40 protein-coding genes and 1 rRNA gene (1 of these 41 cut by a window edge) are annotated in these 43,361 nt (G+C 70.3%); 11 read left to right on the top strand and 30 right to left on the bottom strand.

The window, feature by feature from the left end:
- The 5 genes from IE307_RS05800 to IE307_RS05820 all read right to left on the bottom strand — a co-directional run.
- Positions 1-73, bottom strand: the beginning of a protein-coding gene (locus tag IE307_RS05800) for an HAL/PAL/TAL family ammonia-lyase (RefSeq protein ID WP_191296352.1). The gene continues 1,439 nt to the left of window position 1, outside the view; the window shows 73 of its 1,512 coding nt (coding positions 1-73); the start codon lies at positions 71-73; its stop codon lies off the left edge, out of view.
- A 296-nt stretch (positions 74-369) separates the two neighbouring features.
- Complete coding sequence (locus tag IE307_RS05805) at positions 370-1,797, bottom strand: AMP-binding protein (RefSeq protein ID WP_191296353.1); 1,428 nt, start codon at positions 1,795-1,797, stop codon at positions 370-372.
- 96 nt (positions 1,798-1,893) lie between these two features.
- Positions 1,894-2,727, bottom strand: coding sequence for a M23 family metallopeptidase (locus tag IE307_RS05810; protein ID WP_229904417.1), 834 nt, complete (start codon positions 2,725-2,727; stop codon positions 1,894-1,896).
- Between the two features lie 499 nt (positions 2,728-3,226).
- Positions 3,227-5,344 carry a transglycosylase domain-containing protein gene (locus IE307_RS05815; RefSeq protein WP_229904418.1) on the bottom strand — a complete coding sequence of 706 codons (2,118 nt, stop codon included), beginning with the start codon at positions 5,342-5,344 and terminating at the stop codon, positions 3,227-3,229.
- A gap of 96 nt (positions 5,345-5,440) precedes the next feature.
- Positions 5,441-6,481, bottom strand: a complete 1,041-nt coding sequence (locus IE307_RS05820) for a carbohydrate kinase family protein (protein WP_191296355.1) — start codon at positions 6,479-6,481, stop codon at positions 5,441-5,443.
- 51 nt (positions 6,482-6,532) lie between these two features.
- Here IE307_RS05820 and IE307_RS05825 point away from each other — a divergent pair, with 51 nt between their 5' ends.
- Complete coding sequence (locus tag IE307_RS05825) at positions 6,533-7,729, top strand: MFS transporter (RefSeq protein ID WP_191296356.1); 1,197 nt, start codon at positions 6,533-6,535, stop codon at positions 7,727-7,729.
- A gap of 5 nt (positions 7,730-7,734) precedes the next feature.
- On the opposite strand, the gene shbA is transcribed toward IE307_RS05825, so the two are convergent.
- From shbA to IE307_RS05855, 6 genes are all read right to left on the bottom strand, one after another.
- Positions 7,735-8,430: an RNA polymerase sigma factor ShbA gene (gene shbA, locus IE307_RS05830; protein WP_229904419.1), complete on the bottom strand. Its 696-nt coding sequence runs from the start codon at positions 8,428-8,430 to the stop codon at positions 7,735-7,737.
- A gap of 145 nt (positions 8,431-8,575) precedes the next feature.
- Positions 8,576-9,802, bottom strand: coding sequence for an SAM-dependent methyltransferase (locus IE307_RS05835; protein WP_191296357.1), 1,227 nt, complete (start codon positions 9,800-9,802; stop codon positions 8,576-8,578).
- On the bottom strand, positions 9,799-10,479 hold the full coding sequence (locus IE307_RS05840; protein ID WP_229904420.1) for a DUF1365 domain-containing protein: 681 nt from the start codon (positions 10,477-10,479) through the stop codon (positions 9,799-9,801). The genes IE307_RS05835 and IE307_RS05840 overlap by 4 nt, the downstream gene beginning before the upstream one ends.
- Positions 10,476-11,714: an NAD(P)/FAD-dependent oxidoreductase gene (locus IE307_RS05845; protein ID WP_229904421.1), complete on the bottom strand. Its 1,239-nt coding sequence runs from the start codon at positions 11,712-11,714 to the stop codon at positions 10,476-10,478. The genes IE307_RS05840 and IE307_RS05845 overlap by 4 nt, the downstream gene beginning before the upstream one ends.
- A complete protein-coding gene (locus IE307_RS05850) occupies positions 11,707-12,396 on the bottom strand; it encodes an alpha/beta hydrolase (RefSeq protein WP_191296359.1) in 690 nt (229 codons plus the stop codon). Before IE307_RS05850 ends, IE307_RS05845 begins: the two co-directional genes overlap by 8 nt.
- 58 nt (positions 12,397-12,454) lie before the next feature.
- Positions 12,455-13,030, bottom strand: coding sequence for a TetR/AcrR family transcriptional regulator (locus IE307_RS05855; protein WP_229904422.1), 576 nt, complete (start codon positions 13,028-13,030; stop codon positions 12,455-12,457).
- A 64-nt stretch (positions 13,031-13,094) separates the two neighbouring features.
- Here IE307_RS05855 and IE307_RS05860 point away from each other — a divergent pair, with 64 nt between their 5' ends.
- Together IE307_RS05860 and IE307_RS05865 are read left to right on the top strand one after the other, a co-directional pair.
- Positions 13,095-13,955, top strand: a complete 861-nt coding sequence (locus IE307_RS05860) for an oxidoreductase (RefSeq protein WP_191296361.1) — start codon at positions 13,095-13,097, stop codon at positions 13,953-13,955.
- Positions 13,956-13,966: 11 nt separating this feature from the next.
- On the top strand, positions 13,967-14,791 hold the full coding sequence (locus IE307_RS05865) for an alpha/beta fold hydrolase (protein ID WP_191296362.1): 825 nt from the start codon (positions 13,967-13,969) through the stop codon (positions 14,789-14,791).
- Here the strand turns inward: IE307_RS05865 and IE307_RS05870 are convergent.
- Positions 14,788-16,344 (bottom strand): DUF1349 domain-containing protein, encoded by a 1,557-nt coding sequence (locus tag IE307_RS05870; protein ID WP_191296363.1) that lies wholly within the window; start codon positions 16,342-16,344, stop codon positions 14,788-14,790. The genes IE307_RS05865 and IE307_RS05870 overlap by 4 nt on opposite strands.
- A gap of 87 nt (positions 16,345-16,431) precedes the next feature.
- On the opposite strand from IE307_RS05870, the gene IE307_RS05875 reads away from it, so the two are divergent.
- The 3 genes from IE307_RS05875 to IE307_RS05885 all read left to right on the top strand — a co-directional run bounded on the left by IE307_RS05875 (position 16,432) and on the right by IE307_RS05885 (position 18,948).
- Complete coding sequence (locus tag IE307_RS05875) at positions 16,432-17,556, top strand: sensor histidine kinase (RefSeq protein ID WP_229904423.1); 1,125 nt, start codon at positions 16,432-16,434, stop codon at positions 17,554-17,556.
- Positions 17,553-18,218: a response regulator transcription factor gene (locus IE307_RS05880; RefSeq protein ID WP_191296365.1), complete on the top strand. Its 666-nt coding sequence runs from the start codon at positions 17,553-17,555 to the stop codon at positions 18,216-18,218. Before IE307_RS05875 ends, IE307_RS05880 begins: the two co-directional genes overlap by 4 nt.
- Positions 18,219-18,384: 166 nt before the next feature.
- Positions 18,385-18,948 (top strand): nucleotidyltransferase family protein, encoded by a 564-nt coding sequence (locus IE307_RS05885; protein WP_191296366.1) that lies wholly within the window; start codon positions 18,385-18,387, stop codon positions 18,946-18,948.
- A gap of 7 nt (positions 18,949-18,955) precedes the next feature.
- On the opposite strand, the gene IE307_RS05890 is transcribed toward IE307_RS05885, so the two are convergent.
- Positions 18,956-19,162, bottom strand: coding sequence for a hypothetical protein (locus IE307_RS05890; RefSeq protein ID WP_191296367.1), 207 nt, complete (start codon positions 19,160-19,162; stop codon positions 18,956-18,958).
- 70 nt (positions 19,163-19,232) lie between these two features.
- On the opposite strand from IE307_RS05890, the gene IE307_RS05895 reads away from it, so the two are divergent.
- Positions 19,233-19,973, top strand: coding sequence for an SIS domain-containing protein (locus IE307_RS05895; RefSeq protein WP_191296368.1), 741 nt, complete (start codon positions 19,233-19,235; stop codon positions 19,971-19,973).
- A gap of 78 nt (positions 19,974-20,051) precedes the next feature.
- Positions 20,052-21,605, top strand: coding sequence for a penicillin-binding transpeptidase domain-containing protein (locus tag IE307_RS05900; protein WP_191296369.1), 1,554 nt, complete (start codon positions 20,052-20,054; stop codon positions 21,603-21,605).
- Here the strand turns inward: IE307_RS05900 and IE307_RS05905 are convergent, their stop codons facing one another.
- From IE307_RS05905 to IE307_RS05935, 7 genes are all read right to left on the bottom strand, one after another.
- Positions 21,606-22,232, bottom strand: coding sequence for a response regulator transcription factor (locus tag IE307_RS05905; protein ID WP_191296370.1), 627 nt, complete (start codon positions 22,230-22,232; stop codon positions 21,606-21,608).
- Positions 22,229-23,380 (bottom strand): sensor histidine kinase, encoded by a 1,152-nt coding sequence (locus IE307_RS05910; protein ID WP_191296371.1) that lies wholly within the window; start codon positions 23,378-23,380, stop codon positions 22,229-22,231. Before IE307_RS05910 ends, IE307_RS05905 begins: the two co-directional genes overlap by 4 nt.
- A 26-nt stretch (positions 23,381-23,406) precedes the next feature.
- Positions 23,407-25,002 carry an FAD-binding oxidoreductase gene (locus tag IE307_RS05915; protein ID WP_191296372.1) on the bottom strand — a complete coding sequence of 532 codons (1,596 nt, stop codon included), beginning with the start codon at positions 25,000-25,002 and terminating at the stop codon, positions 23,407-23,409.
- A gap of 126 nt (positions 25,003-25,128) precedes the next feature.
- Positions 25,129-27,018 (bottom strand): ABC transporter ATP-binding protein, encoded by a 1,890-nt coding sequence (locus IE307_RS05920; RefSeq protein ID WP_191296538.1) that lies wholly within the window; start codon positions 27,016-27,018, stop codon positions 25,129-25,131.
- 90 nt (positions 27,019-27,108) lie between these two features.
- Complete coding sequence (locus IE307_RS05925; protein WP_191296373.1) at positions 27,109-27,921, bottom strand: enoyl-CoA hydratase/isomerase family protein; 813 nt, start codon at positions 27,919-27,921, stop codon at positions 27,109-27,111.
- A gap of 59 nt (positions 27,922-27,980) precedes the next feature.
- Entirely contained in the window at positions 27,981-28,190 is a 210-nt protein-coding gene (locus IE307_RS05930) for a helix-turn-helix domain-containing protein (protein WP_030473247.1), read from the bottom strand.
- 174 nt (positions 28,191-28,364) lie between these two features.
- A complete protein-coding gene (locus IE307_RS05935) occupies positions 28,365-29,993 on the bottom strand; it encodes an ABC-F family ATP-binding cassette domain-containing protein (RefSeq protein ID WP_191296374.1) in 1,629 nt (542 codons plus the stop codon).
- Positions 29,994-30,140: 147 nt separating this feature from the next.
- Here IE307_RS05935 and IE307_RS05940 point away from each other — a divergent pair, with 147 nt between their 5' ends.
- Positions 30,141-30,905: an SDR family oxidoreductase gene (locus IE307_RS05940; protein WP_191296375.1), complete on the top strand. Its 765-nt coding sequence runs from the start codon at positions 30,141-30,143 to the stop codon at positions 30,903-30,905.
- On the opposite strand, the gene IE307_RS05945 is transcribed toward IE307_RS05940, so the two are convergent.
- On the bottom strand, positions 30,902-31,774 hold the full coding sequence (locus IE307_RS05945) for a LysR family transcriptional regulator (protein ID WP_191296376.1): 873 nt from the start codon (positions 31,772-31,774) through the stop codon (positions 30,902-30,904). The genes IE307_RS05940 and IE307_RS05945 overlap by 4 nt on opposite strands.
- An 80-nt stretch (positions 31,775-31,854) precedes the next feature.
- On the opposite strand from IE307_RS05945, the gene IE307_RS05950 reads away from it, so the two are divergent.
- On the top strand, positions 31,855-32,742 hold the full coding sequence (locus IE307_RS05950) for an EamA family transporter (protein WP_229904424.1): 888 nt from the start codon (positions 31,855-31,857) through the stop codon (positions 32,740-32,742).
- Here the strand turns inward: IE307_RS05950 and IE307_RS05955 are convergent.
- The 5 genes from IE307_RS05955 to IE307_RS05975 all read right to left on the bottom strand — a co-directional run bounded on the left by IE307_RS05955 (position 32,708) and on the right by IE307_RS05975 (position 35,281).
- Positions 32,708-33,184 (bottom strand): GNAT family N-acetyltransferase, encoded by a 477-nt coding sequence (locus IE307_RS05955; RefSeq protein ID WP_191296377.1) that lies wholly within the window; start codon positions 33,182-33,184, stop codon positions 32,708-32,710. The two genes, IE307_RS05950 and IE307_RS05955, sit on opposite strands and share 35 nt — an antisense overlap.
- Positions 33,185-33,204: 20 nt before the next feature.
- The gene (locus IE307_RS05960; protein WP_191296378.1) at positions 33,205-33,663 is read right to left on the bottom strand and encodes a hypothetical protein; all 459 of its coding nucleotides are present in this window, start codon (positions 33,661-33,663) and stop codon (positions 33,205-33,207) included.
- Positions 33,663-34,115 (bottom strand): SigE family RNA polymerase sigma factor, encoded by a 453-nt coding sequence (locus IE307_RS05965; RefSeq protein ID WP_191296379.1) that lies wholly within the window; start codon positions 34,113-34,115, stop codon positions 33,663-33,665. Before IE307_RS05965 ends, IE307_RS05960 begins: the two co-directional genes overlap by 1 nt.
- Before the next feature lie 61 nt (positions 34,116-34,176).
- Positions 34,177-34,569, bottom strand: a complete 393-nt coding sequence (locus tag IE307_RS05970) for a hypothetical protein (protein ID WP_191296380.1) — start codon at positions 34,567-34,569, stop codon at positions 34,177-34,179.
- Positions 34,570-34,600: 31 nt separating this feature from the next.
- Positions 34,601-35,281 (bottom strand): acVLRF1 family peptidyl-tRNA hydrolase, encoded by a 681-nt coding sequence (locus tag IE307_RS05975; protein WP_191296381.1) that lies wholly within the window; start codon positions 35,279-35,281, stop codon positions 34,601-34,603.
- Between the two features lie 343 nt (positions 35,282-35,624).
- On the opposite strand from IE307_RS05975, the gene IE307_RS05980 reads away from it, so the two are divergent.
- On the top strand, positions 35,625-36,527 hold the full coding sequence (locus tag IE307_RS05980; RefSeq protein WP_229904425.1) for a helix-turn-helix domain-containing protein: 903 nt from the start codon (positions 35,625-35,627) through the stop codon (positions 36,525-36,527).
- A gap of 1,057 nt (positions 36,528-37,584) precedes the next feature.
- On the opposite strand, the gene IE307_RS05985 is transcribed toward IE307_RS05980, so the two are convergent.
- The 4 genes from IE307_RS05985 to rrf all read right to left on the bottom strand — a co-directional run bounded on the left by IE307_RS05985 (position 37,585) and on the right by rrf (position 43,241).
- Positions 37,585-40,377 (bottom strand): S8 family serine peptidase, encoded by a 2,793-nt coding sequence (locus IE307_RS05985; RefSeq protein WP_229904426.1) that lies wholly within the window; start codon positions 40,375-40,377, stop codon positions 37,585-37,587.
- 146 nt (positions 40,378-40,523) lie between these two features.
- Positions 40,524-42,065 (bottom strand): deoxyguanosinetriphosphate triphosphohydrolase family protein, encoded by a 1,542-nt coding sequence (locus IE307_RS05990; RefSeq protein WP_191296384.1) that lies wholly within the window; start codon positions 42,063-42,065, stop codon positions 40,524-40,526.
- 27 nt (positions 42,066-42,092) lie between these two features.
- Positions 42,093-42,974 carry a hypothetical protein gene (locus IE307_RS05995; RefSeq protein ID WP_191296385.1) on the bottom strand — a complete coding sequence of 294 codons (882 nt, stop codon included), beginning with the start codon at positions 42,972-42,974 and terminating at the stop codon, positions 42,093-42,095.
- Positions 42,975-43,124: 150 nt separating this feature from the next.
- Positions 43,125-43,241 (bottom strand): 5S ribosomal RNA (rrf, locus tag IE307_RS06000).
- Positions 43,242-43,361: the final 120 nt, after the last annotated feature.

Below are 43,361 nucleotides of genomic sequence, written 5' to 3' on the forward strand. Positions count from 1 at the left end.
GGGCGAGCTCGAGGTGCGCCGGTTCGAGGTGTACGCCCAGATTCAGGGCAGCAGGGGATGTTCCGACAGGCATGACGCCTCCTGGGGATGGGGGGCCACTCGCGACGATCCCCTTTGTTCTGTCAGGGAGAAAGGGCCTTATGTACGCACTAAACGAGGAAAAGTTCTCAACTTCGTCACGGCGTGATCAAGCCGCCGGAGAGGTGATCGAACTCTCCGCGCACGATTCGGCCCAAAAGATCGGCTGGCTGCTCCACCGGGGTGAACACGGCAGGGGGCACTGAGACCTCGCCCACACGAGACCCCACCGATGTCCTTGCGCGCCAAGGACTACGCCGAATGTGTAGCCGCCATCGGTGTCCGGCAGGCTCACCGCTGGGTGTCCTTCAGCAGGCGGCGGAGGACCTTGCCGGACACGGACTTCGGAATCTCTTGCACGAAGACAACTTCGCGCACCTTCTTGTACGGCGCCACCTCCGCCGCCACGAAGGTCATCAGCTCCTCCGCCGTGACATCGCCTTGCGTCACCACGAAGGCTTTCGGGATCTCCCCGTTAGCTCGATCGGCCGCACCGATCACGGCGGCGTCCAGGACGGAGGGATGGCGGCGCAGCACCGCCTCCAGTTCGGCGGGCGCGACCTGGTACCCCTTGTACTTGATCATCTCCTTGACGCGGTCCACGACGTGGAACCGGCCGTTGTGGACGCGCACCAGGTCCCCTGTGCGCAACCAGCCGTCCACGAAGGCTTCACGGGTGGCCTCGTCGTCGCCGAGGTAGCCGTCCATCACCTGAGGACCGCGCAGGAGCATCTCGCCCTCGGCGGCGTCCGTTGTGGTGCCCGGTTGGACGATGCGCGCTTCTGTTCCAGGGCAGAGCACGCCGACGCTCGCGGGGTCGGATTCCACGTCGTCGTCGAATGTCTGGTGCGTGCCACCGGCTTCGGTGAGGCCGTAGCCCTGCCGGACGGGTGCTCCGAGCCTCAGTTCGGCTTCCCTGCGCACGGCGTCGTCGAGCGGGGCGGCGCCGCACAGGACGAGCTTGAGGCCGAGTTCCGGTACCGGGCCGGGGTGGTCCGCGATGGCGGCGGCGAGCGGTGGCACCAGGAACGCCCGCGTGACCCCGTGTTCGGCGAGGCGCTGCAGGTAGGTGCCGGTGTCGCTCCTCGGCATGGTCACGAGGGTGGCGCCGGCGAGCAGGCCGGAGTTGAGGACGATCGCGAAGCCGTAGACGTGGAAGAACGGCAGGTTCGCGGCGAGCACGTCGGTCTCGTCGATGCGCCAGCCGGGCCTGTGCTGCTCCAGGTTCGCGACGAGCGCGCGGTGGCTGAGCTTGACGGCCTTGGTCAGACCTGTTGTGCCGCTGGAGAAGAGGACGACCGCGGTGCTCAGCGGGTTTCCCGGTGGGAGCGAATCGGTGTCGCTCGCGGGGAGGTCGTCCAGGTCGAGCGTCGCGGTGACGTTCGCGAGCTCCTTGAGCCGTGCGATCTCCGGCGGCGTGAGCGTCGGGTTGATGAGCGCGACGGTGGCGCCCGCGGCCATGACCGCGTGCAGGCCGACGGCGAACGCAGGCCGGTTCAGGCTGGCGATCGCGACCGTGTCACCGGGCTTGATCCCGTTGCGCACCAAGCCTTTGGCCGTGGTCTCGACCAATCGGGCCAACTCGGCGTACGTGAGCGACTCGCCCGTGACGGCGTCCACGAGGGCGAGCTTGTCGTTGTGCCGTGCGTGTTCCAGAACGTGTTCGGGCACCGTGCGTTCGGGAACCGCCACCGCCGGCAGGGGGCTGCGGTAGATCACAGGCTCGGCTCCGGTCTCGACGCCGCCGCGCCTCGTGCACGGCGGCGTAGCCGGAGGTTATCGGCACTTCACGTGATCAGGTGGCCGGAAAACCGGTCAGAGGCTGACGCCGCGCTCGGCCAACCAGCCCACCGGGTTGATCTTCTGGCCGCCGGCGGCCCACACCTCGAAGTGCAGGTGCGGACCGGTCGACTGGCCGCGGTTGCCGATCGTCGCGATCTGCTGCCCGGACTTGACCTTGGCGCCCTGCGGGACGTCGATGGTGTTCATGTGGCCGTAGACGGTGATGGTGCCGTCCTCGTGCTGCACGCGGACCCACAGCCCGAACCCGGACGCGGGCCCGGCCTCGACGACGGTCCCGTCCATGACGGCGACGATCGGCGTGCCGATGGCGTTGGCGATGTCGACACCGTTGTGGCTGGTGCCCCACCGCGCGCCGAACCCGGACGTGAACGACCCCTGAGCGGGCCGCACGACCTTCGGGCGCTTCGCCTCCTCCTCGGCGGCGATCCGCGCGGCCTCGACCTTGGCGGCCTCCACGCGCTGCACGTAGGCGCCCTCGGCGGACCTGAGCGCCTCGGAGACGTGGAACTGCGCCTGGATCTGCTCGGCCTGCAGCAGCTTGCGCGCCTCGGACCCGGTGTCCACGGAGTGGATCGTCTGCGGACCCTGCTGCTGCGGCGGCGCGGTCATGGCCGCCGCCGCGAGGTTCTTGGTGGCCGCGACCGGCATGATCATCCGTTCGACGGGCCCGACCGTGGTGGCCGCCTGCGCGAAACCGGCGCCGGCGAGGGCACCCGCGGCGACCACCACCGCTACGGCCTTCTTGCGGTCCAGGTCCACCTTGGTGATGACGTCGACCAGAGGACCCTTCGCTCCTCGCAGGAGGGACTTCGTCTGCGACGAGCCCTCCGCACGATGCCGTGCCAAACCTGCCTCCATGCACTCGGGGGAGTTCGACGACCGCGCTTCGCCCGGCTTCGGGGGGCCGGGCTGCGGGCTTCGGGGGCCCGGTGGCGGACTGGACCGTTTCGGGGGCGATCCGTGTCCTTGCGGTTATCGAACCGTGACATGCGGCGCAGAACGTAACCTCGCGTGACCGACGCAAGCAAGCGAAGTGGGTGTTCAGGTGATTAGGCCCACTGCTGGTCACTTTGGGTAGTCGGTTGGTTTAGGGCATGGTCAACGCACTTTGAACCAATCCTCGCGTTGCCGTTTGTACTGGTCAGTCGCTTTATCGTGAAAGGTTTGCCGGCGGTGGGTGCCGGGCAACGCGCTCGGATTCGCGGTTACATGGGGTGGCCGGGTCGTTTGGACACAACGCGGCCATGAGGACCGCCGCACCCCGGCCGCGCGCCCGCCTGGGGGCATGCAAAGGGGCCGCCGGACGCACCTGGCGTCCGACGGCCCCTGGGCCGAGCTCGTGCGGTTACTTGTACCGAGCGGCAGCAGGCGGCAGCGGAGCCACCGGCAGGCCCTCGTGGATCACCTTCATGGCGTTGAACCACGTCGGCGCCGCGACCTGGCCACCGAAGACGCCCTGCGCGCTACCGGGGCAGAGCCTGATCGGGCTCGCGCAGATCACCTGGGGGCTGTTGCCGTCGGCGTAGGTCATGACGGCGCCCGCGTACTGCGGCGTCGCGGCCAGGAAGGCCACCGACTTGTGCTCCTCGGTCGTGCCCGTCTTGCCGATGGCCGGACGGGTCCAGCCCGAGCCGCGAGCCGCTTCGGCCGCGGTGCCGGAACCGTTCGTGTCGTGCGACATGCCCTGGGCCAGGGAGGCGGCCAGGTCCGGGTTCACCGCTTCCTCGCAGGGCTGTTCCTTCAGCGGAACCGGCTTGCCGTAGCGGTCGAGGACCTGCTCCACCGGGGTCGGCGGGCACCAGGTGCCCTTCGAGACGATGGTGGCGGCGACGTTCGCCAGCTCCAGCACGCTCGTGGCGCCGGGGCCGAGGGTGTAGGAGCCCGCGTTGTTCTGCTTGGTCCAGTCGCCCTGGGACGGGCCGTTCGACTTGTCGGACTTCAGCGGCTCACCGGAGCGGTTCGCGCCCTGGAGCGTCTCGCGCATGCCGAGGCGATAAGCCATGTCGACGACCTTGTCGAGGCCCGTCTTCTCCTGCAGGATGACGAACCCGGTGTTCGGCGACTGCGCCAGGGCCTGCGTCAGCGTCATCTTCTCGCCGTACGCGCCCGCGTTCTCGACCTTCCACGGCGCGCCGCCGTTGGGGTAGACCCTCGAGTAGTAGACCTTCGGAACGTCCATGCTCTTGTCGATCCCGATGATGTTGCGCTCGAGCGCAGCGGCGGCGGTGAAGACCTTGTTCACCGAGCCCGGGCCGAACGGCAGCACCTCGGCGGGCACGGGACGGGCGACCTGGCCGAGCTCGGCCTTGTTGCCGTAGTCGCGGGAGGCGACAAGAGCGCGCACGCGGTGCTTGTCGGTGCCCGGCTGCACGACGGACATGACGTTCGCGATGCCGTTCTGCGTCTTCGGCACCTGCTGCTCGGCCGACTCCTTGGCCGCCTTGGTGGCCTTCGGGTCCATCGTGGTCTTGATGGTGAGGCCGCCGCGCTGCAGCTCCTTGTTCGTGATGCCGGACGCGCGCAGGTAGTCGAGCAGGTAGTCGCAGAAGAAGCCGTAGATCGGGCCGTCACCGGCGCCGACGCAGCCCTTGGGCAGGATCTGCAGGTCCTCGACGATGCCCATCGGCTCGGCCTTGTACTCGTCGGCCTTCTTCTTGGCCTCGGTCTCGTCGGTGCCGAACGCGCCGTTCTCGCGCATCTTGTCGATGACGATGTTGCGGCGTTCCAGCGCCTTCTCCGGGGAGGCACCGGGGTTCAGCGACGACGGGCGGTTCGCGATCGCGGCGAGCAACGCGGCCTGCGGCACGGTCAGCTTGTCGGCGGTGGTGTTGAAGTACGCCTTCGCCGCCGCACCGACGCCGTAGGTCTGGTTGCCCAGCGGCACGATGTTGAGATAACCGGTGAGGATCTCCTCCTTGGTCATCTGCTGCTCGAGCTGCAACGCCACGCGAGCCTCGCGCAGCTTGCGGCCGACGGTCGCCTCGGTGGCCTTCTCCCAGGCCTCCTGCTCGTTGTCGGCGCCGAGCACGAACGCCATGTAGTTCTTCACGTACTGCTGGGTGAGCGTCGACGCGCCCTGCGTCGCCCCGCCGTCCACACCGGCCTTGGCGGCGGCACGGGCGATGCCCTGCCAGTCGACGCCCTGGTGGTCGTAGAACCGCTTGTCCTCGATGGCCAGGATCGCGAGCTTCATCGTGTCCGAGATGCCCGAGGACTCCAGCGGGATGCGGTACTGGTCGTACAGGTAGGCGATCGGGTCGCCGTTCATGTCCTGGATGGTGGTGACGAGCGGGAGCTCACCCTTCGCCAGGTCACCCGACGTCTCGTCGACCGTGTCGGCCGCGCGGTTGGACGCGAGCCCGAGACCTCCGACGAACGGGAACACCATCGCAGCGAGGAGGACGCCCGCCGTCAGGCACAACCCCATCAACTTGACCAAGCCTGACGCGCGTGCGGCGAACAACCCGCAACTCCTTCCGAACAAACCCCAGAAAGTCTCTACGTATTAAGTCGCGCGGGAGGCCCGTGAGGTTGCGTCCGCTGATCGACTGTTTTCAACCTACCGGAGTAGCCGCAGACCGATCGTCGGACTAGCCCTCCGCACCTCGACGCCCGAATGATCAGGCAGCAGGTCGTCGAGGAACCCGTACCGCGACAGTTCTTCGTCGGGCCGCCGGCTCACCGTCCGCCACCAGACCGCGATGTCTCCCCAGCCCGGCGCCGACAGCGAGCCACCGAAGTGCTGCACGGACAGCGCGGCGCACAGGTTCGCGAACCGCACCCGGTGTTCGAGGGGCCACCCGGCCAGAGTGCCCATCACGAACCCGGCGCCAAACACGTCGCCGGCACCTGTCGCGTCGAGCTGCGCGACGTTGAGGCCCGGCACGTCCACGCATTCGCCGGTGGCGCTGTCGACGGCGACCGCTCCCCCGCCTCCTCGTGTGACGACCACCACGGGCACGTGCTCGGCCAGTTTGCGGGCGGCGGCCTCGGGGGTGTCGGTGCGCGTGTAGCCCTGCGCCTCCACGTGGTTCGGGAGGAAGACGTCGAAACCGTCGAGGCGGCGCAGCAGCTCCGGTGACCACGCGCCGGTGCGGTCCCAGCCGATGTCGGCGAAGAGCTTCGCGCCGTTCTGCTTCGCGGTGCGCACCCACTGCTCGTCCTCCGCCTGGATGTGCACGAAGCACGCCCGCGTGGACGGCGGCGGTGAGAAGAGGTCGTCGGCGATGACGGGTGCCTTGTGCCCGTGCGTGACCATGCTGCGGTCGCGCTCCATCGCCATGCTCACGGTCACCGGCGAGTGCCAGCCGTAGAAGCGGCGGCAGTAGGAGAGGTCGACACCCTCCTGCTCGGCCAGCACGTCCCAGCAGAAGTCGCCGTACGCGTCCTCGCCGAACGCCGCCGCGAGCGCGGTCTTCAGTTCGAGGCGGCGCAGCGCCACCGCGAGGTTGGCTATCCCGCCGGGGCACGACCCGAGCCCGTCCGCCCACACCTCGGTGCCCGGCTCCGGCGGGCGGGGCAGGCCGGTGAAGATGATGTCGAGGAAGACGGTGCCGGTCAGCAGCACGTCGTAGTCGGGGGCAGCCGCGGGATCAGCCATGCGTAGACCTTGCCACCCGGCACCGGCAACCATGCGTTAGAAACGACGCTCATGGGGGTTCCGCTCAGGAAAAACGTCCAGTTCCAACTGCTGTGGGCCGGTGGGGCGGTCTCGCAGCTCGGCACCACCATGACGACGCTGGCCATGCCGCTGCTGGTCGTCGCGCTCACCGGCTCGTACCTCCTGCCCGGCGTGATCGCGGGCGCGCGTGCCGCGGCGTTGCTGCTCACGCTGATGCCGGCGGGCGTGTGGGTCGACCGCTGGGACCGCAGGAGGACGCTGGTCTGGAGCCACTCCGTCCAGGCGCTCGCCGCCGCCGGTCTGGCCGCCGCGATCCTCACCGGCCACGCTTTCGTGCCCGTCTTCATCGTCCTGGCGGTCGTGGACGGCGTCTGCACGGCGTTCGCGAGCCCGGCCCGCACCGCCGCGATCCAGGCCGTCGTGCCCCCGGACCAGCTCCGGACCGCCTACGCCCAGGAGGAGGCCCGCGGTCACGCCGCACGGGTCGCCGGGCCGCCGCTCGGCGCGCTGCTCATGGCCGCCGGCCGTGCGGTGCCGTTCGTGGTGGACGCGATCACGTTCGCCGCGGCCGCGGTGTGCGCCTGGTTCGCGAAGATCCCGGCGAGGGCCGCCCAGAAGCCCCGTCAGCGGATGCACCACGACGTGAAGGACGCGGTCCGCTGGCTCTGGCACCAGACGGGCCTGCGCAACCTGACGATCATCTTCCTCGTGCTGAACCTGCTCGGCGGCGCCTCGATGCTGCCGGTGTTCGCCCTCGTCGCCGAACGCGGTGGCAGCGGCCTCGACACGGGGCTGGTGCTGGCGGGCATCGGGGTCGGCGGGGTGATCGGCTCGCTGCTGGCGCCCCGGGTCACCCTCGACGCCGGCAGGCTCATGGTCGCCGTGCTGGCCGTGTTCGGTGCCTGCACCCTGGCGATGGCGCTGCCGTTCGGCGTCTTCTGGCCGTTCGTGCCGCTGGCGCTCACCGCGGTCGTCACGCCGCTGATCAACGTCTCGGTCTCCGCGCTGCACTCGCAGCTGGTGCCCGAGGACATGATGGGGCGCCTGGACGCGGTCTCGACGCTGGCCGCTCGCGTGCTGACACCGCTCGCGCCCGCGCTCGGAGGGTTCATGGCGGGCGCGGTCGGCGGTGCGGTCGCGTTGCTGGCGTTCGGCGCGCTGATCCTGGTGACGGCGCTGGCGGCGGCGTTCACGGACCTCAGGACCGCTGCTCCACAACGGTCCTGAGCAGGTCAGCCCTCTTCGGCGATCATTTCTTTCATGCGGTTGAGCGCGCGGTGCTGCGCCACCCGCACGGCGCCCGGCGTCGAGGAGACGGCCAGGGCGACCTCCTCCGCGGACAGGCCGACGGCCACCCGCAGCACGAGGATCTCGCGCTGGCGGGCCGGCAGCTTGTGCAGCAGGCGCGTGACCTGGGCCATCATCTCGCCGTTGACGGCGTGCTGTTCGGGGCCGGCCTCGAGCGACGGGCAGTCCGGCAGCTCCGGGACGACCTCGGCGCGGTTGCGGACGGCGCGGCGGCGGGCGTCGGCGACCTTGTGCGCGGCGATGCCGTAGACGAAGGCCAGGAACGAGCCCGGCTCGTAGCGGTACTTCGACAGGGCGCCGAGGACCGCCACGCAGACCTCCTGCGCGATGTCCTCGGCCGAGACGAGCGTGCGCTCGCGGCCGCCGACGCGTGCGCGGCAGTAGCGCACGATCAGCGGCTGGATGCGGCCGAGCAGGTGCTCGACCGCCCGTCTGTCTCCGGCGAGAGCGGCGTCGACGAGGTCGGCGAACTCGGCTTCGGCGAGCCACTGGTTGGAGACCGGTGCCTGGTGCGCCCGGCGGCGCATGGGCACCGTTGGCGAGTTCCAGGCCCCTGTGTCTTCAGCAGGCACGAGGACCGCGACACCACCACCGGTACGCACGGCTGTGGGCATGACCATCCCGGCGACCTCCTCCACTACAGCGACACTGGGGTTTCACTGAAGAAGAGACCGCAGCGTGCCGTTTGATACCGGCTGCTTTCAAGAGGACCACGAACTCCAGTCGGACGGGGGAAGCGGCACCCTTTTGGGGTAGAACGTGGTCCTAACGGCCCAGTCTTTCGGCCATGCCGAATTGCTGCACCCCGAGGTAGCCGACGCGGAAACCCGCCTCCGAGTAGGCGAGGTAGAACTCCCACATCCGGCGGAACGTGTCGTCGAAGCCCAGGGCCGCCACCTCGTCCCACCGGGTGAGGAACGTGTCGCGCCAGCGCCGGAGGGTCTCGGCGTAGTCGTCGCCGAACGACCGGGTCTCGACGATCCGCAGCCGGGTGTGGTCGCGCACCGACTCCTCGATCGACCGCACCGACGGGATGAGCCCGCCGGGGAAGATGTACTTGTGGATCCAGGTGTAGCTGGCCTTGCTCGCGATCATGCGGTCGTGCGGCATGGTGATCGCCTGCAGGCCGACGCGGCCGCCCGGTGCGAGCACGCGGTCGAGCACGGAGAAGTACTCGGGCCAGTACTCGGCGCCGACGGCCTCGATCATCTCGACGCTGACGACGGCGTCGTACCGACCGCGCTCCTCCCGGTAGTCGCGCAGCTCGACGTCCACGCGGTCGTGGAGGCCCGCGTCCCTCACCCGGTCCAGCGCGAGCTTGCGCTGCTCGGCGGAGATGGTCAGCGACGTGACGGTGGCGCCGCGCTGGGCGGCGCGGATGGCGAGCGCGCCCCAGCCGGTGCCGATCTCCAGCACGCGTGAGCCGGAGCGGACGCCCGCGTAGTCGAGCACGCCGTCGATCTTGCGCAGCTGGGCGGTGTGCAGGTCGGTGCCGGGGTGGTCGAACAACGCCGACGAGTACGTCATGGTCTCGTCGAGGAACACGGCGAACAGCTCGTTCGACAGGTCGTAGTGCCGGTGGATGTTCTGCCGCGAGCCCGCGACGTCGTTGACCTCGGTCTGCCGCCGCTCCGCCCAGCGCCGCATCCGCTGCAGGCCGGGCGGGACGAGCGTCGAGAGCCGGGCGGCGAACGCCGAGAGCACGTCCGCGAGCTCGTCGGACGCCCAGTCGCCGACCATGTAGGCCTCGCCGAAGCCGATCTTGGCGTCGGCGCCGAGGCGGTGGAAGAACTCAGCGGGCCGCACCAGGTGCATGACCGGGCCGCCGGCGCCCCACTCCGCGCCGTCCGGGAACCGCACGGTCACCGGCAGCGAGCGCACGGCGTTGCGGAACAGCGACTCGGCGATCCGTGCGCGCATGGGCGAGCGCGGCGCCGTGAACAGCCCAGGCCAGACGCCCTGGTTCGGGCGGGGCAGGGACAACGTGCTCATCCATCACTCCTGGGGATGATCGGGACGCGCCTCAGGTAGAGCGCGATTCCGTGGCGGCGGATCAACGCGGACACGCGCTGGGGCATCAGCGGACGGCGCAGCAGCATGCGCAGTCCCGAACTGCGCTCGCCCTTCATCGTCGCGCTGAAGGTCGTCTTCCCGTTCTGCCGCAACGCGATGGTCACGGACAGCCGGTCCCCCGGTCTCGGCAGCTTCATCACGTAGTGGCCGTCGACCTCGAGGAACGGGGAGACGTAGAACTCCTTGTCCACCGACGCCCGGCCCTGGTCGTCGGTGCGCAGCAGATAGCAGTGCCGTCCGCCGTAGGTGTTGTGCACCTCCGCGACGACGCACACGAGCTCTCCGGAAGCGTCGTGGCACCAGTACACGGACAGCGGGTTGAAGACGTGGCCGAGCACGCGGGCGTTGGCGAGCATGAGGACCTGTCCGCCGCCGAGGTCGATCCCGCGGCCGGCCAGCCACTCGTCGAGGTTCTCCCTGATCGTCCTGTCCGGTGAACCGAGGTGGTCGCGGGCCTCGAAGCGCGCGAACGGCCTCGCCCACCACGGCAGGCTCGGCATTCCGTCGAGGTCGACCAGCCACATGTAGGCGCGGTGGCTGAACGCCCGGTCGATCAGCTCGCGGCGGGAGTGGGTGATGAGGACGTCGTAGATCACCAGTCGACTCCGAGGTGCTGGGCCGCACGGACTCCTGACGCGCAGCCGTCCTCGTGGAAGCCCCAGCCGTGGTACGCGCCGGCGTAGGCGGTCGAACCTGTGTTGATCTCGGGCAGACGTCGTTGCGCCGCAACGGATTCCGGCGTGTAGATCGGGTGCTCGTAGACCATCCTCGCGAGCACGCGGTCCGGGTTCACGTCGTGCGGGTTGAGCGTGACGACGAACTCGCGCGGTTCGTCGAGCCGCATCAGCCGGTTCATGTGGTAGCTGACGAGCACCTGGTCGCCTGCTTCGCTGCAGGCGCGCTTGTAGAGGTTCCACGACGCCCGCGCGCCGGTCGCGCGCGGCAGGATCGACGCGTCGGTGTGCAGCCAGGTCTCGTTGCGCGAGTACTGGAACGCGCCGAGCACTTCCTTCTCCTCGCGCGTCGGGTCGGCCAGCAGCCCGAGCGCCTGGTCCGGGTGCGTGGCGATCACGACGTGGTCCGCGGTGTGCAGCACGTTGTTCTCGTCGCGGATCTCGACGCCGCCGCCGGTGCGCGTGACCGCCCTGACCGGTGTGCCGACGTGGACGGCCTTCAGGCCCTGCACCGCGCGGTCGACGTACGTGCGCGAGCCGCCCGTGACGGTCTTCCACTGCGGGGTGCCGCCGATCGCGAGCATCCCGTGGTTGGAGAGGAACTCGAACAGGTACCAGGCCGGGTACTTCATGCTCAGCGCCGCGCCGGACGACCACACGGCGCTGACCAGCGGGATGATGAAGTGGTCGACGAAGTACCGGCTGTAGCCGCCGATCACGAGGAACGCGCCGAGCGTGACGTCGTGCGCCTCCTCGTGGGCCAGGACGCGCTGGGCGTGCCGGTAGAACCGGGTGACCTCGCTGAGCATGCGCAGATAGTTGATGTTGATGGCGTTCTCGCGGCGGGCGAACAGCCCCGGCAGCTTCTTCGCGCCCGCGTACTCGAGGCCGCAGCCGTCGCAGCGGACGCTCATCGACATCTCCGAGTCCTGAGTGGACACGCCGAGCTCGCGGAACAGCCTGATCAGGTTCGGGTACGTCCGTTCGTTGTGGACGATGAACCCGGAGTCGACGTGCACGCCGCCGAGGTCGTGCGTGTGGGCGTGGCCGCCGAGCCTGTCGTCGGCCTCGAACAGCGTGACGTCGTGCCTGCGCTGTAACACGTAGGCGGCCGTGAGCCCGGCAACCCCTGCTCCGATGACGGCGACCTCAGCCACGCGAGCCTCCCAACGGCACGTCGAGGCCTCGCGGCGAGGCCTCCCGCATCGCATTCGCGATGTCGGGTGCCTCCGGTTCGAGCCCCAGCTCACCGTGGACGAAAGCCACGACGAGCCGGGTCCAGTCCTTCGCCCGCCTGAGCATCGCGTGCCCGTCGCCGACGACGTTGAACCGCGCGACCCGGTCCGTGACGGTCTTGGCCTGCCGCGCGAACGCCAGCGACTTCGCGGGGTCGGTCATCCGCTCCTGGTCGCCGTGCGCGATGAGCAGAGCCCTGCCTTCGAGTTGTTCGTACGGCTCACCGGGAACGAGCCACGGCGCGAGCGCGCACACCGCGATCACGCTCGGGTGGCCCGCGACGCGTAACGCCGTGCGCCCGCCCATGGAGTGGCCGACGAGGACGACCGGTGCGCCCGGATGCAGTTCGGCGATCCTGTCGAGCGCCCACCGCGCGTCCCTGACCGGGTCGAGGCTCGGCGCGTTCCAGCCGCGAACTCGGTAGCGCAGGTTCCAGACCTCGACGCCGGGCGCGCGCAGCGCACGCGCCAGCGGCACCATCCGCAGATAGGCGAGGTTGAACCGTTTGACGGGGTCCTGGCCGTGTTCACGGCCTCCGTGCAGCACGAGCACGACGGCGTTCGTCCTGCCCTGCGGTGTGGCGACATCTACATGCGGGTGCACGTTTGATGTTCGTCGGGCCGTGCTGTTCGGCTCGGCCGTTGAGAGCCAGGTCACACACCTACAGGACGAACTGCGCGAACGCCGTCTCGAGGAGGTCGCCGAGCTGCTCCGGCTCGGCGATGGCGCTGTTGACCATGGAGGCGAGTCCCTGCAGCGTCGCGATCAGCACCATGCCGAGCCGGTCCGGATCACCGCCCCGCAGCACGCCTTCCGACTGTCCTCGCAGGACCAGTTCGCGCATCCGCCCGAACGGCGCCGCGGCCGCCTCGAGGAGCCGCTCGGCTCCTGGCCGGTGCTTGCTGGTGTACATCAGGTCCGCCAGCGCGGCGTTCTCGGTGGCGAACCGGACGTAGGCGGTCATGACGGCCCGCACGTGCGCCGCGGTGCCGCCCGTCCCTTCGAGCGCGGTGAGCAGGACGGAGTCCAGGCGGGCGAACCCGTCCTCGGCGAGCGCGTCGAGCAGCGCCTGCCGGGTGGGGAAGTGGCGGCGCGGCGCGGCGTGGCTGACCCCGATCTCCCTCGCCAGGTCGCGCAGCGCGAGCTCGTCCGCGCCGCGCTCGCGCAGGCCGCGTTCGGCCGCGGCGAGCAGCGCGGTGCGGAGGTTGCCGTGGTGGTAAGGCCGGTCGTCGGACACGCGTCGGATCATACCGACGTTGTTTCCCTTGACTACATTGTAGTCGCTGTCTACTTTGTAGCTCATGACAACATTCACCGCCTCGGACGTCCCCTCCCTCACCGGCCGCACCTTCGTCGTCACCGGCGCGAACAGCGGCATCGGCCGCGCCGCCGCCCGCGTGCTCGCCGCCAAGGGCGCCCGCGTCGTCCTCGCCGTGCGCGACCCCGGCAAGGGCGCGGCGGCCGCAGCGACGATGACCGGCGAGGTCGAGGTCCGGCAGCTGGACCTCGCCGACCTGGCGTCGGTCCGCGAGTTCGCGGACGACCTCACCGAGCCCGTCGACGTGCTGATCAACAACGCGGGCGTGATGGTCCCGCCGCTGACCCGCACGGCCGACGGCTTCGAACTGCAGTTCGGCACCAACCACCTGGGCCACTTCGCGCTCACGAACCTGCTCCTGCCCCGCATCCGGCGGCGGGTCGTCACGGTGTCGTCCAACGGCCACCGCAGCGGCGAGATCGACTTCGGCGACCTCAACTGGGAACGCAGGGCCTACCGGCCGATGGCCGCGTACGCGCAGTCCAAGCTCGCCAACCTGCTGTTCACCTCCGAACTGCAGCGCAGGCTGACGCAGGCGGGTTCGCCGGTGATCGCGACGGCCGCGCACCCCGGTCTCGCGGCCACGAACCTGATGCGACCGGAGGGCAGGCCGCTCGCCCGTCTCGCGGAGAAGGTGATGACCCCGTTCGCGCAGAGCGACGACGCCGGCGCCCTGCCGACGCTGTTCGCGGCGGTGCGGGACGTCCCCGGCGACAGCTACGCCGGTCCCGGCGGTCTCCTGCAGGGCCGGGGCGCGCCGGAACTGGTCGGCCGTTCGGCGAAGGCGAGGGACACCGCCGTGGCACGCCGCCTGTGGGACGTGTCGGCCGAGCTCACGCAGTAGGGTTCGAACTCGTGATCGACCACATCAGCATCCCCACCGAGGCCGGTTCCTTCGACGCCATCGCGTCCGGCCCCGAGGACGGCCGCCCGGTGCTGCTGCTGCACGGCTTCCCCGAGGCCGCCGTCGAGTGGGAGCACCAGGTCGCGGTCCTCGGCGTGAACGGCTACCGCGCCGTCGCCCCCGACCAGCGCGGCTACTCCCCCGGCGTGCGGCCGGAGCAGGCGTCGGAGTACACGGTCACGCACCTGGTCGGCGACGTGCTCGCGATGGCGGACGCGCTGGGCTGGGACACGTTCGACCTGGTCGGGCACGACTGGGGTGGCGCGGTCGCGTGGTGGACCGCGATCGAGCACCCCGAACGCGTGCGCACGCTGACCGTCTTCTCCACGCCGCACCCCGGTGCGTTGAAGACGGCGCTGCAGACCGACGAGGAGCAGGCGATGCGTTCGCGGTACATGCTCGACTGGCGCGAGCGCAGCACCGAGAAGCGCATGCTCGACAACAACGCCCAGGCCCTCAAGCAGATGTTCGAGTGGCGGATCCGGCCCTCGCACGTCGAGGAGTACGTCCAGCGCCTGTCCGAACCGGGCGCGCTCACCGCCGCGCTGAACTGGTACCGCGCCGGCAAGCCGCACGGTGCCGCGGACAAGGTCGGCGTCAAGACCATGTACGTGTGGAGCACCGAGGACGTGGCGTTCGGGTCGTTCGCCGCGTTCGAGACCGAGAAGTGGTGCACCGGGCCGTACCGCTTCGAGATGGTCGAGGACGTCAGCCACTGGATTCCCGAGGAGATCCCGGAAGCGGCGTCCTCGCTGATCCTGGAGAACCTGAGCTAGTGGCGCGTCGCAGAACGTTGGCGAGGTAATTCACGCTCAGCAGGGCGCCTCACGGCACCGCCCCCACGCCCCCGTACAACCAGTACGAGGACGTGGGGGCGGCACCGTGATGCGCCCGTCTGACCGCGAATTTCCCCGGCAACGTTCTGCGCCACACCACTAGCCCACCACATCACGACCACCGCGTACCCGGCGAGCACGGCGAGCCCCGCCCATCCCGGGAGTGGGAAGTACCCGGCCGAAGGCGCGTAGTGCGCGACGACCTGCGGGTACTCCACCACCGTCTGCTTGACGGCGAAGCCCGCGGCCGGGGTGAGCCGCAGCAACCACTCCGCGACCGCGTCGGGCAGCAGCGGAACGGCGGTGACGGCGTGGGGCACGGCGATCAGCACCAGTCCGGCGGTGATCGCCACCCAGCCGCGGCGCAGCCGCACGCCGAGCCCGTAGGACAGGACCGCGCAGAGCGCGAGCGCGGTGGCGACACCGACGACCACCCGCACCCCGGTCCACAACGACGGCGCCCCCGCGACGACGACGCCCGCGGCGACCAGACCGGTGACGAAGGCAGTCGATCCGATGACGGCCGCACGGACTGCCACCACCTGCCGGGACTCACGGGCCGTTCGAGCCCCATGACGTGCCGCCACGACGATCACGATGATCAACGCGATCACCAAGCCGGACAACGTCTTCTCGACGCCGCGCGCGCCGCCTTCCCCGATCGGCCCGATGTCGCCGGTGCCGCTGACGGTGACGACGCCGTTCTCCTCCACGGCCCCGGACGCGTTGTGGAGCTTCTCCCAGTCCGTGTGGTTCATCTCGCCGACGGATCCGTCGTCCCACCGGCCGCTGCCGCCCTGGACGGTGACGCTGTCGAAGACGCCGACGGCCTGGGTGAACCGCACCTCCTCGATCGTGCCTCCGAGGCCGGTCTCGCGGAGCGTGAGGTCGCCCGGCGAGGTGGCCAGGAGTCCGACCTGGACGGTGTCCGGGAGTCCCGTGAGCTCCGCGGTCCCGACCACGTGCCACTGCTCGCCGTCCGCCGACTCGGAACCGGTGATGGTGCCGCCGGACCGGGTCAGCCGGAGCCAGCGCGGGGACCGCTCCGACACGGTCCCCGCGCTTCCGGCGACGTCGTGCGCGTAGTCGTGCTGGAAGCGCACGCCGTGGCCGCCGGTCATCACGAGCGCCGCGTACGGCGACCCCTGCCGCAGGCCGTCCTTGACGATGATCCCGGTCTTCGCCCACGGCACGAGCCCGGCGACGATCTCGTCGTGGTCCGGTGGCGGGTAGGTGATCGTCCCGGTCATCGACGTCAGTCGGACGGTGATGCCGCCTTCACGGCCGAGGTCCTGGTGCCGGAACCAGAAGGTGTCGCTGACGACGGAGCCGTCGCCCGCGGTGGGCACGGCCGGGCACGAACCGTCGCAGGACGACCTGGTGCCCAGCAGGCCGAGCCCGATGACGGCGAGGGCCGCGAGGGCGAGGGCGAGCAGGCGGCCGGGAGTGCGGAACGCGGTCCACTCCCGGCGCAGGAGTGCGGTGATCGACATGGGCAGTGGGTCTACCGATCGGCGGGTAACACCGTCCGAACCCGCCTTGTCATGCCGTTGTTAGGTCCCCGGAGGCATGCTGACCACATGAGCAGAACCGCCGGGACCCGGTTCACGATCCTCTACGCCGCTGTGTTCCTCGTGTCCGGGACCGGACTGCTGGTCCTGACCTATCTGTTGTCCGGCGGCATGAACCGCACCACGCCCGTCGGAGGTCCGCCCGTCCAGGGCGAGGCGCAACAGCGGATCCAGCAGTTGCTGGACCAGTTGGACGAGGTGCACGCGCAGCAGGCCCGCCAACTGCTGGCCGGGTCGTTGCTGGCGCTGGTCGTGATGGCGGTCGTCTCGCTGCTGGCCGGCCGGGTGCTGGCACGGCGGGTGCTGCGGCCGTTGCGGACCATCACGAGCGCCACCCGGCGCATCTCCGCCGACAACCTGGACCGGCGGCTGGCCGTCACCGGCCCGGCCGACGAGGTGAAGGGCCTGGCGGACACCATCGACGAGCTGCTCGAACGGCTCGAGGTGTCGTTCACCGCGCAACGCCGTTTCGCCGCCAACGCCTCCCACGAGCTGCGCACCCCGCTCGCGACGATGCGGGCGTCACTGGACGTCGCGGTCGCGAAACCCGACCCGGCGGCCTCGACGGTGGCCCTCGCGGACCGCCTGCGGGTGCAGCTCGACCGGGTCGACCACCTGCTCGACGGGTTCCTCGTGCTGGCCAGGGCGCAGCACGGCGCACTGGCCGACGCCGAGCCGGTCGACCTGGCCGAGCTCACCGGCGCGGCGGTGCACGAGCTGTCCGCGGCAGTGCAGGCGAAAGGGCTGACCGTGACGGTGGACGTGCCGCCGGGAACGGCCACCCACGGCAGCCCGGCGTTGCTGGCGCGACTGGTGGGCAACGTCGTCGACAACGCCGTGAGGCACAACGAGACCGGCGGGTGGGTCGCGATCACCGGATCCGCGGGTGAGGAGAACACCGTGCTGGTCGTCGAGTCCGGCGGGCCCGTGTTCGACCAGCGGGAGGTCGACCGGCTGGCGCAGCCGTTCGAACGGCTCGGCGGTGAGCGCATCGGCTCCTCGGGACTGGGGCTGTCCATCGTGGCCGCCGTCGCCGCCGCGCACGGTGGCCGCCTGGACCTGCTAGCCCGTCCGGAAGGCGGCCTGCGCGTGTCGATCGCGCTGCCGGCCGCGAAGGTGCCGGTGGCGGTGTGAGGGTCCTCGTCGTGGAGGACGACCACGCACTCGCCGAGGTCGTCGCGGAAGGGCTGCGCGACCAGGGGATGCCCGTCGACCTCGCGCACGACGGGCTGACCGCCGCCGCGAGTCTCGACCACACCGGGTACGACGTGGTGGTGCTGGACCGGGACCTGCCGGGGCTGCACGGCGACGTGCTGTGCCGGATGATCGTCGAGCGGGCGGGCAGGCCGATGGTGCTGATGCTGACCGCGGCGAGCGCGCCCGGCGACCGGGTCAGCGGGCTGACCCTCGGCGCGGACGACTACCTCGCCAAACCGTTCCACTTCCCCGAACTCGTCCTGCGCGTCCGGGCGCTGGCCCGCCGCAGACCGGACGTCAGGCCCCCGGTGCTGCGCGCGGCCGGGATCGAGCTGGACCCCGTGCGCCGGACCGCCGTGCGCGACGGGCGGCCGCTCACCCTGTCCGTCAAGGAGTTCGCCGTCCTGGAGGCGCTGCTGGAGGCGCACCCCGGCCACCTGAGCGCCGAGACCCTGCTGGAGCGGGTGTGGGACGAGAACGCCGACCCGTTCACCAACACCGTCACCGTCACGGTGGGCCGGTTGCGCCGCAAGCTCGGCGAGCCGCCGATCATCGCGACGACACCGGGAATCGGCTACCGGATCCGCGGCAGCGGCTAGGCCCAGAACGTCGGCCGGTGAATTCACGCTCAGCAGGACACCTCGCGGCACTGCCCCCGCGCCCCCACACGTCCAGTACGAGGACGCGGGGGCGGCACCACGATGCGCCCGTCTGACCGCGAATTCGCCTGGCAACGTTCTGCGCCACGCCACTAGATTCGGGACCATGCGCGTGGCCGGTCTGCTGCTAGCCGCGGGGGCGGGCCGCCGGTTCGGCTCCCCCAAGGCCCTCGTCCCGTTGAACGGGAAGCTCTTCGTCGACTCGGCCGCCGAACTCCTGAGGGCCGCCGGCTGCGACCCGGTCGTCGTGGTGCTCGGCGCCCGCGCCGCGGAGGTGCGCGAGCGCGCCGCCCTCGAAGGCGTGACCGTCGTCGACAACCCGCACTGGGAGACCGGCATGGGGTCGTCGCTGCGCACCGGCCTGCACGCGGTCGGGACCGCGGACGCCGTCGTGGTGCTCCCCGTGGACACTCCCGGCGTCACCGTCGAGGCGTTGCACCGCCTCATGGCGCTGGCCGAACCGGAGGCGCTGGCCCGCGCCACCTACGGCGGCGAGATCGGGCACCCGGTGCTGATCGGCTCGGACCACTTCGCGGGCGTGATGTCGACGGCGGCGGGTGACCAGGGCGCGCGGGACTACCTGTTGGCGAACACCGTCCGCCACGTCGACTGCGCTGACGTCGCGGACGGTGCGGACGTGGATCGTCCGGAGGACCTCAAGGCGAGGTAGCGCCTGTTCAGGGCCTCGCCCGCACCGCCGCCCGGGCACACCCGACGGCGACGACGAGCTGCGCCAGCGCCACCCAGACCGGCCAGAGCTCCGAGGAGGTGACCGCCAGGGCGATGTGCGTCGCCGCCCCGGCCGTGAACACCGCGACCAGCACGACCCAGAAGTAGAAGTACCGCCTGATCCAACCCACCCCCACCCGCACGAGTCCCGTCATCGCGCGTATCGAGGTTTGTGGTGCGCGGGTTACTGGTGAGGTCACCTGTGATCGGGTACTACTGACCGGCATGACGACCGACACCGTGACCGGATCCGACTACGGCAACCTCGTGCGCACGCACCTGACGCGCGTCGAGCAGCACAACGCGGCCGCGCTCGACGACGTGGCCGAGCTCGTGCTGGCCGCCGTCCAGGCCGACGGACTCCTCCTCACCGCGGGCGCCGGGCACTCGCTGGCAGCGGTCGCCGAGACCTTCTACCGGGCCGGTGGGCTGGCCTGCGTCCGCCCGATCTACCACCCCGAACTGCTGCCGATGCACGGCGCGATCAGCAGCACGTCGGCCGAACGCCGCTCCGGCCTCGCCGCCGAGGTGCTGGGCGAGTCCGGGCTGGCGCTGCACGACGTGCTGTTCGTGTTCTCCACCTCGGGCGTCAACCACTACCCGGTCGAGCTCGCCCAGGAGGCCGCGAACAAGGGCTGCCCGGTCGTCGCCGTGACGTCGGTGGCCTCGAGCGCCCAGGCCCCGCGCCGCGCGGGCGTCACGCTGGCCGAGGTCGCCACCGTCGTCCTGGACAACCTGGTGCCGCCCGGCGACTCGACCTACCCGGTGGAGGCCCCGGTCACGGCGGCGATCTCCACGGTGGCCACCACGTTCCTGTGGAACCTGCTGATGGTCCGCGTGCTCGACAAGGCGGCCGAGTCCGGCGTGCAGCTGCCGCTGTGGCGCAGCGCGAACGTGGAGGGCGGCGACGCGGCCAACGCCGACCTGCTCCGCCACTACCAGACCCGCGTCCCGCAGCTCGGATGAGTAGAAATCCCCAGTTCTTCTCAGCAGGTGCCCGTTACTCTCCCACCGGGGGAAGCACTTGTCTGGGGGAACTGAACAGTGGAACCGAAGACCCGTAGATGGATCCTGATCAGCGGAGCGCTCGCCACGACGGCAATCGTCGGTGTGGGGGGCGTTCTGCTCTGGTCGGGCAGCAGGACCGTGGTGGTCGCCGACGAGCCGGCCAAGCCGGCCGAAACGCCGCAGCAGGTCGCCAACTCCTTCCTGACCAAGGCGTTCTCCGGTCCTGCCAGCGCCGCCGTCTTCACCGACGCACCGGCGGCGGCGACCACCGCCCTGGAAGCGACCAGGACCGGCATGAGCACCTCGTCCTTCCAGGCCACCGTGGCGAAGGCCGAGCCGCCGCCCGCGGACGCGACCAGCACCGAGCTCACCGCGGCCGTCACGTGGACCATGCCGAGCACCACCACGCTGAAGTACGACGTCAAGATCGCCATGAAGCGCGTGGACGGTGCGTGGAAGGTCCACTGGGACCCCTCTCTCGTCCACCCGCAGCTCACCGAGGGCGCCTCCCTCACCTACCGCAAGGCGCTGGCGGACGGCGCCCTGCTCGGCCGCGACGGCAAGCCGCTGGTGCCGGGCGCGATCCCGGACGCCCTGTACAAGACGATCACCGGTGTGGTCGACGTGAGGGGCACCGACGGCTGGGAGGTGGGCATCTCCGCGGGTGGCGCCTTCACCGCGTTGGACGGCAAGAAGCCCGAAGGCGGCGAGAAGATCACCGTCACCCTCGACCCGGCTCGTCAGGCAGCCGCCCAGGCCGCCGTCGACGCCCTCCCGCAGGGCGCGGCGATCGTCGCGATCGAGGCCTCCACCAGCGAGGTGCTGGCCGTGGCGCAGAACAAGTCGCTGAGCGGCACCAACCCGTTCGTCGGCCGCTACGCCCCCGGCTCGACGATGAAGATCGTCACCGCCGCGGCGGTCATGAACGCGGGCCTGGCGCAGTCCGGCACCGCCGTCCCGTGCCCGGCCAAGGCGACCATCGGCACCCGCACGATCAGCAACGCGGGCTTCGGCCACGACAGCCTGCCGTTCCACACGGCGTTCGCGCTGTCGTGCAACACGACGTTCGGCGAGCTGGGCTCCAAGCTCGGCCCGAACGCCCTGCCGGACATGGCGAAGCGCTTCGGGCTCGGCGCCGACTGGACCGTTCCCGGCGCCGAGACCAACACCGGCAAGGTCCCGCCGGCGAGCGGTGACCAGCGGGTGGAGAACAGCTTCGGCCAGGGCAACGTGGTGGCCAGCCCGTTCGGCATGGCGCTGGTGGCAGCCACGGTGGTCTCCGGCAGGACACCGGCGCCGACCCTGTTGCGCGGCAAGCCCTCCCAGCCGAACGACGTGGCGGCGGGCCCTCCCGCGGCCGTGCTCGCGCCGTTGCGGGCGATGATGCGCGAGGTGGTCACGTCCGGGACCGCGAAGCAGCTCGCCGGAATCCCCGGCCTGGCGGGGAAGACCGGCACGGCGGAGGCGGGCGGCGGCACCGAGCACGGGTGGTTCGTCGGCTACCAGAACAACGTGGCGTTCGCGGTGTTCGTGGAGAACGCCGGTTCGTCGGCGAGCGCGCTGAACGCGACGGCCGCGTTCCTCAAGTGATCAGCGGGTCTCCCGGGGCACGATCAGCCCGCGGTGGAACGCCTCGGTGACGGCGGCGGCCCGGTCGCCCACTTCCAGCTTGGCGTAGATGTTGAGCAGGTGCGACTTGACGGTGGCCTCGGTGATGAAAAGTCCCTTGGCCACGTCGCGGTTCGTCGCCCCGCCGGCGACGAACCGCAGCACCTCCAGCTCGCGCGGGCTGAGCACCGGTGCCGCTTCCGTGCGCACCCGTTTCATCAGCAACGCCGCCGCGGCCGGGGCGAGCACGGCCTCACCCCGCGCGGTGGCCCTGACCGCGCGCACGAGCTCGTCGCGCGGAGCGTCCTTGAGCAGGTACCCGGTGGCGCCCGCCTCGATCGCCGACACCACGTCGTTGTCGTTGTCGTAGGTCGTGAGGACCAGCACCTGAGCGGTGCCGGCCAGTTCCCTGGTCGCGGCCAGGCCGTCCGTGCCCGGCATGCGCAGGTCCATCAGGACGACGTCGGGCTTGAGCGCTTTCGCGAGCCGCACGGCCTCGGCGCCGTCGCCCGCCTCCCCGACCACCTCGAAGCCGGGGTCCTGCGCGAACAGGCTCGTGAGCCCGTCCCTGACCACCGGGTGGTCGTCGACGACCAGGACCTTGATCACGCTCTCGCCTCCACCGGCACGCGGGCGGACACCCCTGTGCCCGCACCGATCTCCGACTCGACCTGCACGGTGCCCGCCAGTCCCTCGATCCGCTGCCTCATCGCTTCGAGCCCGAACCCGTCGCCCGCCGTGCGTTCGAAACCGCACCCGTCGTCGCGCACGTCCAGCGCCACCTCGTTCTCCAGGTACGACAACGTGACGCCGACCCGGCTGGCTCGCGCGTGCCTAGCCACGTTCGCCAGCGCCTCCTGGGCGGCCCGCAGCAGCGCGACCTCGGCCTCCGGCGCGATCACCCGCGCGCCCCCGGTGGTGACGACCTGCACCTGGACGTCGTGCAGCGCCGCCCACCTCTCCGCGACGCCGTGCACCGCCTCGATCAGCCGCGCGGTCCTGAGCGGTTCGGGACGCAGTGCCTTCACGGACCGCCTCGTCTCGTTGAGGCTCTCCCTGGCCAGTTCGGTCGCGGCGGCGACGTGCCGCGGCCAGGTCGACTCATCGGCCGCGCGGAGCTGGCTGATGATGCCGGTCAGCCCCTGCGCGAGCGTGTCGTGGATCTCCCGCGCCATCCGCTGGCGTTCGTCGCGCACACCGGCCTCGCGGGCCCGCACCACGAGCTGCTCCTGCAGGACAGCGTTCTCCGCCAACGACTCCGCGAGCCTGAGGTTCGCCTCACGGGCCTGGGCGAGCGCCTGCTCGCGCTCCTGTTCCTGCTGCTCGGCCCGCCGGGCGACGAACGCGTACGCGACCATCGGCACCGCGTTGCCGGCCACGACGGCGATCCAGATGGCGACGCCGCCGACCGTGGACTTGTCGACCCCGTACGCCTGGGCCGTGCCCGCCACCGCCGCGACCACGGCCACGCCGACCGGCTGCCACGGGAAGGCGACCGTCCGGAACGTGTAGTAGTACGGCACCGGGGTGAGGAACCCGAACAACGGGTTGAGCACCACCAACGCTCCCGTGAGCACGGTCAGCCCGACGGCGAACACCCACGGGCGGGCGGTGTCGAGCTTCGTGCCCACCACCAGCCACACCGCCGTGCACGCGCACAACGCGAGCTCGACGGGTTCAGGCCGTCGGTCGAGAAAGGTGGCGGCGGCCAGCAAGGCCAGCAGGACGTACGGCCACCGTGCTCCCGGAATGCTCATCAGCGTTCCTCCCCCGGTGCATGAGCCTAGTCAGGTTGGATCGACAGGGCGTGCCTGAAGACGTTGCGGGGGTCGTACTTCGCCTTGACCCGTTGCAGGCGCGGGTAGTTCTCCTTGTAGTACAGGCGTTGCGCGGACACGCCCGAGGTGTTCCAGGCGGGGTCGGCCAGGTCGGCGTCGGCGTAGTTGATGTACGAGCCGTCGTTGACCTCGTTCGGCACGGGCACGCCACCGGTGTCCGCGTACACGTCCCGGTAGAGCGCGCGCACCCAGGCGAGGTTCGCCGCGTCCTCCTGCTCCTCGCTCCAGACCGACTGGTAGACCGCCTTCATCACCACGTCCCGGTTGGCGATCGCGGTGGCGTGCGGCGCGATCGCGTTCGCCTGCCCGCCGTACCCGATGAGCAACACGCTGCCCTGGGCGCCGTCCGGGCCGGTGAGGTTGCGCCACAAGGCGTTGCACTGCCGCGGCGTGAAGGCACGGCGCAGGTAGGCGGCCTTGATCTTGTACCGCCGGGTGAGCACGTCACCGGGTTCACCGGTGCCCGGCCACGTCATCTTGTGCAGCCAGGGAACGGTCTTGCGCAGTTCGAACACCGGCGTGAGGCCCAGGTCCCCGGCCACCGCGGACACGAACGCGGTGACCATCGCGCCGACGTTCGGCAGGTCCGCGTCCGCCTGCACCGACAGCATCACGATGCCGCCGGCCTGGTGCTTGACCTCGAGCACCCCGTAGAGCCCCGCTTCGGGCGCACCCGGCGCGCTGTTGCGCTCGTGCCACGTCCCGAAGTTCCGCAGCAGCCCGCTGAGCTTCTCCTCGGTGAACTGCCCCCAGTCCCAGAACGTCACGTGCTGCACCATGTTCCTGGGCATGGGCGGCAGGAGCCCGTCCGCGGTGGCGTCCGGCGACCGCAACCAGTACTTGGTCACCACCCCGAAGTTCCCGCCGCCACCACCGGTGTGGGCCCACCACAACTCGCGGTTCGGATCGTCCTGCTCCCGCGTGGCGACGACCGCACGAGCCCTGCCGTCCTTGCCCACCAAGACGACCTCGACGCCGTGAAGGTGGTCGACCACGGCCCCGTACCGCCGCGACAACGGCCCGTACCCGCCACCCGCGAAGTGACCACCGGCCCCGACCTCCGGGCACCCACCGCCGGGAATCGTGACACCCCAACCGGCGCACAGCGTCTTGTAGACCTGCCCGAGCGTGGCCCCAGGTTCGACGAAGAGGGCCTTCCTGCCCGCGTCGTACCCGACGTCGTTCAGCCCCGACAGGTCGATCAACGTCCTGAACTCGGGCGCGGCCGTCAAGTTCTCGAAGCAGTGACCACCACTGCGCACCGCGATCCGGCGCCCACCCCGCACCGCGTCGTCCACGGCACGCACGACCTGGTCCGCCGAGGTCGCCACCCGGATCTCGTCGGGCCGCCCGACGAACCGGAAGTTGTTGCCCCGCAACAGGTTCTCGTACCGGACGTCGCCGGGCGGGATCCGCACCGCGGCCGCGCCACCTGCGGGTGCCGCACCGGCCCGCCCCTGCACGACCAGTCCGCCCGCCACCGCACCAGCACCAGCGAACAGCGTCCGCCGGCTGACGCGCCCACCCCCGGAGTCGTTCATCTCGTTCCCTTCCGCCTTGGTGTGTTCACCGTGGCGGAAGCGGAACTCCGGGACATCAGCCGATGACCCGGCCGGGAGGATGAGCCCCGAACCAACCGATCGGCTGGCTCGGCCCCACCCCCGGCGTCAGCTGGTCTGCGGCACCCCGGCCCGTTCGCTGAACCTGGGCGTGGGCGAGACACCGACCACCGGCGGCTCGGCGAACTGCGTGGTGTAGAGGTCCGAGTACCGCCCCTGCGCGGCCATCAGCTCGCTGTGCGTCCCGCGCTCGACGATCTCCCCGTGCTCCAGCACCAGGATCTGGTCGGCCGCCCGGATGGTCGACAAGCGGTGCGCGATCACCAGCGAGGTCCGCCCCTGCAGGGCCTCGGTGAGCGCCTCCTGCACCGCGGCCTCGGACTCCGAGTCGAGGTGCGCCGTGGCCTCGTCCAGGATCACGACCCGCGGCTTGGCCAGCAGCAGCCGCGCGATCGTGAGGCGCTGCCGCTCTCCGCCGGACAGCCGGTACCCGCGCTCGCCGACCACGGTGTCGAGCTGGTCCGGCAACGACGTCACCAGTTCCAGCAGACGGGCCCGCCGCAGCGAGTCCCACAGCTCGTCGTCGGTGGCGCCGGGCGCCGCGTACTCCAGGTTCGCCCGGATGGTGTCGTGGAACAGGTGCCCGTCCTGCGTCACCACGCCGACGGAGGACCGCAGCGCGTCGAAGCTCAGGTCGCGAACGTCCACACCGGACAGACGCACGGCACCGGAGTCGACGTCGTACAGGCGCGGCACGAGCGACGCGAGGGTGGACTTGCCCGCGCCGGACGAGCCCACCAGGGCCACCAGCTGCCCGGCCCCGGCCTTGAAACTGACGCCGTGCAGCACTTCCTCGCCACCACGGGTGTCCAAAGTGGCCACGGACTCCAGCGACGCGAGCGAGACCTTGTCCGCGGCCGGGTAGGCGAAGCGGACGTCGGAGAACTCCACCGACACGGGCCCGGAGGGCACCGGACGGGCGTCCGGCTTCTCCTTGATCATCGGGTCCAGGTCCAGCACCTCGAAGACGCGCTCGAACGACACCAGCGCCGTCATCAGGTCGACGCGAGCGTTTGCGAGCGCCGTCAGCGGTGCGTACAGGCGGGTGAGCAGCAGCGCGAGCGACACCACGGCACCCGCGGCCAGGTGACCCGTCAGTGCCAGGTAGCCGCCCAGGCCGTAAACCAGCGCCTGCGCGAGCGCCGACACCAGCGTCAGGCCCGTCATGAACCAGCGCGTGGCCATCGCCGTCCGGATGCCGATGTCGCGGACCTTCGCGGCCTTCTCGGAGAACTCCTCCTCCTCGCGGGCCGGACGGCCGAAGAGCTTCACCAGCGTCGCGCCCGGCGCCGAGAAGCGCTCGGTCGACTGCGTGACCATCGACGCGTTGAGGGTGGAGGCCTCGCGCTGCATGTCGGCCATCCGGCGCCCCATCCGCTTGGCGGGCAGCACGAAGACGGGCAGCAGGACCAGGGCCAGAGCCGTGACCTGCCACGACAGCGTGAACATGACACCCAGCGACAGCACCAGCTGGATGATGTTCGTGACGAAGCCCGACAGGGTGGAGGTGAACGCGCGCTGAGCGCCGATCACGTCGTTGTTCAGGCGCGAGACGAGCGCGCCGGTGCGCGTGCGCGTGAAGAACGCGACGGGCATCTTCTGCACGTGGCCGAACACGGCACGGCGCAGGTCGTAGATCAGGCCCTCACCGATGCGCGTCGACTGCCAGCGCTCGACCACGCCCAGACCGGCGTCCACGACGGCGATCAGCGCGATCGCCACCGCGAGCCACACGACCACGGACGGGGCTGAGCCGCCGACGATCGCGTCGACCACCCGGCCGGCGAGCAGCGGTGTCGACACGGCGAGGACCGACGACACCACCGTCAGCAGGAGGAACACGGCCAGCTTCGCCCGATGGGGCCGGGCGAAGGCCAGCACGCGCCGGAAAGTCCCCTGGCGCACCTTGGCAGGCGCGTCCGAGGTCACCCCCATCATGAATCGCCACGAGCTGTATCCGTCCACGCCACTAAGAACAGCACAGCCGTCTGACAATTCCGTCGCGGGCGGCTACAGCGGCGGAAAGGTTCAGCTTTGAGCGGACAGGGCCGCGAACGACTGCAGGCGGCGCAGCTGGGCGGCGCGCTCCAGCGCGAGCTGCGCCTCCGCCATCGGCGCCTCGGCGGCGGCCGCGATCAGCGCCAGCGTCTCCGAGACGGCACCGGCGGCGGGCTTGAGCACCGCGTCGACCAGACCGTCCACGGCACCGTCGAGCCCTTCAGCAGGCACGACGTGGTTCGCGAGGCCGATCCGCAGCGACTCCTCCGCGGACACCCTGCGGGAGGTCACGCAGATCTCGGCGGCGCGCGAGTACCCCACGAGACGCGCCAACGGCAGCGTGCCGCCGAGGTCGGGCACGAGGCCCAGCCTGGTCTCGGCCATGCAGAACTGCGCGTCCTCGGCGAGCACGCGGAAGTCGCACGCCAGCGCCAACTGGAAACCCGCGCCGATGGCATGCCCTTGCACCGCGGCGATCGTCACGCGTGCCGGGTCGCGCAGCCAGGTGAACCCGGCCTGGTACGACGCGATCCGCGCGTCCGCCTCCTCGGGAGACAGCCGCAGGATCGCACCGAGACCACCGGGTTCGCCGTCGACGGGCTCACCGGTGAACATGCGCCGGTCCAGCCCCGCCGAGAAGGCGCGGCCAGATCCCCGGACGACCACGACGCGGACGTCCGGGTCCAGCTGTTCGCCGATGTGCCGCAACGCCTGCCAGGTGGCCGGCGTCTGCGCGTTGAGCACGTCGGGACGATCGAGCGTGACGGTCGCGCGCGGCCCGGAGATCGTGAGCCGAACGCCACCGCGCTCGAGCACGCCAGCGTCGATGGAAGGCACTGGCATGGTCGTTACCTCCGGCGAACTAGAAGCTAGTTACCGGAGAGTAGCAGTCTGGGTTGTGGCTACTTCTTCTTCGTCCGGGTGGCGCCACCGCGACCGCGCAGCGTGACCCCGGATTCGGAGAGAACCCGGTGCACGAAGCCGTAGGAACGCCCGGTGCTCTCCGCCAAAGCCCGGATGCTCGCGCCCTTTTCGTACTTCTTCTTCAGGTCAGCGGCCAGCTTGTCCCGCGTGGCGCCGGTGATCCGGGCACCCTTCTTCAGGTCAGCCACCTTGTCCCGCCTTCCGTACGAGCAGGTGGGCCGTTGCACGGCCCCTGTCGTCGCAATGATCGAACAGGAACCGGCAGAACGCCAGGTGATCAAGCAAAGAGATCGCCGAACGGTCGATTCGATCACACTGAGTTGATCACAGAACGCGCTCGGTAACCCTTTGAGACGTGGAGATCACGCCAGCTGGACGAGGTCCAGGTAGTCCTCGGACCAGTGGTCCTCGGTGCCGTCGGGCAGCAGGATGACCCGTTCGGGCTCCAGCGCCTCGACCGCTCCGGGGTCGTGCGTCACCAGGACGACAGCGCCCTCGTAGCGCCGCAACGCGTCGAGGACCTGCTCTCGCGAGGCCGGGTCGAGGTTGTTCGTCGGCTCGTCGAGCAGCAGCACGTTCGCCGCCGACGACACCAGACCGGCCAGCGCGAGCCGCGTCTTCTCGCCACCGGACAGCGTGCCCGCGGGCTGGTCGAGCTGCTCGCCGGTGAACAGGAACGTGCCGAGCAGCGACCGCAGCTTCTGCTCCTGCTCGTCCGGCGCCATGTGCCGGATGTTCTCCCACACCGACGCGTCGTGGTCGAGCGTCTCGTGCTCCTGCGCGAAGTAGCCGATCTTCAGGCCGTGGCCGGGCACGATCTTGCCCGCGTCCATCTTCTCGCTGCCGCCCAGCAACCGCAGCAGCGTCGTCTTGCCGGCGCCGTTGAAGCCGAGCACGACGACGCGGGAACCCTTGTCGATGGCCAGGTCCACGCCGGTGAAGATCTCCAGCGAGCCGTAGGACTTGCTCAGACCCTCTGCCATCAAAGGGGTCTTGCCGCACGAGGCGGGCGCCGGGAAGGTGATCCGCGCGACCTTGTCGCTCTGGCGCACGTCGTCGAGACCGTCGAGCAGCTTCTGCGCGCGCTTCGCCATGTTCTGCGCCGCAACGGCCTTCGTGGCCTTCGCGCCCATCTTGGCGGCCTGCACCATCAGCGCGCCGGCCTTCTTCTCGGCGTTGGCGCGCTCGCGGCGACGGCGCTTCTCGTCCGTCGCACGGGCTTCGAGGTACTTCTTCCAGCCGAGGTTGTAGATGTCGACCTCGCCGCGAATCGCGTCGAGGAACCACACCTTGTTCACGACGTCGTCGAGCAGCTCCACGTCGTGGGAGATCACGACGAGGCCGCCGTCGTGCGACTTGAGGAAGCCGCGCAGCCACGTGATCGAGTCGGCGTCGAGGTGGTTCGTGGGCTCGTCGATCAGCAGGATCGTGCTCGACTTCGCGCCGACACCGGCCTCGGAGGCGGCGAACAGGATGCGCGCCAGCTCGACGCGGCGGCGCTGGCCACCGGACAGGGTGCTCAGCGGCTGCGCGAGAACCCGGTCCGGCAGACCGAGGTTCGAGCAGATGCGGGCGGCCTCGGACTCGGCGGCGTACCCGCCCAGCGACGAGAAGCGCTCCTCGAGCCTGCCGTACTTGGTGACCGCCTTGTCGAGCTCGTCGGGGTCGACCAGCTCGGACATCTTCGACTGGGCCTTCTCCATGTCGCGGAGCAGCTGGTCGAGGCCGCGCGCGGACAGCACCCGGTCCTTGGCGATGACCGACAGGTCGCCCTCGCGCGGGTCCTGCGGCAGGTAGCCGAGCGCGCCCTTGCGCATGATGGCGCCGGCGTACGGCTCGCCCTCACCCGCGAGAACGCGGAGGGAAGTGGTCTTGCCGGCACCGTTGCGGCCCACGAGGCCGATGCGGTCGCCGGGCTGAACGCGCAGGTTGGCGCCGCTCACCAGAATGCGTGAGCCCGCGCGCAACTCCATGTCAGTTGCGGTGATCAAGAGAAACTCCGAGCAGTTGCGAAAAGACCGGGCATGACAAGGGATGGCACGTCCGGTTCGGCCTACTCGAGGAGGATCACGCGAACCATTCTACGGGATCACGCCCATCGGATTTCCCACCTGTGGCGGGACGCATAGATTGCGGCCATGAGCGAAGACTTCTCGGGCAGGGCCGCGCTGGTCACCGGCGCGTCCCGCGGCATCGGCCTCGGCATCGCGCGCGAGCTCCTCTCCCGCGGCGCCTCCGTCACGATCACCGGCCGCAAGGCCGACCAGCTCGCCGAGGCGGCCAGGCAACTCGAGGCCGACACGGGCGGCCGCGTCCTCGCCGTCGCGGGCAACGCCGGCGACGACGCCTCCCGCGAAGAGGCCGTCACGCGCACCGTCGAGGAGTTCGGCAGCCTCGACGTGCTCGTGAACAACACCGGCATCAACCCGCAGTACGGCTTCCTGATGGACGCCGACCTGAACGCGGTCCGGAAGATCTTCGACGTCAACGTGGTGGCGACCCTGGGCTTCGTCCAGCTCGCGTGGAAGGCGTGGATGGGCGAGCACGGCGGCGCGGTCGTGAACGTCGCGTCGATCGGCGGCATCCGCTCCACGGGCGTGATCGGCGCGTACGGCGCGTCCAAGGCGGCGCTGATCCGCCTGACCGAGGAACTCGCGTGGCAGCTCGGCCCGAAGGTGCGCGTGAACGCCGTCGCGCCCGCCGTGGTGAAGACGAAGTTCGCCGAGGCCCTGTACGTCGGCCGCGAGGAGGAGGCCTCGCAGCAGTACCCGATGAAGCGCCTCGGCACGCCCGAGGACGTCGCCTCTCTCGTTGCGTTCCTCTGCTCAGACGGCGCTTCGTGGATCACGGGCGAGACCGTCCGGGTGGACGGCGGCCTGCTGTCGACCGGCACGGCGGGTTAGAGCTCGACCCCCAGCACGTCGAGGAACGCGGCCGTGGCAGGCGTGAGCCCGGCCGCGCTCCACACGAGGTGCTCGACGCGCGAAGGCCCGTCCACGATCGGCACGGTCACGACACCGCTGAGCCGGGGCGCGTACTTCGACGGCAGCACGGCGACCGCGAGCCCCTCCCCGATCAGCCCCGCCATCAGCTCGGCGGTGCTCACCTCGAACGCCACCTCGCGGCGCAACCCGGCCCCCTCGAAGGCCTGGTCGGACTGCACCCGTCCCGGCGTCCCCGCCGGGAAGTCGGCGAACATCTCCTCCGCCAGCACCTGCAACGTCAGCGCGGACCGCCGCGCCAGCGGGTGCTCCGGCGCCAGCACGGCCACGTGCTCGTCGTGCGCCAGCTCCCGCCCCCGCACGCCTTCCGGCCGCACGCCGAGCGGCAGCCCGAGGAACGCGAGGTCGAGTCCGCCCTCCCGCACCTGCTTCACCATGTCGAGGCTCGACAGCATCCGCAGGGCGACCCTGACCTGCGGATACCGTTCGCGGAACACCTTCAGCGCGGCGGGCAGGTCCACGGCGGCAACGGTCGGGATCACGCCGACCACGACCCGTCCGCGCACCTCCCCCACCGCCGCGGCGACCTCGGCCGCCGCCCGTTCCGCGAAGTCGAGGCACTGCCGCGCGGACGGCAGGAAGGCCGCGCCCGCGGGGGTCAGCCGGACGCTGCGGCTGGTGCGCTCGAACAGCCGCGCGCCCAGCGACCGTTCGAGGCGCGCGATCTGGTGGCTCAACGCCGACTGCACGACCAGGCACTGCCGCGCGGCCTTGGTGAAACTGCCGGTCTCGGCGACCGCGACCACGTACCGCATCTGCTGGAGCTCCATCCGATCCATCTTGAATCACGATGGATCGGATGAAAAGCATGTGTTGGACTCATCGATCGAGGCGCCGAACACTGGAGGACGTGAGAAACACCGACTTCTCCCGCACCGCGCTCGCGGCGTTCGCACCGGTGGTCTGGGGCTCGACCTACGTGGTGACGACCGAGCTGCTGCCGGTCGGCCACCCCCTGTTCGCGGGCCTGGTCCGCGCGCTCCCGGCGGGCCTGGTCGCGCTGGCGCTGACGAGGACGCTGCCGCGCGGGTCGTGGTGGGCGAAGGCGGCGGTGCTGGGCGTGCTCAACATCGGCCTGTTCTTCCCGTTCCTGTTCATCGCCGCCGAACGCCTGCCCGGTGGCGTCGCGGCCACCCTGGGCGCCGCGCAGCCGCTCGTGGTGGCGTTGCTGGCCGTCGGGGTGCTCAAGGAGAACCCGTCCGCGTGGCGGCTCGCCTGGGGCGTGGTCGGCGTGCTGGGCGTCGGGCTGGTGGTGCTCGGGCCGGCGGCCGGGTTCGACCTGGTCGGCGTGCTGGCCGGGCTGGGCGGCGCGGCGACGATGGCGCTCGGCGTGACGCTGACGAAGAAGTGGGGCAGGCCGGCCGCGACGAGCCCGACGGCGTTCGCGGGCTGGCAGCTCACGGCGGGCGGGCTGTTCCTGGTGCCGGTGACGTTGCTGTTCGAGGGCGCGCCACCCGCGATCGGCCTCACCGCGCTGCTCGGTTACCTGTGGCTCGGCGGCGTCGGCGGCCTGCTCGCCTACGTCCTGTGGTTCCGCGCGATCACCACGCTGCCGGTGGCGTCCGTCTCGATGCTCGGCCTGCTGTCCCCGATGGTCGCCGCGCTGCTCGGTGTCGTCGTGCTCGGTCAGACGCTGGACGCCACTCAGCTCACCGGTTTCGCCCTCGCGCTCGCCGCGATCCTGGCGAGCCAGCGACCGGCGGTCACGGTTGCGAGGCGAGCTCCAGCCGCAGGATGATCTCGCCGTCCTCGTCGGTCTCCCCGGTGGGCACGAACCCGTACCGGCGGTAGAACGGCTCGGGCGACCCCTCCCCCGGCACGCAGCTAGTGAGCAGCTCCGACGCCCCTTCCGCGCGCAGCAACGTCACGACCTCGTCCAGGACCGCGCGACCGTACCCGCGGCCCTGGTGCTCCGCGCCGACGAGCAGTCGCCACAGGAAGTACGGCCCGGCGATCCCCGGCTGCGGTGTCACGTTCCAGCTCAGCATGACGAACCCGACCGGCACGTCACCGTCGCAGACCGCGCGGAACCAGGGGTTGGCCTCGGGGTTCGCCCGCGCGTCCTGGAACGACTTCTCGACGGACGCGACGAACCGTTCCTGCGCGGGGTGCACGCGCACGGCGACGACGGCGTCGCGGTTGGCGTCGGTGATCTCGGCCAGGCGGATCTGAGCGCTCATGACCCCGGATTGTGCCGCGCTCAGCGCGAGGTCGAGGGCGAGACCGGCTGGCTCGTGGCCGACTTCGGGGGCTGCGAGACGACCTCCGACGTCGTGCCGGGCGTCGTGGCGGCGGGCGGTGTCACGACGTTGCTGGACCGCGGCGTGGTGTTGGGTGGCGCCGGGTCGACCGACGTGGACGGCGGAGCGGTGGACAGCGGGGAGGTGGTCGGCTCGGAGGTCGGCGACACCTGCGTCGTCGTGGTCGGTGACGGTCCTGGCGTCGCGGGATCTACAGGTGCCGCAGGGGGCAGCACGGCGAGTGCCACCGCCACAACGCCCACGGTCGCCAGTCCGCTGCCGACGACCGCGACGGTGCGCCGCCGGGTCCGCACCTTCTGGCCGCGCTGGATCAGGTCGGCGGCCGTGACGGCACGCGGCGGCGCCTCTTCCTGGTGCAGAGCGGAGAAAGTCGCCCTCAGGTCGTCCTCGCGAACCATCACACCTCCAGCCTCAGATGATCGAACTCCGGGCCCAGCCTGCGCCGCAACGTCTCCAGGCCCTTGCTGCTCTGCGACTTCACCGTGCCGGTCGAGCAGTTCAACGCCGTCGCCGTGTCCTCGACGCTCAGATCGTGCCAAAAGCGCAGCACGAGGACAGCGCGCTGCCGTGCGGGGACGGCGGTGAGCGCCTGCCACACCACGAGCCTGTCCTCCGCCGCGACGACGGAGGACAGACCCTCTGGGGGTGCGTCAGTCAGCTTCTCCCTGCGCCAGCGCACCTTGCGGCGTTCGGCGAGGAACGTGCGCACGACGATCTGACGCAGGTACGGCTCGAGCCCCGACCTGTCGCTGAGTTTCGGACCGGCCAGGTAGAGCTTCAGGAACGCCGACTGCATGACGTCCTCGGCCTCGTGCCAGTTGCCGCACAGCAGGAACGCCGTGAAGCGCATCGAGTCGGCGGACCGGTCGAAGCAGTCGGTGAACTCACGCTCCCAGTTCAGCGGTGACTCCTCACCGGGCCGGCGTCGTGGCGACCGGCGACGTCGACGGGGGCTTCACGGGCTGCGAGGCGCCCGGCGTGGTCGCGACCGGCGGCTGGACCGGGTGGCTGACCGCGGGCGACGTCTCGACCGGGTAGCTGACCGGCGGCGTCGTCGCGATCGGCGCCTGCGAGGAGGTCGGGGCCGGCGGCGACCAGGTGGTCGGCGTCTTCACCGGGCTGGACGTGGGCGGCAGCACCGTGGTCGACGGCGCTTCGGGCGTGGTCGAGACGGGCGGCCGCGGAGCCGAGGTCGTGGGCTGGGGCGTCGTGGTCCCGCCGCCGCTCAGCGCGAGCGCGGGCACCGCGATGCCGATGGCACCCAGTGCGACGGCTCCGGCCACGATCACCATTCGTTTGCGCACTTGCAGCTCCAGCAGGTCAGTGGCGCCAGGATCAGGCACCCTCACCCGTATCCATGCGGCCGGACTCCCGTCCGGTTGCCCCTGTGTCCTGGATCACGATCTCGACGCACCGGGCCCGCTCAGCGGCCTCGTCGAGGACGGTGCGCCGCGGTTCGGGCACGTCCAGGACGCGGTCCTCCGCCTTGCTGAAGACGCCCGAGAGCCTGCGGTCGTTGCGCAGGACGTCGAGCGCCTGCCAGTCACCACCGAGCACCACGGCGTCGAGCTCGGCGAGCCGCGGGACGAGCACCCTGGCGACGTCGTCCGCCGCGGCCTGGAGCGCGACCCTGGCCTGCCCCTCACGACGCCGCGCGAACCGCTGCTGCGACCAGCCGCCCGCCCGGATGCGGCCGTGGACCTGCTTGCGGTCGGTGGCCGACACCTCCACCTTGCCGCCGAACGCCACACCGACGCTGTGACCGCCGAGCCGCACCAGAACGAGCCCGATCCGACGGGCTTCCGTCAACTTTTCAATCACCTCTTCTATGGAGGCACCGCCGCGAGTGGTGAACGAGGCCGTCGCGCCGTCCGCCGCAATGATCACGACCTCGGCCTCCGCGACCCGGATCTCGACGGCGCCGTGCCGCTCGGTGAACCTGCCGATCCAGCCCCGGACCCGTTCCGGCTCGACCTCGACCGCCCGCCCACCGGGAACCGGCCGCACCCGGCTCATGCGCTTTCCCACGATGCGGGAACTCCGGCCCGGACGCGCAGCACGCCGAAGATGGTCATCGTGCACACACTAGAACCAGTCCAACACGGGCCGTGAACGGCACACGGAAGTTACCGATGGGTTCGCTACGCTTGACAGATGAGTCTCGAAAGCGTGAACTCATCAACCGTATGGATTAACCATTGACTCCATCCGGCTCCGACCAGCGATGTTCACGGACCGGTAGGGTCACTGGGGCGTGATCTTATGACAGCGGGGAGTCACCATGACGACTGCTGCCGGTCGACCAACACTGACCGTTGACGACACTGACTCAACGGGTCACGGCAGCCTTACGCAGCTCTTGACGACGGGACCGTTCCCGGAAGCGTTGAGGGCGGCGATCAAGGCGAGCCGACTCAGTCTCGACCGCATCCAGCACAGGTTGGCACTGCGCGGCGTGACCATCAGCGTCGCGACGCTCAGCTACTGGCAGTCAGGACGACGAAGGCCTGAACGCCCTGAATCGTTGGAGGCGCTGCGGCACCTCGAGTCGGTTCTCGGTGTGCCTCAGTCGGGCCTGTCGGCACTGCTCGGTCCACCTCGTCCGCGAGGCCGCCGCTGCCGCCCTACGACGATGATGCCGATCGACGCCCTCTGGGCGCGACGGGAGCGGGTGGCGAACCTGCTCTCGAAGGTCGACACCTCGTCCGACCTGAAGCTGGGCAGGATCAGCCAGCACGACCGAATCGAGATCTCTGCCGACGGCGGGCAGAAATCCGTGTGGGTCCGGCAGATCCTCCGCGCGGAACAGGACGGCCCCGACCGCTGGGCGCTCGTGTTCGAGACCGAGGAGTCCGACGTGCTCCCCGAGATCGTGAACGTGCGCAACTGCCACCTCGGCCGCATCGCCCGCGACCACGAAGCCAACATCATGGTCGCGGAGATGATGTTCGAACGCCCCCTCACCCGAGGCGAGACCCTCATCATGGAATACCAACTGGTGTTCCCCGAGGGCCACGCTCCCAAGGGCAACAACACGTTCGCACGCAAGTTCCGCCTACCGGTCCGCGAGTACGTCATCGAGGTCCGCTTCGACGAGACGAACCTCCCGTCCCGCGTGCAGCAGTACAGCGTGCCCGCAGGCGACGAGACCCCGTCCCGCCGCCGCAACCTCACCGTGGACTCGGGCGGCGGCGTGCACGCCGTGGCCCTGGGCTTCGGCCCAGGCGTGTTCGGCATCCGCTGGGAGTGGCCGAACCGCTAGCGGGCCACCCGGGCAGGCACTATCGGGCACTGCCTGACACCGCCTGGCACAGACAGACACGCGAGGGGCGCTTCCCAAGCCGGGAGGCGCCCCTTTCGCATCCCCGGGCGGGTCGCCACCGCCCGGGCAGGCCGCCGCCAGCCAGGTCACCATCGCCGGTCGGGTCGCCATCGCCGGTCGGGCAGGCCGCCATCTCCAGCCAGGTCGCCGCCCACCGGTCGGGTCGCCGTCTTCAAGCCGCCCGCCTACGTCGAGCAGACCGCTGCCCGCGATCAGGCCGCCTCCGTCGAACTGGCCGCCGTCGAACTAACAGCTGCCGGACTGGGCCAGGTGCGGTCAGGTCTCCGCCGTCGGACTGGGCCGCGCGCGGTCAGGTCGCCGCCATTGAGCAGGCTCACGCAAGGGTCCCCCTGGATTTCGACTCCCCCGCGACCCAACGTACAGATGAGGTCTGACACTCAATCTGGACTCGCAGCCCGCACGCCGCAAGCCGCACGCCGCCCATGCGCCGAAGCCAATGGCGAAGACGAGGCCCCTGTCACCCCAACGCAATGGCGAAGCCGAGCCGGACCTCCCAACACAAATGGGCAATGGCGAAGCCGAGCCATCCGGCCGCCAACGGCAATGGCGAAGCCGAGGCGTGCATACCTCTACCGCCCTGAACAGCGATGATGACGCAACCACCGCGCGATTGGGGCTTGACCTTGAGTGCGAGATGCTATCGTTGCAGAATTGGCTGGGCTCCTTTAATGCCCAGCTTTTCAGGCCAATTCAAGCATCTCGCAAGAGGCTCAAGGTCAAGCCCCAATCGCAATCGTCGCGAAGCGGCGATGAAATGACCCGGCTCGTCCGTGCCCGCGAAACCACCCGACCAAGGTGACGAACGCACGCCAGCCGCCCACCCCGCTGGAACCGCCACCAGCCAACCCAAGCCGACCCGCGCACACCCCAACGCACCCAACCGCACCCCAACAAGAAAGGCCCCCAGCCAACAAGCCAGGGGCCTTCCCAAACCAAAACTCAAACCTCAAATCCAACCAGGGTCAAGAACCCCAGCTCACACCCAACCAGCCACCTGCAGGCTGACCGCCCGGAGCGACCCCCGGTCAGTCCCCACCACATCGGCCACCTTGAACACCCAGTTGCCATCAGCCGGATCCGCGGTCAGCGAGGACAGCGGCGCCCCAGCCTTCCAAGACCCGGTGAACGGCGCCTCAGCACTGGTGACCGAAGAGAACGCCCGCGTAGCCGAGTCATCGAACACCGCCTGGCAGATGTTCGACCCGGTCCCACCGGACCGCGAGAACAGCGTGACGCTCTTGCCGGACGGCGAGGTGAGCGTGCCCACCAGGTCGCCGACGAAGGTGTGGTCGATCCCGACCGTCGTCGAGCCGTCCGTGGCCGAGCACGTCGCGCCGTCCACGGAGAACTTCAGGTTCGACGCCGCGCCCACGCCCGTGACGGGCAGCGTGACGGAGACGCCGGTCTGGTCGTTGTCCGGGATGGCGATCGGTGCGCCGGTGTACGCGAAGGTCTTGAACTCGCGGGAGGGTTCGCCCACGCGGAGCGTGAACGAGGTGGTGGTCGGCGACGTCGCGCCCGAGTAGGTCACGCGGGCGTCGAGCTTGACCGCCGAGCCGAGCACGGCGCCGGCCGGCACGGACACCTTGTAGGTGTTGCTGACGGTCTGGCCCGGGTCGATGTTGCCGTAGTACTTCGAGCGCGGCGCGATGGTGACGCCGGGCGAGGTCGTCGACAGCACGACCGAGGTCGACGCGGCCGAGCCGTCACCGTTGTTGGCCACCGGGAGCGTCACCGTGGAGGTGGTGCCCGGCTTGAGGAAAGCGCTTCCGTCGGCGTCGTTGACGATCGACGGCTTCTGCGCGCGGGCCAGTGCCTGCGGTGACGCGCCCGTGTACTGCAGGGCGCGGTCGGCCATCACGATGCCGGCGCCGGTGCGGTTGTCCACACCGGACTCGACGATGTCGATCGCCGTGTTCACGAGGGCTTCGCGCACCTCGGCGGGCGTCAGCGTCGGGTTGCCGGACAGGATCAGGCCGGCGATCGCGGCGGCGTTCGGGGCCGCGGCGGACGTGCCGAAGAACGGCGCGAAGCCCGGCACCGACGTGGTCACGCCGTCGGCCGCGGTGATGTCCGGCTTCTGCCGGGTCTCGGCGAGCGGCGTGCCGTCCGGCGCGAAGAACGTCTTGCGCGGGCCGTCGGAGGTGAAGCGCTCCGGCTTCTGCGTGCTGTCGAAGGCGCCGGGGTACGGGCCCTTCGGGTTGGCCGGGTCGCCGGGCTCGAGGTCGAACGGCAGCGCCGCCGCGGCGGGTGCGGCCGCGACCGAGATCGCGCCCTTGGCCGCCGAGTGGCTGCGGGTGGTGCCGGGGGTGACGTACTTCTTCAGGCCGTCGTTGGTGTCGGCGAAACGACCGCCGAACAGCGACAGCGCGAAGTACTTGTCCTCACCGCGGTACCGCACGACCGCCAGGCGCGTGCCCGACGAGCTCGACGGGGTGTTGATGCGCTCGTACGGGTCCTGGGCGCCGTCCTGGTTGTTCTGGCTGAACGTGACAACGTTGCCCTGCGCGTTGACCAGGTAGAGGTCGTAGTCGTTGGCCGACTGGCCGAGCGGGTCCGCCCAGTGCAGCACCACTGGGGTGTCGCCGGAGCCGTTCGACAGCGGGTTGAACAGCTGCTTCTGGTTCGGGTCCGGGTTGAAGTCGTGCGCGCTGCCGGCGAACTTGCCGACGCTCACACCGGAGTCCACGAACTGGCCCTCGTAGTGGCCGGACGTGCCGTCCACGACGTTGCCCTGGTTGCCCGCGCTGGAGAAGAACAGCGCACCGTCGGCGACGACCGCGTCCACGGCGCGCGCGATGATGCCGTCCTGGAACGGCGACTCGTTGAAGTAGATGACGTCGTCGACGATGACGTCGCAGCCGAGGTCGAAGCGCAGCTTCTTGATGTTGTCCGCGAAGCTCGCGTCGCCGTTGAACGCCGTGGCGAAGCCGAGTTCGGCGTTCGGCGCGAGGTCGTGCAGGATCTCGAGCATCGCGGTGCCCTCGTCACCGGAACCCGCCTGACCCGGCACGATGTCGACGGCGGGCAGCTCGCCCGCGGCCTGCGACACGGTCAGCGAACCCACGCCGTCCGACAGCGCGCAGAGCTTCGTGCCGACACCGGTCACGCGGAACGAACCGCGTGCGGCCTCGGCGTTGTGCGCCTTGTCGCTCTCCGCGACCTTGGCGGCCTGGACGGAGAGCTGCTTCTCCGAGAGCCGGCGCTCGACCTCCCTGGTCTTGTCCTCTTTGGACGGCGCCTGCTTGCGGGCCTTGGTGTCCCGCTTGTTCTTGACGTCCTGCGTCATCGCGTCGCTGCCGGGCTCGACGCGGGCGACGTCGGAGCGGGCGGCGATCTCCGCGATCTTCGCGACCGGGACCTCCGCGCGCACGGTGCGGTGCTCGGAGGAGACCGACCGGATCTGCCCGCCCACCGCGCGGACAGCGTTGACCAGGTCCTCGGAGTACTGCTTGGCGCGGATGTCCACGAGCGTCGTGGCCTTCGGCGTCACGGCGACGCCGGTCTGCACCTGCGGAAGGGCGCTCGTCGTCGCGGCCGAGACGCGCTTGCGCGCCTCGACGACCAGTGCGCTGTCCACTTTGGACTCAGCTGGGGTGAGCGACTTCTTGATGCTCTGCAGCGCGGCGATCTGCGCCGCGGTGCGGTCGTTGATGGACTTCGACGCCTTGCCCGGATCAGCGGACGCCGGCGTGATGGCGGTGAGTGCGGCCAGAAGAACTGCGGTACCTGCGGTGACTAACGTCGTGCCTCTTCGAGATCGGCGCACAGGGTTTCTCCCCCGAACGTTGGCGTGCCCCCGAGCACGCGGCCTGCGACCGGAGATTCCCGGTCGAGGCGCCAACGTATGGTGCATGCCTGATCACAGTCAGCATCCGATTGGGCTACTTCCCACTTAGCAGACACAATCACACTTCACAGAACAAAAGCGTCAGTCCACAACTGACCGGTTCGCCCGGAAAGCGCCTCCAGCAGCGCCGCCGCCTGGTTGTCCGTGAGCGACGCCACGAAGTCGACGACCGCCCGCCCCCGCGCCAGCCCCTTGACCACGTCCGGCCCGACGTGCGGGTCACCCGCCGCACCGACCAATGTGGACGGCTCCGTCCGGGCGAGTGCCGCGTACTCCGTTTCGGCCAGCTCCACGAGGTCGTGCAGTCTGCGCGGCAACCGATCCGCCTCGGCCCGGTCGGTCACCCACTGCTCGAGCGCGTCCACCAGGGAGCTGAGCAGGCGCGCCTGTCCACGTTGGTGCAACGCCAGATCCGGACGCAGCAACACGAACCGGCGGTGCACGAACTTCAACACCTGAACCTCGTGCCACTGCTGAACCGCCAGCACCACGTGACCGGACCGCGGCGTCGGCTCCTCGATCACGCCGACCGCGTCGACCAGCCTCCGCGTCCACCGCGCGCTGAACCCGGCGACCGCCTGCTCGGCCTCCACGGACCCGTCGAACGGCACGGCCAGCAGCCCGTCCACGAGCTCCTTGCTGACCTTCCGCACCGCCAGCGCGAACGCCTCGTCGCTCATCACCCAGGAGTCCTTGAGGTGCATGCGCCGGCGCAACGTCTCCAGCGACCGCCCCGGCATCCGGATCTCGGCGGACAGCTCGGCGTCGCTCAGCCCGGCGAGGTCGAGCGCCTGCGCCTGCCACGTCCCGAGCTCGGCGGAGACGGTCGCGTGCTGCAACACCCCGACCCGGTGGAAGTCCTCCAGGTCGTGGATCGCGTACGCGATGTCGTCCGCGGTGTCCATGACGCTCGCCTCGACGGTCTGCTGCCACGACTCGATGCGCCCCTCGAAGGGCTCGCGCGCCTGCCGCAGATCGCTGATCTCCGTGATGTACGCGGAGAACTTCGAACTGCCGGTGCCCGGCATGTCGTCCGGCTCGGACGCGCCACGCGGCGCCACCTCGAGGCCGAGCGGCTGGTGGCGGGTCCACGGGTACTTCAGCATCGCCGCCCGGACCGCCACGGTCAGGTCGAGGCCGAGCGCCTTGGGACCGCGGACGTCCGTGGTCGTGATGATCCGGAAAGACTGCGCGTTGCCCTCGAAGCCGTCGGGCAGCCCGAACCGGTGACGGGCCAGCCGGTCGAGCACCTGCTCGCCGAGGTGGCCGAACGGCGGGTGGCCGAGGTCGTGGGCGAGGGCGGCCGCCTCGACGACGTCGGGATCGCACCCGCCGAGCTTCTCCAGCACCGCGGTGAGCTCGGGGCGCACGGTCAGGCGTTCGGCGATGGCACGGGCCGCCTGGGCGACCTTGAGGCTGTGGGTGAGGCGGTTGTGCACGAGCAGCCCGGAGCCGGTGGAGCTGACGACCTGGGTGACCCCGCCGAGCCTCGCGAAGAACGGGGAGCTCGCGACGCGGTCGCGGTCCACCCGGAACGGGTTCGTGGCCAGGTCGGCGGTCCTCCCCACGCCGGCTGACCGACGGGCGGAGCGTTGCTCGTTGTGCATGGCGGAAACGGTAGCCGGTCGCGGCTCTCAACCCGACTTGACGTCGCCCGTGCTCGGCTTGGCCTCCGCGACCAGTTTCTTCGAGTAGGTGTCCAGGATCTTCGTCCCGAGCTGCTGCGAGTACCCGAGCGTGATCGCCGCGACGATCAGCGCCGCCTGGTTCTCCACCTTCTGCCCCGCGACCACGCCGGCTTTCAACGCCAGCACGCCCACGACAGCGAAAGCCGCGCCGAGCACGACCTTCAGCCCGAACAGCGGAACCCCGAACGCGTAGGGCGCGAGACTCAGCTTGAGCTTCGCCCCGGAGACCGATGCCGCGAAGATCGCACCGAACAGGCCCCACAGGGCCACCCACCAGAAGTCTCCGCCGCCGGTGGACTGACCGATGCCGAGCGGCAGCATCGTCGGCTTGAACGTGGCCGCCGTCCCGATCACCAGCAGCACCACCAGGAGCGCTGTCGCGGTGTAGAGCAAGCGGTTGCGGTGTCCGCGCAGCGTGCTGAACCCGTCGTCTCCCAGCCTCAACGCGGCTTCCAGCGCGGTCTCGACCGCGGTGCGGTCGTTGAGACCGAGGTTGGCGGGATCGATGCCGATCAGCGCCTTGTACCTCTCGTCCCTGCTCGAGAGGTGCTGACCGGTTCGCGCCTTGACGTCCGGCAGTCTGCCGCCGAGATCCGTGCCCAGTGAGGTGATGCGCGCTTCCGCCGCGTGCAACGACCGCCAGACGGTTTCCTTGTGCCGGCCGTTCCACCAGCCCCTGACGCTGTTGTCCGTCTCGGCGAGCGCCGCCTCGGCATCGGCGAGGAACTGTTGTGACAGGTCATCGGGAGGCTGCAGCTGGTTCCACCGCGCCGTCAACCGCTTCAGCAGAGCGCCGGCTTCCGCGCGCCAGGGGCTTCCAGTCGTCATGGTGCACCTCGATGGGTCTCGTGTAGGGACCCATCGCCGCCGGCTCGCTGAGCGTGACCGTGGATGCGCGATCGTTACGTCAAGACACGAAGAAGGCCCCTGCGGGGAGCGCTTGTGGCGCTCGACCCGCAGGGGCCTTCTTCGAAACAAGTTCGGCGGCGACCTACTCTCCCACACCGTAACCAGTGCAGTACCATCGGCGCAGAAGGGCTTAACTACCGGGTTCGGAATGGGACCGGGTGTTTCCCCAACGCTATGACCACCGAAACACTATGGAAATGTTCAACCTGAACCCCGAACCAGCAAGAGTTACCCCTGCTAGTGGGTTCGATCGGTTCTGGTTGTTCTTCCAGAACCGCACAGTGGATGCGTAGCGTCTTTGTAACA

The organism is Lentzea cavernae (assembly GCF_014653695.1).
Taxonomy (GTDB): Bacteria; Actinomycetota; Actinomycetes; order Mycobacteriales; family Pseudonocardiaceae; genus Lentzea; species Lentzea cavernae.

Bases quoted from the DNA above. Each gene is read 5' to 3' on its own strand.
- IE307_RS05820 (WP_191296355.1), bottom strand. From the start codon at position 6,481: ATGGCTGATCCCGCGGCTGCCCCCGACTACGACGTGCTGCTGACCGGC.
- IE307_RS05825 (WP_191296356.1), top strand. From the start codon at position 6,533: ATGGGGGTTCCGCTCAGGAAAAACGTCCAGTTCCAACTGCTGTGGGCC.
- shbA (WP_229904419.1), bottom strand. From the start codon at position 8,430: ATGGTCATGCCCACAGCCGTGCGTACCGGTGGTGGTGTCGCGGTCCTC.
- IE307_RS05835 (WP_191296357.1), bottom strand. From the start codon at position 9,802: ATGAGCACGTTGTCCCTGCCCCGCCCGAACCAGGGCGTCTGGCCTGGG.
- IE307_RS05860 (WP_191296361.1), top strand. From the start codon at position 13,095: ATGACAACATTCACCGCCTCGGACGTCCCCTCCCTCACCGGCCGCACC.
- IE307_RS05870 (WP_191296363.1), bottom strand. From the start codon at position 16,344: ATGTCGATCACCGCACTCCTGCGCCGGGAGTGGACCGCGTTCCGCACT.
- IE307_RS05875 (WP_229904423.1), top strand. From the start codon at position 16,432: ATGAGCAGAACCGCCGGGACCCGGTTCACGATCCTCTACGCCGCTGTG.
- IE307_RS05885 (WP_191296366.1), top strand. From the start codon at position 18,385: ATGCGCGTGGCCGGTCTGCTGCTAGCCGCGGGGGCGGGCCGCCGGTTC.
- IE307_RS05890 (WP_191296367.1), bottom strand. From the start codon at position 19,162: ATGACGGGACTCGTGCGGGTGGGGGTGGGTTGGATCAGGCGGTACTTC.
- IE307_RS05895 (WP_191296368.1), top strand. From the start codon at position 19,233: ATGACGACCGACACCGTGACCGGATCCGACTACGGCAACCTCGTGCGC.
- IE307_RS05910 (WP_191296371.1), bottom strand. From the start codon at position 23,380: ATGAGCATTCCGGGAGCACGGTGGCCGTACGTCCTGCTGGCCTTGCTG.
- IE307_RS05915 (WP_191296372.1), bottom strand. From the start codon at position 25,002: ATGAACGACTCCGGGGGTGGGCGCGTCAGCCGGCGGACGCTGTTCGCT.
- IE307_RS05920 (WP_191296538.1), bottom strand. From the start codon at position 27,018: ATGATGGGGGTGACCTCGGACGCGCCTGCCAAGGTGCGCCAGGGGACT.
- IE307_RS05925 (WP_191296373.1), bottom strand. From the start codon at position 27,921: ATGCCAGTGCCTTCCATCGACGCTGGCGTGCTCGAGCGCGGTGGCGTT.
- IE307_RS05940 (WP_191296375.1), top strand. From the start codon at position 30,141: ATGAGCGAAGACTTCTCGGGCAGGGCCGCGCTGGTCACCGGCGCGTCC.
- IE307_RS05945 (WP_191296376.1), bottom strand. From the start codon at position 31,774: ATGGAGCTCCAGCAGATGCGGTACGTGGTCGCGGTCGCCGAGACCGGC.
- IE307_RS05955 (WP_191296377.1), bottom strand. From the start codon at position 33,184: ATGAGCGCTCAGATCCGCCTGGCCGAGATCACCGACGCCAACCGCGAC.
- IE307_RS05960 (WP_191296378.1), bottom strand. From the start codon at position 33,663: ATGGTTCGCGAGGACGACCTGAGGGCGACTTTCTCCGCTCTGCACCAG.
- IE307_RS05965 (WP_191296379.1), bottom strand. From the start codon at position 34,115: ATGCGCTTCACGGCGTTCCTGCTGTGCGGCAACTGGCACGAGGCCGAG.
- IE307_RS05975 (WP_191296381.1), bottom strand. From the start codon at position 35,281: ATGAGCCGGGTGCGGCCGGTTCCCGGTGGGCGGGCGGTCGAGGTCGAG.
- IE307_RS05990 (WP_191296384.1), bottom strand. From the start codon at position 42,065: ATGCACAACGAGCAACGCTCCGCCCGTCGGTCAGCCGGCGTGGGGAGG.
- IE307_RS05995 (WP_191296385.1), bottom strand. From the start codon at position 42,974: ATGACGACTGGAAGCCCCTGGCGCGCGGAAGCCGGCGCTCTGCTGAAG.